Below are 57,671 nucleotides of genomic sequence, written 5' to 3' on the forward strand. Positions count from 1 at the left end.
TTTCCGTAGCGCCAGCGCCTCCTCCAGCGAGAAGGTCATGGGCTTATCCAGGATCACATGAAAGCCGTTTTCCATGGCCAGCCTGGCCGGTTCGAAGTGGACATGATTGGGTGTTACAATGCTGATGACCTGCACACGCTGGTCTTCGGGGAGCTGCTTTTCTTTTTCGTACAGCTCCTGGTAACTGGCATACACGCGCTCCGGCGCAAGCCCCAGCAGTTTGCCGCTCACTTCCGATTTTTCGGGATGGCTGCTGAAGGCGCCGCACACCAGCTCGTAGGCATTGTCGAGCTGGGCAGCTATGCGGTGAACGGCACCTATAAAGGCACCTTGTCCGCCGCCTACCATTCCAAGTCTGAGTTTTTTATGCATCTTTTGGTTGTAAGAGAATAGCTGATTTTATTTACAAATCTTAGTTAGTAAAAAAAATCAAATATTCCTCTTTATTCTTTCAGAAACCTAAAAGAATGCCTTTAGCCTGAGCGGCATGAAAAACCCTTGTAAATTAAAAATCAGTGCTTTAGCCGCAGAATTATCAAAGCTGTGGTTAAAGCACTGATGTTGGTTTTTGATCTAAACGGAAATCTTTGCCTTAAGCTGTTTGCTCCTTCAGGGCCAGCCACAGAATCTCAGCCGGATGGAGCGCCTCGCGGGTGGTGCCGTCTTTGATCTGGTGCCGGCAACTGGTGCCTGCTGCTGCAATTAGCGTGTCGGGCGCCTGTGCCTCTACTGCCGGGAACAGCACCAGGCCGCCTATTTTCATAGAAACATCGAAGTGCTCTTTCTCATACCCAAACGAACCGGCCATGCCACAACAGCCTGACGGAATCTGCTCCACTACATAGTTTTCTGGCAGCGACAGAATTTTATGCGTGGGCACGAGGGCATTAAGCGCTTTCTGGTAGCAGTGGCCGTGCAGCTTGATGAGTTGTGGTTTATCTGTGAACTGGCCAGCAGAAATATGGCCTTTCTCCGCTTCCTGCACCAGAAATTCTTCGAGCAGAAACGAATTCGAGGCCAGGAACTGCGCATCTGGCAACAGCTCCGGCGACACCAGGTCCGGGTACTCATCCCGGAAGGTCAGGATGGCAGATGGTTCTATGCCAATAAGCGGCACACCTGGCTGCACCACCTTCGCAAGCTGCTGCACATTGGCGTTGGCAATTTCTTTGGCTTTTTTTACCAGGCCTTTGGAGAGGTAGGTGCGGCCGCTTTCCAGGTGGTCCGGCATCAACACTTCGTAGCCCAGGGCCGTAAGGAGTTGCACCGTTGTTTTGCCGATCTCCACATCGTTGTAATTGGTAAACTCATCGCAGAACAGGATTACCTGCCGTGCCAGCTGCTGCTCCCTGCCAGATGCTTTCCGCTCTTTGTCCCATTTCTTCTTCCAGCTCCGCAAGGTGGTGTTGCCTACCTTTGGCAAAGAACGATCCGGGGCAAAGCCGATCATTTTCTTCACCAGGTTGCTGGTCACGCTGTTGTTGATCACGTAGTTGTACAGCTGCGGAAACAGCGAAGCGAGCTGCTGCGACTTTGTAAAGTTGCCGATCATCCAGGTGCGGAAAGGCACGCCATTGGCTTCGTAGTAGTGCTGCAGAAACTCGGCTTTCATCTTGGCCACATCCACACTGCTCGGGCACTCACTCTTGCAGGCTTTGCAGCTCAGGCACAGGTCCATCACCTCCTTTATCTCCTCGTGGTCGAAGCGATTTTCTTTAGGGGAGCTGGTAAGGAACTGGCGCAGAATGTTGGCACGGGCGCGGGTGGTATCTTTTTCCTGGCGCGTGGCCATGTAGCTGGGGCACATGGTGCCGCCCGAAATATGAGTCTTGCGGCAGTCGCCGGAGCCGGAGCATTTCTCAGCCAGCCGCAGAATACCTTCCTGCCTCGTAAAATCAAACAGCGTCACTACCGGTATTACCTGCTTGTCGGGTTCGTAGCGCAGCTGCTCGTTCATGGGCGGCGTGTTTACGATCTTGTTGGCATTGAAAATGCTCTTCGGGTCAAAGGCGAGTTTCACCCTTTTCAATAATGTGTACACTTCCTCGCCCAGTACTGTCGAAATAAACTCACCGCGCAGGCGGCCATCGCCGTGCTCGCCGCTCAGGGAGCCGTTGTATTTCTTCACCAGCAGGGCGGTGTCGTGCAGCACTGTCCGGAAGAGCTCTTTGCCTTCAGAAGTTTTCAGGTTAATCATCGGTTCCACGTGCAGTTCACCGGCTCCGGCATGCGCGTAGTACGAAGCATTGAGCTTGTACTTCTCCAGAATCACCTGCAGGTCGGCAATGTAGGCCGGCAGATCCTCCGGCGACACGGCACAGTCTTCTATGAGGTTCACGGGTTGATAATCTCCGGGCAGGTTTCGTATCAATCCTAAGCCAGCTTTCCGGACATCCCAGGCCAGTTTGGTTTGCGCGCCTCTTACGAGTGGGTAGGCATAGCCTAGGCCGGCTTCCTTTAGATCGGTTACCAGGGCGTTGGCCATGGCCGTAATTTCTTTCTGGGTATCGGCCATGAATTCTACCATGAGCAAGGCTGCCGGTTCGCCTTCAATAAAGAAGCGGTTGTACTGGTACACCGGGTGCCCTTTAGTGAATCCGAGAATATAGTCGTCGACCAGTTCCGAGGCCATGGGCTGGTGCTTCAGGGCCACCAGGTTCACCAGCAGGGCCTCCGGCAGGGAACTGCAGTGGATGCAGACCAGGCCTTCCTCTTTCGGAGGCAGCGGCATCAGGTTCAGTTTTGCTTCTGTTACAAAGGCCAGCGTACCCTCGGAGCCAGCCAGCAAATTGCAAAGATTCAGCGCATCGGTACCTGCCGCCACGGCATTGGCTACCAGAATATCAAGGGCGTAGCCTGTGTTGCGACGGGTAAGTGTGGCCTTTGGGTAGTTTTTTTCTATGACCGCTCTGTTGGCATCATTTCTTACTATCTCGCTCACTTCCCGGTAAATGTCGCCTTCTACGGTGGTGAGCTTACATTTGGCGGCTACCTCTTCTGCCGACAGTGGCCTGAACTCCGTTTCGGTGCCATCGCTCAGCAACACTTTTGCCGAGAGCAGGTGTTCACGCGTATCGCCCCACACAATGGAGTGGAGGCCGCAGGAGTTGTTACCAATCATCCCCCCTATCATGGCGCGATTGGCCGTGGAGGTCTCGGGGCCAAACATGAGCCCGTGTGGCCTGAGAAAAGCATTCAGGTCGTCGCGTATAACGCCGGGCTGCACCCGTACCCAGCGCTCCTGCACGTTCACTTCCAGCACCTGGGTCATGTATCTGGAAATATCTACCACCATGCCGTTGCCTACTACCTGGCCTGCCAGCGAAGTACCCGCTGCCCGGGGTATGAGCGACAGCCGGTGCCGGTTGGCGAACTGGATCAGCGCTTCAATATCGGCGGCTGTTTTCGGAATAGCCACGGCCAGCGGCTGCTCCTGGTACACGGAGGCGTCGGTGGCGTAGATCCGTTTCTGCGACTCGTGCAGCGAAGAATTATCGAAGTAAAACTCTCCTTGGAGCTGGGCGGCGATTTCAGCAAAAGCAGAGGGGTGTGGGGCGGAATTCATTTGGCAGATGCTAGCTATTAGATGTAAGACTATTGAGGTGGAAGGTTTAACCAGGGCATTTCATTTATTGCCTGTTTCCTCCCTTTGCACTATCAAAAAGCAATTTATACTTATCCGTTGACAATTCCGTACGGGTAGTTCTTAATCTGAATTATTTGAATGAAAAAGGGCCTCGGGAGGACTCTGCTGCTGCTGCTCTTGTTTAGATTATAGATGTTAGATGCTGGATTTTAGACTTTCTTGTCTAAATCATGAAGGCGACGATTGCCTGATTAAGTGCCTACTTCAGACACTCGCAGGAGCTGCGCACGCTGGGAGGTCATGGCTGCTTCTCTTATGTTTTTACAAACTTCTTCTGAGGAGGAGCGCTGCGGCGTTTCCTCCGAAGCCGGCTGCCGTGATCAGGATTCTGTTGATCTGCCTGGCAACGCCTGTGGTAATGCGGGTGGCATAAGGGAAAGAGAGCACTTCCTGTTGCTGCAGCACGTGCAGGGCATATTCCATGCTCAGGCAGGCCGAAGCACCTAAAGTGTGGCCGGTCAGCCATTTGGTAGAGGCAATGGCAGGCATATTTTCTTCCCCAAAAACACTTAACAGGGCCTGCCACTCTGCTGCGTCTCCGGCTATGGTGCCGGGCGCGTGCATGATGACCAGGTCTATTGGTTCTGTACTGTCAGCTTTCTGCAGTGCATCCTGCATGGCCTTTTTGAAGTTAGCGCCATCTCTGGATATGCCGGTTTTGCTACCGATCGTTTCAAAACCGAAACCCACCGCTTCGATTAGCACTGCGCCGGAGCCGGAAGTTGCCAGGGCAGTGGCGGTGGCTCTCTCCAGGGCAAAAACAGCTGCGCCCTCTCCCAGCACAAACGTGTTCTTCTGCTCGGCGTTGTGCGGGCGGCACGGGAATGGAACCCCGGCTTCTGGTGTGTAAATACCGATGGCTTTCATCTGGGCAATGGTAAACGGGGTAAGAGGCGCTTCGGCTGCTCCTGCCAGAAACCTGGCTGCCATACCGGATTTGAGCCAGGCAAACGCATTCGCGATGGCCTGGATACCGGTGCTGCAGGTTACGGAGTGGCTGAGCGTGGCGCCGGAGCAGCCCAGATCCTGCGCCACCCACGACGACACATTGCCCAGTGTCGTAACCGGCGAGGTATGCGACGGAACTGTGCCGGTCTGCTGAAATTCCTGCACATACTGCTCAAACAGCCCCGTAGCTCCCCTCGAGGAGCCTATGTTGACAGCAATTTCGTTTTCGCTGGCCCAGCCTGCCGCTGCTACAGCCTGCCGGCCGGCCAGGATCGCCATCAGCACAGAGCGGTCAAGCGCCTGATAGGCTTTTTTCTCCTGCGCCAGCATCCGGAGCGCTGCTTCCGTGGCTGATGGCAGGGCGGCAACCGGGGTTGGCATCCCGACGTGGTCCTGCATCTGAAAAGCGGGCTGCCCACGCCTGTAGGCCCCGGCAACTGTTTCGCTGCCATGCCCCATAGACGAGAGGGAGCCATAGCCCCTAATGACGATATATTCTTTCTGAGTCAAATTCATTTTCTGTAAAGAAACTGCAAAACAGCTGCCATAGTTTATCAGACAGCGCTTCGCCTTCACGAACAGAAACAGCTCTCCAGGAGGTTCAGAGCAAATTATTCTAATGAAAAAGCCCCTCCGGAGGCGCTGCCACTGCTGATGGTCTGCCGTGGCCGGGATGCTTTTTCCGGAAACCCGTTCACGGTTCCTGGCACAAAGGTATAGGATGCTCCTTTAGCACAAATACTTCTGCCATAATTTTTTATGGGAGCGGATGTTGAAAGGACTTGCACAGAATAGGAGTAGCCGCTGAGAATATAGCAGCCATCAAAGCAAAAAACTGGTAAAAAAGGGCCTTCATTGTTGTTTTCGGGAGCAGGATAGCCAAAAGATATGAGGTAGAGTTGTTACTTTCATTGTTTCGGGAAGCGCCCACGCATCACGCACATCCGGAACAGAGGGCTGTGGGGAAGTGGCTGCGACCTGGAGCGGGAGCGGCAAAAGAGCGGGGCCAGACAGGCGGCCAGCGGGTGGCACACACCAGGGGCAGCAAGCGGGAGCAGTTCCACAAATACGGCTCGGCCGACGCTGCCTTCAGCGCACACGCGGGCCACTTTACAGTTTAGGGCCGGGCCGATTAATCCTCAGCGGAAATGCCCTCAATCCATTCTGCTGCCTCCCGGTACGATTTGAACTGCCTCACCTCTATTTCTGAGCTTAATTCTGTCTGCACCTCACGGGCCAGTCTTTTAAACTGCTCCATGTTGTGGTTGTGGCAGGTAATGCGTGCAAGCTTTGTTAAGGTAGATTGTGAGGCCAACGGCACCAGCACCCCCAGCACCCAGTTCAGATCCTGAACGGATACATCCTGCAGGTTGGTGGTATCCTGTATCCAGTACAAGACTGCTTCTTTTTGCAGGAAATCGGCAAAGATATAGGCCGCCGCCCGGTACTCTTCGCTGGTGGGCTGGCGTGTCCACTCAGAATACAAAAGTCTTGTCCCTTTGTCCACTACCACATGCAGATAAGGATTTCTATACTCATGTACTCCTTCCAACAAGGTATCCATTTCCATAAAACTCACTCCATCCGGCAAAAAGTCTGCAGTTACTCACTTTTCGTTCTCAAGGGTAAAACCAAGATTCGATTTCAGATGCAAAAAGCATTCGTCCGCATCCCGGTACTTGGCGAGCAGGGCGTCGTATCCGTTCTCAGTTACTCTGATATACATCAGCAGGTCGGGCTCCTTGGTGTTTTGATAATAGTACGAATATTTCTTTAAATGGGGCAATTCGCTGTAGGCAATAAGATTGAAATTTATCTCAAAATATCTCTCCGAAATGCTCTTCTTCCCTTTCTCCAGCACGGAGTAATGGATGTAGCCGTCCTTCAGAAAGGGCCGTAGGTGTTCGCTTATTTTGCTCATGGTCGGTAGCATTTAACTAATCCTAGTTAGTAAAAAAAACAACCCAAAACACATATTTTTTAATAATCAGGCAGATTAATGGCCCTTATCTCTTTAGTGCGTGCTGAAGAACCTGATTCCTGCCTTGTCACCCAGGAGCAAGCAGCTGCAAATCAACAGCTTATAGTCCCGAAAAAAAACCATCAGGCTGCTGCTGCAAAAAACACCGGAGAACAAGGGCGTCAGGCCCCAACTCTCTGCCTGTCTGTCAAGTTTTGCCCCCGTTTATTCTATACTGAAACAGGAAAAAAAAGTACTGCCGGCAGGGGCTTTATTTGCACAGCCTGAAAGTCCGTCCGGACAAACGGCTGCTGCCGGCATACTTCTCCTGCCTCCACAGATTTTCAGTTGCTCCTAGCTAACGGCCGCCAGCTCCTGCCCCCTCGAGAGCGCCCTGCGTCTGCCGCTGGTTTTTCTCCGGAAAGCCATTCCTGAACATCGGGAAGGCAGGACACACCATGATAGGGGTTGTTTTTAGGCCTTCTACCTTTGCGGATATGAAAAGCCCGGCACCCTTTTCGACACATTGCCCAAATTATTCTAATGTAAACTGACCTCAAGAGGCTTTTCTGCTGCTGCTCAGGAAGAGGTTACACTTTGTTGACGCGAGCACTTGCCTTTTTCCGAAGATCTGTACAACGACAGGACCATGATTAAAAGCAATAACTACCTGAAACAGCTGACACTGGCACTATCTTTTCTGACGGGTACGGCCTTTGCCCAGCAAACAGATTTTAAATTTGATTTCGGAAGCGGAAAAACGGCAGGAGGTTACCAGGCTGTGCCGGCAACAGCAGCGTATTCCCCGCAAACCGGCTATGGATTCGACTTTGGCACAAGCGTGACGTCCGTGAACAGAAAAGGGAAAAATAAGCTGACCGGCGATTTCGTAACCAGCGACCAACCCTTTTATTTCTCGGTAAAGGTGCCGGAGGGAAATTATAAAGTAACCCTTACCTTCGGAGACAGGCAGGAAAGTACCTCTACCACCGTAAAGGCCGAATCGCGCCGCCTCATGCTGGAGAACCTGCAGACACAGACGGGCGGGTTTAGAACGGAAACCATCATTGTCCATATCAAAGACCGCGTGATTGACGGCGAACGCCAGGTAAGCCTGAAGCAGCGTGAACTCACCAAACTGGACTGGGATGACAAGCTAACTCTGGAGTTTACCGGTGGCACCGCCCTGAACGCAATCGAGATCAGCAAGGCCGACGACCAGATTACTGTTTTCCTGGCCGGGAACTCCACTGTGGTAAACCAGGAAGAAGAACCCTGGGCCTCGTGGGGGCAAATGATACCGTGTTTCTTTAAACCCGGTGTGGCCATCGCCAACCATGCCGAGTCGGGCCTTTCGCTGGGCAGTTTTATTGGCAGCAAACGCCTCGAAAAAATACTGCGCATTATAAAGCCAGGCGACTATGTTTTTGTGGAGTTCGGCCACAACGATGCGAAAGAGAAAGGACCAAACGACGGGCCCTACAAATCCTACACCGATCGCCTGCACTTCTTCGCCAAAGAAATAAAAGACAAAGGAGCCACGATGGTCCTCCTTACCCCCACTGCCCGCAGGTCTTTTAACCAGGAGGGGGATATGACGAACTCGCACGGCGAGTACCCGGCGGCAGCCCGGAAAGTGGCCGCCGCAGAAAACCTTGCCCTGATAGACCTCACCTCCCTGACCACTACCCTTTACGAAACGCTCGGCATGGAGGGCTCTAAAAATGCCTTTGTCATTTACCCGGAGCTGAACCTGAACGACAACACCCATTTTAACCCTTACGGGGCTTACCAGATTGCCAGGCTGGTGGCGCAGGGCATCAAGGACCAGAAGCTGCCGCTCGCAGCGCTGCTGCATCCTATGCCAAACTACCTGCCAACCCAACCCGATTCCTTCGAAAATTACAATTGGCCGCCCAGTCCTAAAGCCAGTGCAGCTAAACCGGACGGTAATTGAGTCAACAGCCGTTGAATTCCTTTTGACGTTATGGATATACCCCAGGCCGGGGATAATTTAGTTTGCATACCGATACAAACAAACATTAGCATATCAATTCTTTACCTGTGCAGCCGTGGCAAACACGCCATCCTTATGGTTTGAGGCCACTACGCTATCTTTTTATATAGAACAGGCAAACTCCCCACCTATAGCATGACCCTATAAACGGTATGCGACTGTCTTTCTTTTTTACCGGCTGGCAGCCGATTTTCGGAAAATTATGCATCGAAAAAACAGCATAAATAAGCGTATCTGTATATAATACTCAAAAAACACCCTCCCCTGCTTATTTATATAGAAACTGATTTTATTCCCTGTAATCCCTAAACCAGACCGCCATGGGGGCAGGATACCGCAGGACACAAAGCCTTTCTCAAATAAATAAATTTATACTTGGCTTCATTGAGCCAGAATTTTAACCACTAAAACAAATAACATGAAGAAAAACTTACATTATGGTAGGTACGTGTTCTGGGCCATGGCCTCGCTGGGGCTAAGCTCGAATGTAGTGAAGGCTGAGAATGGACAGCCTCTGAACCTGCCTGTTGTTGAATTTTCAGCAACAGCGGGGCGCTTCTCAGAAGTTGCCCTGGTAAAAGATGCTGCGCAGACGATAACCGTATCGGGCCGTGTGGTGGACAACACGGGCGAAGGATTGCCAGGTGTAAGCGTGGTAGTAAAAGGAACAACCATCGGCGCCAACACTGATATCGACGGACGTTACAGCTTAACGGTGCCTAATGGCAATGCTACGCTTGTCTTCTCTTATATCGGTTTTGTATCGCAAGAGGTCGCCCTGAACAATCGGGCTGTGCTTGACGTGACCATGGCAACCGACACCAAAACGCTCGAAGAAGTAGTGGTGGTTGGGTACGGCACGCAGAAGAAAAGCGATTTGACAGGTGCCATCACCAGTGTGTCTTCCGCGGTAATTGAGGAACGGCCGGTGCAGAACGTGCTGCAGGCCCTGCAGGGTAGAGCTGCCGGTGTAAACGTTTCTACAAACGTCCGTCCGGGTGAGACGCCTAGTGTGAGCATACGTGGTAACCGGTCACTTACAGCAGATAATGGGCCGCTTTATGTAGTGGACGGCATCCCGATCGTAGCTGCGCTGGGTGTTACCTCCTTCTCTATAAATGATATACACCCGAACGACATCGCCTCTGTGGAAGTGCTGAAGGATGCCTCGGCCACGGCTATTTACGGATCGCGAGGCGCGAACGGCGTTATCCTGATCACCACCAAAAAGGGTACTGCCGGTAAAGTTTCCGTTAACTATAACCATACTACCTCCCTCGATTCCTATAAGTCGCTAACCGATTGGATGGACGGTGGCCAGTATATCGACCGGTGGCGCGAATCGCTGATGTATGGCCGCAATTACCAGCTAACTACTAACACAGACCGGACGCAGGCGCCTACCATCTGGTATCCGGATCCGTTTATAGACAGGGAGAAAATGAACCTGGGCGTAGACCAGAGATCATTAAATAATGTGTGGGCAGGTTATGAATGGGAAGAATACGGAGTAACCCCTAGAACACGACCTACCACACCGGAAGAACAAGCCATGGGCTGGCCCGCGCAGGTGCCGGTTTACAACTCCCAGAACATCCCAACCTTCGATTGGAGAGATGCCGCAACCCGCACAGGGGTAACCCAGAACCACCAGCTCTCCCTTTCTTCTGGTACCGAAACCTCCAGGGTCTATCTTTCGCTTGGGTATTACGACCAGAAAGGCGTACAGCGCGACCAGGATTTTAAACGTTTCAACGTGAACCTGAATGGCGATATCTCTCCTAAAAAATGGCTTACGCTGGGCACCTCTGTAATGGGTTCTTTTTCGTTGCAGAACTACGGCGTAAACCCACCCAATACGAGCAACACGGGCTCTAAAGACCTTTTCTCAAGAGCCAACGACCAGTTTCCGTTTGCTTTCCCCAGAGACGAGAATGGCGATTTTATCAGGAATACCGGTCCTAACATTAACATCTGGAACCCCCTGGTGGACATAGACCAGACTAAAAACGAAAGACGCTCCTCAGCCATTATGGCCAATATGTTTACGGAGCTGAAGTTTACGCCCTGGCTGAAGTACCGCCTGAACTTTGGTGCGCAGGTGCGCAACTTCAGAAACGGAGCCTGGACAGGTCCTGAAGCTACTAGCCACTTGACTAACCGGCCCAACACTGCCGGCTATAACCGTGAGGAGAACTTTTCGTGGGTAGCGGAGAATCTGCTTTTCGTTGATAAGACCTTTGCCGATATCCATACCATTGGCGTAACCCTGCTCCAGTCTCAGCAAGCCTCCAGAAGAGAAAACATCGGTACTAACGTGTCTAGCACCATTATCCCTTTAAGTTTGTGGTACGACTTGGGCTCTAACACGGTAGGTCGCCCGGATGGCTATGGCACCGGCTTCACCGAAAACACGCTGATGTCATGGATGGGTCGTATAAACTATTCCCTCATGGACAGGTACCTGCTTACAGCTTCCGGCCGTTACGATGGATCATCTGTGCTGGCTCCAGGCAACAAATGGGACTTCTTCCCTTCATTTGCCTTTGCCTGGAAAATGCAAGAAGAAAGCTTTATGGAGAACTTAACCTGGATCTCTGAACTTAAGCCGCGTATCGGCTATGGTGTAACCGGTAACTCTTCTGTGAACCCCTATACCTCCTCCGGTCCTCTAAGCAGAAACCCTTATTCATTTGGTTCCGTGGCTGGTATTGGTTATTTGCCTCAGTTAGTGCAGAACCCCAACCTGAGCTGGGAAAAAACAGCTCAATCTAACATAGGTGTGGATTTTGGTGTACTGAACAACCGTATTACAGGTTCCGTTGAACTATACGAGGCCAGAACCTCAGACCTTATCATGGAGAGATCGCTGCCTGCTGTAACTGGTTATGTTAACAAATTCGAGAACATCGGTAAAACTCGTAACAGAGGTTTGGAACTAACCCTTTCAACAGTAAATATTGAAACAAAAGACTTTACCTGGAGCACTGATATAAACTTCTCCAGAAACAGAGAAGAAATTGTGGAGTTGATAAATGGTAAAGAAGACATGCTGGCAAATACCTGGTTTATCGGGTACCCGGTAAGTGGTGTTTACCGCCATTACGATAATGCTGGCATCTGGCAGAACACCCCGGAAGACCTTGCGGAGATGGCAAAGTTTAATGCTAACCGGCACAATTTCTACCCCGGCTCTATTAAAATTGTGGATCAAAACGGAGACTATAGGATAGACGGTGAAGATTATGTGATCAGGGGTCACAATCGTCCGAAATGGACAGGTGGTTTAAACACTAACTTCCGTTATAAAAATCTGACTTTGCAATCATTTATTTACGCAAGAGTTGGCCAGACTTATTTTGGAGGTTACCCTAACTCTTATGGTGGTGTATTTCCTAATGGCCGGGTTGAAAACGATGTATGGACATTCCAGAACCCTGGGGGGCGCTGGCCAATGCCCTATAACGGAACACTCGCATATGACAACTTTACGCCAGCCATGCAATTCCACAGTGGTTCTTTCGTAACTGTCAGAAATATTTCACTTTCCTATGATTTCCCGCAAACCATGTTGAGCAGGTTCTTCCTGAACAACCTGCAGCTGAACGTGCAGGTGCTGAACCCCTTCATTTTTGGGGGCGATATCGTGCAGATGGGTCTGAACCCGGACGACGATACGAACTGGGGAAGACAATCGCAGGCGAACAGCAACAGCACTTCTCCGCTGGGTGGTACCAACAACAACACCATTCTGCAGCAAAGTGTAGTGTTTGGCTTAAGGGTTGGTTTCTAATTCATGTTTTTAAAAAAGATTCTTCTTATGAAAAAATATATTGCAATACTTCTGCTAGCCACTTCCACCTTATCGTGTAAGGACTTTCTGGAAGAAGAGCAGGTGGCGAACCTGACTCAGAACTATTATAACAACGAGAACGGGCTCGACGCTTTAATAAAAGGCCTCTATGTGTATGCCCGGGTAAAGCATGAGTGGGATGCCAACGGCGCCAGGTTAATTGAGCCTGAAACAGATGCCTACCGCACCGCAAACGTAGGTTGGGCCCGGATGGGGGTAGCCGAATTCGGCTCCGATGTGAGCAACATTGCCGCTAACGTGAACAACTTCCTCGGTGCTTCTAACTCCAACTACGCTCCCATGGGTGCCTACCCGCACATCAACAACTGTAATATTGCCCTCGACATAATCGACAATATTCAGCCTGGCCGGTTCGGCACTGACGAAGCTTACAGAAACACCAGAAAAGCCGAGATCCTGTTTCTGCGCTCCTGGGCTTATTATCTTATTTCGAACCAGCTCGGCGATGTGCCGCTGCTGCTGGAGCCGAAAAGAGAAGATAATGGCATATACTTCTATCCGAAAACCAAACTGGAGGATATATATAAGCAGATAATCTCCGACATGACCTTCGCTTACCAGCACCTGCCAACCACTGCGTCAGAAAGAGGACGTGTAACCAAATGGGCAGCCGGTCATTTTCTGGCGAAGCTATACCTGAACCGTGCCCAGGCTGCCGGCTTCCAGAACAGCTCCGAAGAACATTTGCGGATGCTCTTTAAAGGCAATGTAGCCACCGACCTCGATTCTGTTATCACCGTGGCATCTGAGGTTATATCTGGTACTGGCGGCGCACTTGCCCCTGATTACTGGACATTGTTTAACCCGGCTGTTTCTGAATCAAACCCGCACTCCGAAGTTTTATGGTCGGCGCAGTTCGACGAGAATACAGGGCTCAATGGCCGTTTCGGCGGTAACAGGTCTGTTAACTACCACGTAGGCGACTACACCTTCCAATCGGGGGTAACACGCTCCATGGCATATGGCCGGCCGTTTGGCACGTTTAAACCTACCGACTGGGGCTACGACAATTTCCGCGATAAAGTGAACGACTCGCGCTATTACAAAACCTTTCAGTACGAGTATGTAAGTAACATGCCAACTTTACAGGCAAGCAGTTCATTTGTCTGGGATGCAAAATCTGCGGCTTGGTGGAATGAAAATAAACCTGAAGGGGCTCCAACTGTTTCACACCTTGCCCCACCCCCTTTAAACAAAAGAATATTACCGAATAGCAGAGCTATTATTTATCTGGAGAACCAGAAAGAAGAAGCCCTGGACTCAGCGATGGTGATGAGCATGCCGTTTCAGTTTATGGTGCGCTGGGTTAAGTCAGCTAAAACCGGTCGCCACTACTATCGCCTGTTTATAGATGGCACTGACATGGGCCTTGCCACCAACCGCCAGGCACCTTATCTATCGTCTAAAAAATATGTGGACCCTACAAGAGGTGGCAGCGCCAGCGAAGCGAACTTCAACAGTGAGGCAGGTACCCGCGATGCCATTCTCATGCGCCTGGCAGAAACCTACATGATTAGAGCAGAAGCCTACGGACGTAAAGGGCTGTACAGCATGGCTATTGCCGACATTAACGTGCTGCGCCAGCGTGCGGCCTACAAGGCTGGTGAGAGCCGCCCTGCTGTGCTGGCCGAGTTTGAGCCTCAGCGAACCACCCTCGATCCGGCAGAACTGGTGGCTCCTTACGCTGCCACTACCAACTCTTTCGAGAAAATAATGGTGACAGAAAACCACTTCACACCAGGTACTCTTGAAGCTGAAAGAGAAGATTATATCCCGACCGTGAACACGAAAGAGGATATGTTTATTCACTTTATCTACAACGAGAAAGCCCGTGAGTTTTTGTCAGAAGGCATCGCCTGGGAAGATCAGCACAATGCCGGCATTCTGTATGAGCGCCTGGTGTACCTCAACCAGATGGCATCTGACAGAATGGGTCTGTGGCCTACCGCATTTAACACCGCCAGCGGCAACGGCCAGGACGGCAACGGCAAAGGCCTGGTGCAGAAGCACTATACCTTCCGTGTGTGGCCAAACGCCTACCTGGTGCAGCTTACTGACGAGAACGGCAATGCGCTGGATGCTGCAGCAAGAGCCGCCTATCAGAACCCCGGATATAATTAAGACGGTTAAGAAATTTGATTTTTAGCCAATTATTAAAAGAGGCTGCTCCTTAGAGCAGCCTCTTTTTTTTTGTTCAAGATGGCTATGCCGGAGCAACGGCCGGAGCAGCAGAGGCTCCGGAAGGGCTTTTTCATTAGAATAATTGAAGTGCATACCATATTATGGGATTTGGTTTATAAGTCAAAACGGTAAAACCACTATCACTGCCGCGAGCTTGTAGCTCGCGGATTTAATTGGAACGAGTTTCCACCTCGTGAACAGCACTCTTATCGCGTGTAGGCTTACCGCACAGGCTGGAAGCTCGCGGCAGTGTACTTTTGGATGATTATAGAGCCCCATGATATGTAGTACACGTCAATTATTTTGAAATATAGCTTCTTCAACCCTCTAATTTCAAATCAACAAACAACCTATTGTCTAAAACGAATGTATATTCTCATATCAATACTTTTTTGAATTAAAATACTTCGCAAACTATATAATTGCCTCACGTACACAGATCAGATGTAGTGTTCCTGTTGCTTTATTGGTCAGATATTTTAGCCGACCGGCACCAGGTGGAACATCCCGATCGCTATCGGGGGCATAAGATGTCAGACTTTAATTTCTTGCATAAAGTGGTTTATGCAAAAATCTTATTGAATTAGGCACTTGTTTAATAAGATTCAAATAGCTATAAATCAAATATTTAACATAAAATCTCAGAGCCAGTGTTAAACCAATATACACATTGAGGGTGGTCCTCAAAACCAGTAGTTTGGTAATTTTTTAAAGAAGGCACTATTGGCTATTAACTAAGTGCCTAATTCAAAAATCTTATTAAGAGGAAAACGCCTTTTATTTTAACCCCGCATGCAGACTTCGTACCGCCACCCCTGCCCCATGAAACAGAAAAAGAACGCCTCAACACCTCCTTTCAGGCTCTGGACGCTAAGTCTGCTGACACTCTTCCTGCTGGCCTCCTGTACTGTCAGCGACACAGTGGTTTCGCGGCACACCTCTGATCAGCCCGCCCGTGCCAAACATCTTTCGCATATCGGCCCAACCCACTGGTCGTATTTCTGGGGTATGCTGAAAGTGGAGGATTGGACTGCAGGCTGCCAAAGCGGCAGCGATATGACCCGGGTAAGGGTAAGGACCAACCCGCTCTTCATCACCGTCTCGTTCCTGAGCCTCGGCCTGGTGGTACCCCAGCGCCTGGAATGGGACTGCGCACCACCAGCCAGAGGAACCGGCACAATCGGAACGGATGAATGAGTGCGTCTGCTCGATTTGGAGATTCGGAAATTTGAAAATGGAAATACCAGCATAGGATAGAAAAACGATCAATTTGCCACTCCTAAGTTACATTTCCTCACGTAAACAAAATCCTGCTAATCCTTCAAATCCTTGGAGAAGGGCCTCTATAGAAAGATTCAGACAAAAAGCCAAAATACAGTACCTGCCTTCCTGAAAGAGCAGCAGCAGCAAAGCCTCCGGAGGGGCTATTTCATTAGAATAATTAAAAAGCACAGCCGGTTAACCCATTGTGCAACACCTATAACAGCCTCTTTATGCCACAGCTACCGCAAGGGATAGAGCCTTTTTATCCGGAAGATCCTTGGGAAAACGCGCATCAGAATTTCAAGCACCGTTTCCAGCCTGGCACGTCTTACACGCTGCGGGTTTCTTCCAAGGAGTCGAGGTTAGAAGACTATAACGCCACCACCGCCAACATGCAGTGGCTGATCCGGAACGCCATCCAAACACGCACGCCGCTGCGGGCGATGGGTAACAACTGGTCTTTCTCGCCGGTAGCCATGTGCAACGGGGGCATGCTCAATACCAGGCCGCTGAACCTTCGGTTTAACCTGGGCAACTCTTCTCTTTCGGATGCCTATAAGCAAAGCGGCAAAACCAAGGAGGAGCTCATTTTTGTGCAGTGTGGCATGAGTATTCTGGAGCTGAACGAACTGCTCGAGACACAGTACCGGCGCAGCATTATCGCCTCCGGGGGCAGCAACGGGCAGTCGGTGGCAGGCGCCACGGCAACAGGCACCCACGGTGGGGCACTTTATACAGGCGCCGTGCACGATGCCATTGTGGGGCTGCACCTGGTAACCGGACCCAACCGGCATGTGTGGCTGGAACGGGCCTCTGCTCCTGTGGTTTCTGATGAGTTTGTGCGGGCACTGGGAGCCGAAGCCCTCCGTGATGATGATCTTTTTAATGCGGCCGTGATGTCTTTTGGCAGCTTCGGCATTATACACGGCGTGCTGCTGCAGGTAGAGCCCCTGTTTCTGCTGCAGGAATACCGCTTCGACCACGTGCCTTATACGCCTGAGCTTAAACACGCCATAGCGCAGCTGGATATGGAGGCGCTCCGCACCATACTGAACCAACTGGCAGATGCCGGGGGCGAGCCGGGGCAGCAACGGGTAAGAATGCCCGCCCAGAGCGAAAACAACAAGCTCTACCACCTGGAGATCGCCCTGAACCAGCACAACTTTGAGCCAGACAGCAAAGAGAAAGGTATTTACATCCGCACATTTTACAAGATCCCCTGCCCCCCTGCCTACAAGCCTGTGCACAACCGAATCGATAGCGGAAGAACCTTTAGCCCGGACCTGAACGGCATTATTTCGCAGCTCCTCGATGCACTGGGCCCAACCCTGAACATGCTCACCATCAAACCGCTGGTAAACGCCCTGTTCCAAAGCACCCTCCGTTCAGCGCAGCCACAGCCCATGACCATCGGCGAAACCTTTCGGCACACCCGGTTTAAGGGGCAGATTGCCAGTGCCGCAATGGCAGTGGCGACAACAGATGTGTTCAAAGTTATGGAGGTGATCCTGGAGCTGAACAAACGGCAGCCATTTGCCGGAGGCATTGCGCTGCGCTTCGTGAAAGGCACCCCTGCCCTGCTGGGCTTTACCAGATTCCCGAACTCCTGCGTGCTGGAGATGGACGGCGTGGATGCCACCATAACCCGTAAGTTCTTTTCAGATGTATGGCATCGGCTGGAGGCACTCCAAATACCTTATACGTTACACTGGGGCAAGCTCAACTTTATACTGAACGAGCAGCGGGTGCGGCAGATGTACGGCAATGAAAACGTAGACATATGGCTGCGAAGCCGGGCTGCCCTGCTCGATGAGCCCTCCCGCAACGTCTTTACCAACGATTTCATGATCCAGTGCGGCCTCGATAAGACCATTCCTCCCCCATACATGTAAGCGCTGTTTCTACTCTGCTGCCAACGATCAGGAAAAGGTACTGTGCAGCAGCAGCAGAAAGGTAGTCTGAAGGCTTGTTTCAATTGGAATAATTGGATTGTTAGCTGTTATATTTTTTAGGGTTGGGGCAGAAATCTGACAGTCAGACCACGGCAAAGTTCAGGTATTTAAGGATGGGTTGAAAATGACCTCACAGCCTGCACACCTGCCCAAAGCACATCGGAAGCTCCTGCAAATGTCTGTGGCAGCAGCAGCAGCAGAGGCGTTAATGGCCTCTGGAGGACCATATTCATTTAAATAATTTGATCTTCACACGGCCTGCTTAACTCAGTTATAGACATTGACAGAAAATATCGGAATGCGGCATTCGATCTGTTCTCATTTTGAAAAATTTTTGTGTCTTGTGTCCTGCAGCAGATGACATCCCAAGTTCGGTTTCATTGAAGTTGAGTCGACGTTTATAAATTGCAGGTTATCTCTTGTAGCGTCAGCCCAGCCGGATGATACCTCTCCCCCTGCTGCTTCCTGCCATATACCGAAACCTTAACCACAATTAAGTACACGTGTCAAACGAGAAACATTTCCCTGAGATAAAGAAGCCGGAGTTCCCGTTTTAAGTGATTAAAATCAACAGGGCATGTGAGGGAAATCATCCCGGATGGCCGCCGGGTAAGGTATCTTTATTTAATTCATAAAATGATCTATTAAGCCTTTCAGCCATGGTAACTTTCCTCTGCGTCACCGATTTTTCAGCATCGTCTGAAAACGCCATAAAATATGCAAGTGAGCTGGCTCAGTTTTTCCAGTCACGCATTATTCTTTTCCATTCTGTATCGGCTTCGGCCACGGCACATGCCCTGGAGTACAGCTCTGCACATGACCGCCTTACAGACGAACTGGAAGAAAGAATGGAGTACGTCAATAAGCTGGAGACCCTGAAAATGCGGCTGGAATGCGACAACACCTCCGGTAACATTAGCTACGAAACTTACCTGAAGCATGGCGCGGAACAAGACACCCTGCCAGCCCTGATCGAGGAGGAGCGGGTAGATGTCGTGATAACCGGCCGGGAGGATGCCAGCAGCCTGCCGGAGGTAGCAGCAGGGGCCGTCACTGCCGGCATTATGGCCAGCACCTGCTGTCCGGTGCTCGTTATTCCGCAGGCCGCAGCCTTTAAGCCAGTCTGGAAAATAGTTTTCGCCTCCGACCTGAAGAACGCGCCTTTTACCGGTATGGAATTCCTGCTTAAAATAGCGACGCTGTTTAAAGCCGAGATCATGCTGCTGCATATGCTTACATCCGAAACAGAAGCCCATAAAGAGCTTTTGCTGGAAGAGCTGACCAGATATTATCAGAGTTTCCCTTACAGCAACATTTCGCTTCACATCGAAAACAACTCTGTGGAGGCTGGCATAAGCGAGTTTTCACGCCATCATAAAGCAGACATGCTGGTAGTAGGGTATCACCCCCGGGAAAGATGGAAACGCCTGCTGCCAAAAGATCAAGCAGCAGAGCCCTTTTACCATAACGGCCTGCCCCTGCTCATCATGCACTGCACCCTGTAGGCTCCCCACCAAAGAGCTTTCCGGGCTCCTGGCTGTATCCAGGCAAGGAGCCCGGAAAACTCTTTCATTCAACCTGCCGCTTCTAACGGCAGGTGTGCCTTTGCCGTATTTGCCTTCACCAGAGGCCCCTGCTTTGGCACCCCAGAAAGAGACGCTGTGCCGCCAGAGAGGTAACATGCCCTGACTCCCTAATATGCTTGCCATTGGTTCGGGAAGCATTCGGGCAGCGCTGTTTCCGGCTGTGAACCCCGGTTTGCGCATAGCCGGCCTCGTTTTTGCGCATTTCCTGGCCGGTAGCTGGCTCGGGTATATTTTTAGCAGCAGTCATGTGCGCGAAGGGATAGAAGTTCGTATACCTAAAGATCAAGTGTGTACGCTCCCGCCCCAGTAATTAAAGCTATGACGATGACTCCGACAACACTGTTCACCCTCAGGGAAGGAAGCTGCAACTCCTTTGTACAACATTTCAGACTCACTGCCAGCGTTGATACGGACACTGAAGATGCCAATTTGTATAAAAGCCTCCTGACGCTCCGCAAAAAAGAAGCTATGGCGGAAAAACAGAAAAGCTATTTCCATCGCCTGAAAATAGAGACTGCCTGCCACTGCCACACTGCCTGCACCAGCGCCATGCATTTCATTAACTGTAACCTATCATGAAAAAGATACTCGTCCCCATCGATTTTTCTGCCAATGCCAGCAACGCTTTACAATATGCCGCCAGCCTGGCAACGCAAACCGGCAGCAGCCTCACGTTGGTGCACGTAATGCCCGTGCAGGTAGCTGGTGTTACAGAGGCGCCCCTTGTTGTTACCCCCGACGCCGAAGCAGAGGCGCTTTACACTGCCAGGCTCCATGAGGTAGCCAGACAGCTGGAAGAAGAGCACCGCCATACCTTCAAAGTAAACGCAGTATGCACCACCGGCTTATTTCTGGACAAACTCATCCGCCTCATTCGAACCGAGAAAATTGACCTGGTCGTGATGGGCACCGCCGGAGCCAGCACCTTTCTCGACAAGCTTCTGGGCACCAATACCCTGAGCCTCATCAGAAACGCCCCATGCCCTGTGCTGGCTATCCCGGCCCAGGTGCAGTATACAGGGGTGCGAAGGGTTGCCTATGCCTCCGACCTTAGTGCCAACGACATGGTGTTCCTGAAACAGCTCCACGCTTTTGCCCTGCCATTTAAACCGGAAATAAGCATAGTGCACGTTAAAGCCAAACCTCACCTTAAGTCAAAAACAGACCAGCGTGCCTTACAGACCCTGGCAAACCATTTTCCTGAATGGCCCTATACCCAGGTAGAAGTGAAAGAAGGTGATATTTCGGCGGGCATACTGACCTTTGCACAGGAGCACAACATCGATATACTGGCCCTGGCCCTGCACGAGAGAAGCCTGCTGGAGGAGCTTTTCCATACGAGTGTCTCCAGAAAACTAGCCCTCAAATGCCCTGTTCCGCTGCTTACCTTACCAGAGCAGGACAGAAAGAAAGAGAGCTCCGGAGAACCACAGGCCGAAATACTGGCCTTCTAATACACTACCAAAGCCATGAAAGCCTGTTTAGGATATGTGATCGGTCTGCTGTTTGTTGCCATTACAGCCTGTGCAGGCATGCCACCAGCCTATCCGGGAGGTGCAGATAATCAGTATGCCAGATTGCAGGAGCAACTGCAGTTATACAAGCAAATGGACGCGCTGGACCAGTGGCATAAATTGCCTGATGGCACCTGCCTGCAGGTATGCGACTCAGGAGCCCTGGTGCCGGCCCTGCGCCACAACCTGCTCCTAACCCGCGACCTGAATAAACCTGCTGATTCAACAAGTCTGCTATTTGATGAAGAACTGAAAGAGGCTGTGCGGAAATTTCAGCAACGCCATGGCTTACTGGTGGATGGTATTGTTGGTCAGCAAACCCTTGAGGCCCTGGCAGTACCCCCCGCTGCACGGGTGCAGCAAATAGAACTGAACATGGAGAGGTGGCGGCTATTTTATGAGGCCTCCGCCGGCCCCACCGTGTTTGTGAATATCCCGGAATACGCCTTGTACTTAATAGATGAGAACTGGCAGACCGTGTGGCAAACCCGTGTGGTGGTAGGGCTGGCAGGCCGGAGTTACCAGACGGTTCAAATGGAGGATACCATCACCTACCTGGTTTTTAACCCCACCTGGACGGTTCCGCAGAGCATCATCAGGCGGGAAATAATACCCATCCTGGCAAAAGACACTGGTTATCTGGCCCGGAACCACATGAAAGCGTATCGCATCAGCGGCTCCAGGAGAACAGGCATTTCGGCTGGCTCCCTCGACTGGGCAACGGCAGATCCGGACCAGGACAATTTCATAGTGGTGCAGGAGGCCGGGCCCTGGAACGCGCTTGGCAAGGTAAAGTTCATGTTTCCTAACCGGTTTTCGATCTACCTGCACGACACGCCAGCCAAAGCACTCTTTAACCAGCTGAACAGGGCCTACAGCCATGGCTGTGTAAGAGTGCAGAACCCTGAAAAACTGGCAGCTTACTTGTTAAGCACAGATTGGGAAAATCTCCCGGACATCAGCCCCTATCTTAACAGCAACACACCCGAAAGAGTGGTTTCTCTGCCACAGCCCGTCCCGATCAGGATTGGCTACATGACGAGTTGGGTGGATGACGCTGGATTACTGCAGTTCCGGAAAGACGTATATCATCGTGACACGGCCCTGCCACTTCCTGTACCGGATATTTTTTAGCGATCTACAAGCGTGCCAAGAAGGTTAGAGGACAGCGGCGGCGGCTCACTCCTCTTGCTATGGGCAGGTTTGGAGCGCCCATCTTTTTTTACTCAGCGTTTCTGGTTATCCGTATCCTCCAGTTCCTGCTCAGCATGGTCATGCCAGCGGGTATTTGAGGAGGGCAGCGTGAGCAGTGGCACAGCACTGTTGGCTGCCATCTGCGCCGTTACGCTCTTTCTCAACAGCCTCTCCAGGAAGGTGTGCTTCTGAGGGCTAAGAATCAGCAAGCTGGGCTGGCGTTCCTGCAAAAATTCCTGTATGCCCGCTACCACCTCCGTGCGTTGCCGCAGCACCACTTTATAGTCCAGGTCATGCAGCTGCTCGTCGAGTACCTGCAGCGTGCGCTCCACATTTTTGTACTCGGCCTGCACATCTGGCTGCCGGTGCAGGTGCAGCATTTCCAGCCGTGGCCGGAACGTTTTCATGAAGTTGCGGAGCAGGCGCAGCAGCAGCAAATCTGGTTGCCTGCTCAGGTCTGAGGCAAACACCGCCGACCGCAGCCCCCTGAAGGTGGCCTTCAGCGGCACTCCCAGCACCGGCACCCGGCTGTTGCGCATCACCGATACGGTGGTGCTGCCAACCAGCGCTTTGCCCAGGGTGCCGCCCCCCTGCATACCCATCACCACCAGGTCGGCCTCTGAGCTTTCTTCCATAAGCATGATCTGCTCATACACCGTTCCCAGCTTTGCCACGCAGGCAACCGGGGTCGCGTAACGCTCCCGTGAGGCCTGTGCCGCCACAATAGTATGAAACACCTGCTCGGTATAGCCCGGCACCTGGTTCTCAGCAGCCCCCCTGGCGGCACACCTGAAATCAAAAACGAAGTCCTGTGGCAAACTTGCTTTACAGTCCTGCACATACTGCTCCAATTCAAGCGACTTCTCTTTCTCCAAGCTCTCTATAAAAGAAGGCACTTCATAGATGGCAGGTGGCGATGCTGCAGGATAAAAAGCATGAAAAACAATTACCCTGAATTTCGCTTTCTGCGCTAATTCCAGCGCAAAGAGCAGGGCGTTCTTAGAATCAGGGGAATAGTCTATTGGTATGAGAACAGTTTTCATGACAGCGGGATTTAAAATGAAAAGAGAAGACCGACCGTAATTTTGCAAACCGGCCTGCAGTTTAAAGGTAGCGTACCTGCTGCGCAAAAGCGATGAGAAGCGTCAGGACAGAACAAGACCTTTGTCAGCTTTTCGGGCTCAGGCTGTTGCTCCTGCTTCATGCCTATTCCAGCGCAGGCCTGGGCTGGCACCAACTGTCGTGCAAATTCGTTGCTCTTGTCGTGTAGGGAAAAGCAGCCTGAAGCCGCACCAGCGCCATCAAGAGGAAACTAAATCATTTATTTTTCCTTTCAAGGTAAGGTCCGGGAGGGCAAAAAAGGGAGAGTGGAAATAAACAGTGTCAACTGCTGCTGACCGCACAACTTAGGATTATTCTAATGAAAACAGGCCTCCGGAGCTTTCTGCCGCCGCCAGTGGCCCTACTCCTGGAGGAGCAGTTTGCAGGAGTTCGTGTCGGGCAGCAGCACTGTTCTGAACCAGTAGGCACAAAGGCTTTTCATGATCTTTACCAGCCCTGTGTAAGAGGTAGGTTTCACAATAAAGGAGTTGGCACCGAGGGCATAAATAGCGCGTACTTCCTGTTCTGCCACACACGTGGTGAGCACTACAACCGGAATGCCACGCAGGTGCTCAGCTGCTTTTATTTCTGTTAGCGCTTCTTTACCGTCTTTGCGGGGCATGTTCAGGTCCAGCAGAATAAGCTGGGGAGATGGGTACTTCTCCTGGTCAGAGAACTTGCCGGTGTGTTGCAGGTAATGCAGCAACTCTTCGCCATCGTTCACAAACCGGATATGGCCGGGTCCGTTCGCTTCTTCAAAGGCCTCCTTTACCAGCATTCTGTCTTCTGCATCATCATCTGCTACAAGGATAAAAGGAATTCTGATTTCGCTCATGGTAACTCTGCAAAATTGGCAGGCAGTTTAAACTATGTACTTTTAAGGGAGCACCTTAGCCTCGGCACGGCTCCCGGACAAACAGTTTCTGAGTGCTTGCAGCAAAACCAATACAGTGCCTGCCATTCTTCGTTCAGGCTCATTGCAAGCTTCAATAGTTCAGAAAGTGGGCAGGTGGCGCAGTTATTTATCTTTTGAAGCCACCTTGTCCTTCAGTTTCAGGTTTACCCCCGGACCCAGGATAAAACCCTGAAAACAAAGATACAATGACTGCCTTTTGGCAGCAATCTGATACCGAAGTTAGTGCATTCTGACGACAAATGCTACGTCTGTCTGCGTTTTTATAAAACTTGCATTATTGTAACTCCGGCTCTCCAGGCCTTATTTATGTGCGTTGCTGGCCGCTAGCACTAAAACCAGCCTGCTCCTGCCGATGCCCTGTAGCAGCAGGAGCAGCAGAGTGCCTGACAGGGGGCTTTTTTATTAGAATAATTTAGTTTAATGCGCTAATGATTTAATGTGGACATTTTTCAGTTTGGAAATTTGATGATGAGAAGATTTGATACTGAACGACCTGAGCAGGCTATCTCACAAATCCCATTCTCTGGCTTGAGGCACCGGGCGAAGGGCTCTCTATTCACAGGTTTCCGGAGGCGCAGGAAGCCCTGTTGTCTTATCCTCACTTAAGCATATAAAGATTTGGCTGACAGGCACCTGCATTTGCCTTTCCGAAGCACCAGCATCACGGTTTTTTTCTTATCTTGTTTCAGTACATCAGGCACTTCTCCAGGCCAAATAACCTTTCACACCAACCTTACGCACATGGGAGCATGGCATTCTAAAGAAGGTTCACCTTACCCGATGGGAGTTTCGTTTGTTCCCGACGAAGATGCCTACAATTTCACCCTGTACTCCAAAAATGCCTCGCACGTAGAGCTGCTGCTCTTTCTGGATGAGTCCTACGAAAAGCCTGTTGTCACCGTCAGCTTCGATCCGTTTGTGCACAAGTCGCAGCGGGTGTGGCATTGCCGCCTTAAGCGCCCGGAACTTGGCGGGGCCAGGTACTATGCTTTCCGGGTGCACCACAATGACGACGCCCTAACCGGCATTTGCCGGTCGGATCACGAAAAGCTACTGCTCGACCCTTTTGCCAGGGGCGTGTTCTTTCCGCCCGATTTTAGCAGAACGGCCGGATGCCGCCCTGGGTCCAACCTGGGAAAAGCGCCCCTGGGGTACATTTTCTCTGAACAGGCAGACTTCGACTGGCAAGGCGACCAGCCCTGCCCCCATGAATATGACCTTATCATTTACGAAATGCATGTCCGCGGCTTTACCCGGCATCCCAACGCTGGCATCAGCAAAGATAAACAGGGCACTTTTGCCGGCATCACAGAAAAAATACCTTACCTGCAAGAGTTGGGGATTACGGCTGTAGAGCTCATGCCGGTGCATCAGTTCGATCCGCATGCCGGCGATTACTGGGGCTACATGCCGCTTAACTTCTTCTCTCCCCATACTGGCTACACCACCAGTAAAACTCCCCCAAAGGCTATTTCTGAGTTTAAGGAGATGGTGCGCGAGTTGCATAAGGCAGGCATAGAGGTTATTCTGGACGTAGTGTTTAACCACACCACCGAAGAAGGCTTAACAGGACCTACCTACCACCTGAAAGGGATAGACCCCTCCACCTACTACCTGGTACAGAACGACCCTGCCGACCCCTACCTCAACTACAGCGGCACCGGCAACACCCTGCGCACCGATCATCCGGCCGTGCAGCACATGATCATGGAAAGCCTTCGTTACTGGGTAAAGGAAATGCATGTAGACGGTTTCCGGTTCGATCTGGCTTCTGTCTTTACCCGCCGGTCTGACGGAACGGTAGGAGAAGCACCTATTTTCTCCGACATTGCCACAGACCAGGATCTGGCCCATGTCAGGCTGATAGCCGAACCCTGGGATGCGCAGGGGCTGTACCAGTTAGGGCGCAGCTTTCCTGGCAGCACCTGGCAACAGTGGAACGCGGGCTACCGCGATGATGTGCGCCGGTTTGTGCGTGGCGACGGCGGCATGGTGGGTGCCCTGATGCAGGCCCTCTATGGAAGCGACAATCACTTTCCTGATGACCTGCTCCACGCCTTTCACCCTTATCAGAGCATTAACTACATTACCTCCCACGATGGCTTTACGCTGTATGACCTGGTAGCCTACAACCAGAAAAACAATGCCGCCAACGGGCACCATAACCTGGATGGCATGGCAGAGAACTTTAGCTGGAACTGTGGTTGGGAAGGCGATGAACATGTGCCGGAGGAGGTGCTGAAACTGCGCGCACAACAGGCCAAAAACCTGTTTCTGCTGCTGATGCTGTCTAACGGAACCCCTATGTTTGTGGCGGGCGATGAATTTCTGCAGACACAGGGCGGCAACAATAACCCCTATAACCAGGACAACCAGACCACCTGGCTCGACTGGAGCCGCCTGGAAAGTAGGGGCGAGCACTTTGCCTTTGTCAAAAAAGCCATCGCCTTTCGTAAACAGCACCCGAGCCTGGGCCGGAGCCGCTTCTGGCGCGACGACATAAAATGGCATGGTGCTGGCGGAGCCGTGGATTTTGCCCCATCAGCACGCCAGCTGGCCTACTTCCTTTCCGGAAAATCGCAGGAGGACGATGACTTGTATGTGATGATAAACGCGCACTGGGAGGGCCGGAACTTTGAGTTGATGGAGCCGGGCCCCTGGATCAGGATAGCAGACACAAGCCTGCCGCCGCCCCAGGATTTCCAGGAGGAGTCGCAGGAACAGGTATCCCTCCCCTATTATGCCGTAGCGCCCCGCGCAGTGGTGGTGTTTATCAGAAAGCCTGGCTGAAGCCTCACCCACTTATAAACCAGAAATCAGAACCTAAAAAAGATTCCGGCGCGAGCATCCTCGCTCTTTATTCTACTATTGCTTCATTTGCTGGCCTTCACCCCCGGATCTGGCTCCTGGCAGACTCTTCCTAGCAGGAGCCAGACCACTTGCTGACTTACCCAAAGCACCCGGTTTTCTGACAGCACTACGTAGTTGCACGATAGCTGTGCCGGTAGCAGAATGCTGCGGAAGCCGATGCAAGTGCAGTCAGGCATGTATTCCCTTCAGCAGTGATTCGCAGAACTTGTCTATGGCCTGAAAGTCGATTTTAGAAACGCTTCTATCTGATTTTGCTGCTACCCGCGCTACCACCCAGTCCTCATGGTCCATTCTCTCCATCAGGAATTCGCCCCCGAGGCAGGCATGCGTCTTGCTGTGCGCCAGCAGTTTTACCGGGAAGGCGTCCCGGAGCTGGACTTCCTGCCGCTCTCTGAGCAGGCAGCAAATATAGAGCCCGACCTCTTTCTGCAGCAGCAGTTCCAGGTTGCGCTCACAAAAGGCCCTTACCTCCTCCTGAATCTGGCCCAAGTGTATACTTCCCCCTATAATAACCATGTCATAAGGTTCGGGTGAGAGTGCAGGAAAACGGGCCAGGTTCATCACATCAACAGGATGCTCCCTTTCCAGTTTTTCGGCAATCAGGTTGGCAACTTTACCAGTTGTTCCATGCCTCGACATGTATATCACGGCTATTTTCATCTCTTAATAGTTTAGGCAGGCTTACTGTAATTCCACAGTCATCAGAAAATTCCGTTTCCGGCACACGAAAACAGACCCGAGTAAGTCCCGGCTAAACGTTATGTAGCCGCACAAAGGAGTCAGGATAAAATAAAATTCATTTTAAATTAAATGCAAGGGTCCACAGTAAATTAAACTCTACTTTTATTAATTTGTTTTATGCCATTATAAATTATGCTAATCAAATGGCCCCTCCGGAGCCTTTTGCCGCTGCTGCTGTGTAGCGGCGTTACCGTTTAAAGCGGCCACAGGCGGTTTTTTACCTCATGGTGCGGAGCCTCACTTATCTATAAACTACGTCTTAACCTTTCGGAATCCGAAATTGCATCACCTTGAGTAAAACGACACACGTACCACGAATCAAGACATTTTATTTGTTGTATAAAAGGTGGCGCAAATTCCGATAATCCGATAAGTTGTGTCGCTGTCTATATATTTCCTGAGATTAGATCTTCCGGCATTTCCCAATCGAAGACCGGTTATCCCTGAGTTTTAAAGTTGACTTTGCAGTGGCATCAGGCGAGGTCGTGGCTGAAGTTTTCGGCTGGGGCAGGGCGCCTGCCGCAGCAGTTGCTCGGTGTTAGAGCCAAACAACTTGTCCAGAAACGAAGGGCCCTGCTGCGTGCCCATCCCCACCAGGCCTACCCCCTTCTCCCCGATCTGCCGGCTATGGCTCCTCCTGATCAAACTCCATATCCAGTTTCTTCTCCTCCCAGCGGGAGCGTGAAGATGGCAGCGTGAGCAGTGGCACAGCACTGTTGGCTGCCATCTGCGCCGTTACGCTCTTTCTCAACAGCCTCTCCAGAAAGCTGTGCTTCTGAGGGCTCAGGATCAGGATGCTAGACTGGTGCTCCTGCACGTATTCCTGGATACCGCCCACCACTTCCGGACGCTGCCGCAGCGCCAGCCTGTAGTCAATGTCGTGCAGCTGCTCGTCGAGCACCTCCAGCGCGCGCTCCACATTTTTATACTCCGCCTGCACATCAGTTTGCTGGTGCAAGTGCAGCACCTCCAGCCGGGGCTTGAATATTTTGATAAAGTCGCGCAGCAGGCGCAGGAGCAGCAGGTCTGGATGCTTGCTTAGGTCTGAGGCAAATACCACCGACCGCAGGCCCCTGAAGGTGGCCCGCATCGGTACCCCCAGCACCGGCACCCGGCTGTTGCGCATCACCGAAAGCGTGGTACTGCCCACCAGCGCCTGGCCAAAGCCGCCTCCTCCCTGCATACCCATCACTACCAGGTCCACCTCGTATGCCTCGGCCATCTCCAGGATCTGCTCATAAACAGTCCCCAGCTTTGCCACGCAGGTAACATGCGTAGTGTAGCGCTCGCGGGGAGCCTGCACGACCGCCATAGTATGAAACACCTGCTCCCTGTTGCCTGGCACTTGACTTTGGGCACTATCGCCTCCTGCGTGGCACTTAAAATCAAAAATTAAGTCCTGTGGCAGATCCGACTTGCTGTCATTTACATACTTTTCGAGTTTGTTGCTTTTCTCTTTCTCCAGATTATGGATAAAACCCGGCACTTCATAGGCCGCAGGAGGCAAGGCCGCCGGATAAAAAGCATGGAATACGATCACCTTTACTCTCGCTTTATGCGCCAGTTCCAGCGCATAAAGCAATGCGTTTTTGGCGTCAGGGGAGTAATCTATGGGTACGAGAATGGTTTTCATGGCTGCATGGCATTAGGTAAAAAGAAATAGTCCAGTTATGTAGATTGGCTTGCTGACGTTCAGGTTAAAGATAAATCAGACAAAGCTTCGGGGCGATGATGCAGGTCAGGTAAAAAACTAACACTTGTCAGTTTTTTTAAATCCTGTTACCCGCTTACTTCGTTGTACTTATACAAACGTAGAGACACAAAAAAGGAATTTTCAGAAAGCCACTTTCTTCAGTTTCCGCTAAGCAAGAGCAGCAGCAAAAAGCTCCGGAGGGGCATTTTCATTAGAATAATTTAGATAATGTGCTAATGGATTCATGTGCTGATGTGCTAATTTTTTGATGGCTGGTTGTTAGTTGCTGATTGTTAAATGATTGATTTATTAATGGTTGATTTGAAAGTGTAGGGATCAGAAGAAGTTTCAATGAATGAATGAATGAATGAATAAGTGAGTGAGAAATTAGCTCTTAACTCAGTACCGTGGATCCTTCCGGAACGGCAGCTTTGCCATCTTCTCTGCCTCCATGCTCGGAAAGCCAAACTCCTCTACCACCTTGCCATAGAGCAGGTACACGCCGTTGCCTCTGAAAGGCCAGCCCTTGAGCGAAGCCGGAAAATGAACGGTGTCGAAAAAGTCGCCGGCCGCATCCAGGAAAGTTCCGAACTGCATCACTTCCCCTTTTACCGTACGCACGTATTTAGTGGCCACCAGCACGCCCATCATGCGCACCTGCTGCCCCACGTGCTGCAGCAGCTCTTTGGCGGCCACATCGCCCCGGGAAGCTGTCTGCAACAGGTCGAAGTACGAGCAGCTGACAGGAAAGCCGAGCAGTTCCATTTCGTCGTAGGCATCTTCTTCCAGCGTATCGTGCAGGGCAGGCAAGACAGGCGTTTTGGCCGAGGGCAGAAAGAGCGGCGGGCTGCTGCTGCCGTTGCCAGCTCTGTGCCCCAGCAAGAAGTGCGACTCCCAGAGCAGCGCTTTTTTGGTTTTACCTGTAAAGCGCAGCGCCTGTACCCGCACCAAAATCAGGAGCTGCTCCAGCGAGATGTGCGTGCGCCGGATAAATTCTTCCAAATCTGTGTAGAGCCCGTTCTCCTCCCGTTCCGCCACCACTTTATAAGCCACCTTCTGCTCCAGGTGCTGGAGGTGCACCAGGCCCAGGTATACCTCGCAACCTATTACAGTGGTGTGGTAGAGGCTATGGTTCACGCAGGGAAGATGGATAGTGCCGCCCGCTTTGCCTGCCTGCTGCACATACACCCACGTTTTGTAGAAGCCGCCGAAGTTGTTGATTACGGCCACCATGAACTCCAGCGGGTAGTAGGTTTTCAGGAACAGGCTCTGGTAACTCTCCACAGCAAAAGAAGCGGAGTGCGCCTTGGAGAAGGAGTAGCCGGCAAAAGACTCCACCTGCCGCCACACCTCCTGTATAATAGCTTCAGGATAGCCTTTGACGCGGCAGCTGGCAAAGAACTTGTCGACCAGCTTCTGAAACTCGCCTTTGGAACGGAACTTGCCGCTCATGCCCCGGCGCAGCACATCGGCATCGGCCAGGTCGAGGCCCGCGAAGTGATGGCACACCTTCAGCACGTCCTCCTGGTACACCATCACGCCATACGTCTCCTTCAGCTGCTCCCCCATTACCGGGTGCAGGTGCTCGATCTTGCCCGGGTCGTGGAAACGCTGAATGTAGGCGCGCATCATCCCTGACTTCGCCACGCCGGGCCGTATAATGGAACTCGCCGCCACCAGCGACAGGTAATTGTCGCAGCGCAGCTTCTTGAGCAACCCCCGCATGGCCGGACTTTCGATATAAAAACAGCCAATGGTATCGCCGGACTTCAGTTGTTCCCGCACCTTTTCGTCCTGCTTGAAACGCGCCACCTCATGCGCATCTATTTTTATGCCCTGGTTGCGCTGCACCAGTTGCACACACTCCTTTATATGGCCAATGCCCCGCTGACTTAGTATGTCCAGTTTCTCAAAGCCGATATCCTCTGCAATGTACATGTCCCACTGGCTGGTGGGCAAGCCTTTGGGTGGCAGGTCGAGGGCGGTGAAATTGGTAATCGGCTCTTCCGAAATCAACACACCACCGGCATGGATGGAGCGCACGTTCGGGAAGTCGGTGAGCAGCTGCCCGTAGCGGAAAATCTCTTTGGTAAGGCAGTTGGCGTTGCTTGGTGCCTGCGGCTGTGCCACCAGCGCATCGAGCTCCGCCTTTGGCAACCCGTATACCTTCCCCAGCTCCCGCAGGATAGAGTTCTGCTGAAAAGTGCTCATAGCTCCGAGCAAGGCCGTATGCTCCCGCCCGTAGCGCTTAAAAATATAATCCAGCACTTCATCGCGCTCATCCCAGCTGTAGTCTATGTCGAAGTCCGGGGGGCTGGTACGTTTGGGGTTCAGGAAACGCTCGAAGTACAGGTCTAGCTCGATGGGGTCCACATCCGTAATGTGTAGGCAGTAGGCGACCACGCTGTTGGCCCCGCTGCCCCGCCCTACATGGTAAAAGCCCCGGCTCATGGAGTAGCGGATCACATCCCAGGTGATGAGGAAGTAGGAAGAGAAGCCCAACTTGTCGATAATGGCCAGCTCGTGCGCCACCCGCTGTTTGGCCACTTTGTGCTGGGCGCCGTAGCGTTTGCGCAGGCCGTCCCAGGCCAGCTTCTCGAGCAGCAGGCGGTCGTCGTAGTCGGTGCCGGTAAAGCTGCGCCTGTTCTTGCGGCTACTGAAATCGAAGGTGAAGTTTGCCTGCTCTACGAACCGCTCTGTGTTGCGGAGTAATTCCGGGAAACGCTGGTACGCAGCCATGAACTCGCTGGCGTCGCAGAAGCAGGCATCTTCGGCCAGGCCGTGTGCTGGTTGCAGCTGGCTGAGCAGGATGTTGTTGTCGATGGCGCGCAGGTGCCGGTGCAGGGCGTAGCCGGTTTCGTCCTTGCAGGTAAACAGCCCCCACATCAGCAGCTTCTCCGGTTTTTTCCGGAGGTCCGAAAAGAGCAGCCTGTTCAGGTCGCCGGGCGCAACGGCCATGTACTCGTTCTCGCGCAATGGCTGCTGACGAACCTCTTCTGAAAAGGGGTAAATGATGCAGGCGTGCTCAAACACGGGAGGCACATCGGGCAAAGGCTGGTGCCGGAGCAGGTAGTGGCTCAGAAAGCTGTTGAGCTCCCGGAAGCCCTGCTGGTTCCGGGCGATGCCGGTGTAAAGCCAGCGGTTCTCTTTCCGGAACTCGATGCCTACCAGCGGTTGCACCTGCCGCTTCAGGCAGGCCTGCATGAAAGGAAAAGTACCGGATGTACTGTTAATATCTGTCAGGGCCAGGGACTGGTAGCCTCTTGCTTTGGCTTCGGCAGCCAGCTCTTCCACCGACAGGGTGCCGTAGCGCAGGCTATAGTACGAATGGGCGAAGGCTAGCATTTTCTTTTAGATACAGGACGCAGGACACAGGATTTTTTTTGTGGCGATTGCTATATATGTGTGCGTGTTTCATCTGGTCCTGATATTTGTTGTGGCTCCAACTGCTGCTACCTCTTCACCAGACACTCGCAGGAGCTGCGCACGCTGCGAGGTCTTCTTGCTGAACATGAATTTTCTTTCTTCAAAAAAGTCTTGTGTCCTGCGTCTTGTGTCTTGTGTCTGAAACAACTCCCACCGCCCGTTTCACGGCTGTTTCGCCGTAGCGGTGGCGTATTTTGTCCATGGCCTGATAAAGGGTGGCCATCTGGGCGGTGTCTTCAAACAAATCTATCTGCTGAAAGCCCTGCACCAGGTTGCTCAGGCGCACACCGAGCAGCCGGATGAGCATGCGCCGGTTGTAGAGCTTCCGGAACAGTTCTTTGGCCTTGCCGATCAGGATATGGTCAGAGGCGTTGTACGGGATCGAGAGTTGCTGCGTGTGCGTATCGAAGTTGGCGTAGCGGATCTTGACGGTGATGCAACCAGTGAGTTTACCCTGCTTGCGCAGCTCAAAAGCCAGCCCCTCGGTCATGGACACCAGCAGGCTGTTGAGCATATTGAGATCGGTGGTATCAGTGGCGAAGGTCTGCTCCGTGCTGATGCTCTTCTGCTCGGTATAAGGTATAACCGGCGTGCGGTCTATGCCATTGGCTTTCTCCCAGATATGGATGCCTTCCTTGCCCAGCACCTTCTGCATCAGCTCCACGGGTATCATGGTAAGTACTTCTATGGTCGGGATGCCCATGTTGCGTAGCAGCTGGTAGTTCTTCTGCCCCACCCCCGGAATTTTACGGATGGAGAGCGGGGCCAGAAACGGCTTCACTTTCTCCTGGGCTACCTGCAGCTTTCCGTTGGGCTTGGCCTGGCCGGTGGCTATTTTAGAAACCGTTTTGTTTACGGACAAGCCAAAAGAAATAGGCAGGCCCGTTTCTTTTATAATGGTGTCGCGCAGTTCGCTGGTCCACTTCCAGGTGCCGAAGAACTTGTCCATGCCGCTTACGTCGAGGTAATGCTCGTCTATGGATGCCTTCTCGTAGAGCGGGGCTTTGTCGGCGATGACCTGGGTAACGAGGTTGGAGTAATTGCTGTAGGCCTCCATGTCGCCGCGCAGTACCATGGCCTCGCTGCAGAGTTGCCGTGCCATTTTCATGGGCATGCCGGCATGCACACCAAAATAGCGGGTTTCGTAACTGCAGCTGGCTACCACCCCCCTGTCGGAGAGGCCACCGATAATGATGGGCTTGTTGTTGAGCTGTGTGTCGCGCAGGCGCTCCACCGACACAAAAAATGTATCAAGGTCTAAGTGAGCGATGGTACGGCTGTCTGTTCCTATCATATCCTCCCGAAAAAGCTAAGTTCCCTAGCATTATAAATACTAATATTTTTAGCAATTACGAAAGTTAAATATATTAAAGCTACATATATCAGAATTATTTATACACATTTTACTAACATAATTAGCCACAAGACCACAAAATATCTTTTTATGCTAACTTAATTAGACTTAATAGCACCAGGTGAAAAAGCAGAAGAACTTGCGAAGTGCTGCCAAGTAGAATTCCGGAGAGCGAAGACACACTTTATCTAAAAGGGTAGCTTTCGGTATGGTCAGGATAAATTGTAATGTATAGTAGTGAACCTCAGGAGAGATCATCTCAACACGCTTGTGCGGCAGGGAGCGGCGTTTAGCTGCTGTGTGTTTTTTCTTTGTGCTGCCGAAGGGACCTGGTAAGCAGTGAGCCTGAGCAGGTGCTATGGGAGTGAAAATCTAAGTTAGATGGTAGCGGCCCCCGCTACTTGTTGCATGACCCGTGTCTTTGTTCTTCTTGTAGCGGAAAACAGGATGCCCCTGCATTAAAAAAGGGATTCCCCTCCTTGAACAGGAAGGGAATCCCTAAAAAATAAAAACGCTGAAAACAGAGGGCCGCGTTCGCCAGCCCTATAGCCTATTAGACTCTACTTCTCTTCGCGCTTATAGTCTTCATACTCCAGCGATGCCATAATGAACGTGCCAATGGCTTTTCCTTCATTTTCAACAATGGTAACATCTTTGCCGCTCAGGTAATAATTGATCGTTCCTGTACGGGAGGGGTCTTTGGCTGGGCCCAAACCGGCCGAAGCACAGGTTTGGATGATATGGGTTTTGCCTCCGTCTTCACGGATAAAAGTTTTGAGCAGGCCCTGGTAAGCCTTTTCTGCCACCGGCAGGTAAGTCGCTTTATCAAGGTGGCCAAGCCTGATTCCTTTCAGGTAAGCATATGTAAATATGGAGGAGCAGGAAGCCTCCAGATAATTAGGATCTGTTCCCACATTATACACATTACCGTCTACTGTGTCGCCTTTGCCATCGGCCGTAGTCGTGGCGTCATATTGCAGCAGCTGGTACCATACGCCCGACTTCTGGTCCTGCCAGCGTTTCAGGCCTGCCGCCACCTGGTTAAATATCTCCAATACATTGTTATAGTCCTTGTGGTCTTCAGGCATGTATTCCAGCACATCTGCCAGGGCGGCAAAATACCATCCCATGCCACGTCCCCAGAACTCTTTGCTGCAGCCTGTAAAAGGCTCTTCTTCATTTGCCCAGAAAGAATTCGGATCGGCCGGGTCTGCCGACCAGGCATGGTAGTTCAACTGCAATTCCGGATTATAGGTTTTCTGGTGGATAGTCTTAAACTGCAGGGCAATATCGTCCCAGCTCTCGGCATGCTCCTCTGTGTCTTGCTCTCCAAAAGCGGCCTGCCATTGCGCATAAATGGGCGAACCCATGTATAAGCCGTCGAGCCACATCTGGTTGGGGTAGATGGCTTTATGAAAGAAGCCGCCGGCTCCGGGCAATCCTTCAGCTATGCGGGCGTGATCGAACTTCAGGGTGTTCCGGACCACCGTGGCGGCTGTTTTATAGCGTTCGGCCTCCTGGGTGTTGCCTTTTCTCATTTCCTCCTCATAAAGGGCGAAAAAGATTCTCCCGGCAGGTAAGTCATCGATGTTGCTTGGCCGGAGCGCAGTTTCTCCCTTAGAGTTCAGGATCATGGTGCCATCTTCATTAAGGTTTCTGTCTGCAAAGGCTTTCACGGCATCATAATACTCGGTTTTCTCCGGATACATCATCCAGGCTTTGAGTACGGAGCTTGCAACAAGTCCTGAAACATAGTCCCAGCCGGTATCAGCTAGTCTGGCCTGATGATGTCTGTTCGTATAAAAATCAACCAATCCATGCGATTCCACCATTTTCTGCGACCATATGGGAGAATCTTCTTGTATTTTGGGGCTGCATGCAAGCGTAAACAGCGAAATCGCAAGTAAAAGGCATTTTTTCATGATACATGTTGTCGTTTACAGGTTGTTGGATAAGGGTATAAAAAGGTTGTTAACTGAAAAGGCTTTATGCCTGTATTTTGCATGCTGAAGCGGCACGCTGCGCACCCTATAAATGGCTGCCACTGCAAATATAGGCTAATTATACAAGACCATTACTGTGTGCGAACATACCTTTTCTGCCCGGCAACAGCCACAAGGCCACCGGAACCTGCCCCGAATTGCTCCGCCAAAGCCGTGATGCCGGCAGGATCGGGTCTGTGGCGCAGTTCGGGCCACGCCAAGGCAGCCGGCTAGACAACTAGGCCTTTCAGTGGTTATGCACCCGAATTATTCTAATCAAAATGGCCCTCCGGAGCTAATCTTGTAGAAAAAACAATGAAGCCGCTAAGGTACATCGCAAAGGCACTTTTCTGTACTTTAAGCAACGAGTAAAAACCTGCTGCATATCATCTAAAGGCACTTTTTATTTTTTCATTACAAGATTAGCTCCGGAGGCTTTAGCTGCTGCAAACATCCGTTATGAAACCAGTACAACTCAGGCCACAGCAGCCATAAGAGCAGGCAGTTACCTCATGCCCACCAGAAGAGGTGAGCGAAGGTTCAGTAGCAGTAGAAACACCTCCGGAGCGCCATTTCGATTAGAATAATTCCCAGATCCTCCCACTCCCCCACAAAGCCCTTCGCACGCGCAGGCCGCGACCTGCCCGAACGTCTCAGAAATTCATTCTCAAACAAAATCCTCCGAAAAGCCCGCCCTCCAATATACCAACTGCTTAACACCTGCTGCTCCCAACAACTCACATTCATCTAAAAAAACAATTTCAGACCTGTAACACAACCTACATTTCACTATCTTACCCCTACGTTTAAACACCAAGAGATGCAGCTAACGCATGAGCACAAAGTATAAAATCCGGGATAATCAGAAGTTATATTTCCTGACTTTTGCGGTAGTGGCCTGGGTGGATGTTTTTTCCCGAAAAGAGCATAAAGACATTTTCCTGGACAGCCTCCGGTACTGTCAGCAGCACAAAGGCCTGGAATTATTTGCCTTTTGCCTCATGACGAACCATGTTCATCTGATTGCGGGCGTTAAAGAAGGAGGAAATTTGTCTGCTGTACTGCGCGACTTAAAGAAGTTCACGTCTTATGCCATCACCAAAGCCATAGAGGAGCACCCGCAGGAAAGCCGCCGAGACTGGATGCTGTGGATTTTCAGGAAGCATGGCGAGCGCAACAGCAACAACACCAGGTACCAGTTCTGGCAGCAGGACAACCACCCGATTGAACTAAGCAGCAACGCACTGCTAGACCAAAAGTTAGAGTACCTGCATCAAAACCCCGTGCAGGCGGGCATTTGCTATACCGCTGAAGAATATGTTTACAGTAGTGCCGGACAGTACGCCAACCTGGAAACGCTGCTGCCGGTAACGCTATTGACATAAGTCTGCGCTGGCGCAAGTGTGGAGCGAAGCGTCACTTGTGCTGACACATGAGGCAAGTCTTCAGACTTGCGTGAGCAGCCATTCAATACACGAAGGCCTGAAGATGACACAATTGTCGTTGCGCTTCACACTTGCGCCGGTAACCAGGTAAACACCACTATTCCCCAAACAATCCCCTACTTCACCGCCCCACTACTAGTGAGAAGCTAAGCGGCCTCACCCCCATCATCAAAAGCCACGACATCAGCATCGTCAGGTTGACTGCCTGACGATAGACCTTGCCTACGACACGCCTCCTCCTGTTATGGAATGAAGGGAGGTGTAAAAAATTAGAGGTAGCTTTTCAATACCTTTTTGAATGTAAAAAAGCCTCTCCGGAAATGGAGAGGCTTTTTGTTATATGGCTTCTAGCCTCCAACTGGTAAGCAGCTGCCTTATAACTCGGCGGCGTTAAAGGTGTCGCCCTGCGACACATCGCCGGAATCGAAGCCTTTTTTAAACCAGCGGACTCTCTGGGCGGAGGTGCCGTGGGTGAAGGAGTCTGGCACCACTCTTCCTGTGGACTGCTTTTGCAGACGGTCATCACCAATGGCGCTTGCTGCATTCAGGGCCTCTTCCAAGTCGCCGGGCTCCATAAATCCGGTGGAGCGCTGGGTATGATGCGCCCACACGCCGGCATAAAAATCAGCCTGCAGCTCTACTCTTACCATGAGCTGATTAAAATCTGTTTGGGATAGCTGGCCCCGCAGGGCATTTACCCGATCCATGGTGCCGGTGAGTTTCTGCACATGATGCCCTACCTCATGGCCAACCACATAGGCCTGCGCAAAATCTCCTTCGGCACCCAGCTTGCGTTCCATTTCGCCAAAAAAGCTAAGGTCGATGTACAGTTTTTCATCGCCGGGGCAGTAAAATGGTCCTGTGGCGGAAGACGCAAGGCCACAGGCCGAGTTTACCTGCCCCGAAAACAGCACCAGGGTAGGTTCCCGGTAGCCTGGAAGCATCTTGTTCCAGACATCTTCGGTATCTGCCAGCACCACGGCCGTCTGGTGAGCCAGCTCCTGCTCTTCCGGGCTCGGCTGGTACTCGGCCGACTGTGCATACTGCGCTTCTCCGCCCACAAACTGCTGCAGCAGCGTTAAGGGGTTGGTTCCTGTAAGGAACAGCAGTGCCGCGACCACCGTTACAATAATCAGCCCCACCTTCGAGAAGAGAAGCCGGAACAAAGGAATCAGGAGCATGGGACTGATGCCTCTGCCACCTCCTCCGAAACCGCCTGCTGATTGTCCCCTACGGTCTTCTATATTGCTGCTTTTTCTTCTGCCTTGCCATTTCATGAGTATATTTTTTTCATGGAGTGAATGATCGTATGGTTTATTTGTTCCCTGCCTTGTCAGCCAGAAGGTTTATTCCCATATCCAAACAGTATAACGGAAAGCAGCTTTACTTAGATGCAGGCAAAAATTTTATCTGGTTGCCTGTACATTACCTGATTCTCCTCACCTGAACACCATTCAGCATTGCCTCCCCTTTCAGCGCCTTGAAGTCAATGATGATGCCTTCGTCCTGCTTCACGCTGATATTGATTTTAGATGAGACCGCCCGTTCCGGGTAAAGGTACCCGGTGTTGCTCAGGCCAGTAAGTACAGGCTGTTTGTTCACACGCACATCAAATACCCGTTCTTCAAAGCCTTCTGATTCTTCGTGGGCGCTATCCAGGTTATAGGCCAGTGCCGCTTTTGGCCTGCCTGAGTGCAGTTCAGCAAAGTGCAGGGTCAGTTCATAATCGCCGGCGGACACATCCAGCCGGAACTGCTCCAGGCCAATCCGCTGGGTGGCGTAAACGGGGTCCAGGTCTGTGCCGAGTATGTTCCGGTCGGAGCCGTAGCTGTGCCGGCTGGTGTTTCCCATGCTGTATACCTTTCCGCCAACATAGCCCCAACTACCGGGTGTGTAGGCCTGCTCTGGCAGCCACACCTGCCATGCCTTCTCATCAAAGAACATGCGCCTGTCTCCCAGGCTTATATTGAGTTCCTGAAAAGGCAAGGCCTCGCTCTTTAGGTTTTGGGAAAGCAATTTAAATTGAATGTCTGCCTGATCGATCATTGCCAGATCTCCGGCCGTTGCCTGCAGTTGGTTAAGACCCGGCCCGAACGGAACCTCGAAGCGGGCCACGCCAAGCTCCGTAGCAGTAGTCCCAATCTCTTTCCCATTCAGCTTCAGGCTTACCGATTTCTGGTTGCTGAACACCACGACCGGCTGCGTGCAGGTCAGGTCTGTTTCTGAGGCGGCAAAACCAGTGCGCAACTGCCATTCCTTCGAGCCAATCTGGACGAAGGGCTCCTCCAGCAGGTTAGCCTGGTAAAACCGGTAGCCGTCCTTCGGTTTGCGGTCGCCGGTCATGATTCCTTTGGAGTTGATATGCGGCGTGGACTCCATCCGGTGCTCGGAACTAAACTCAGCCAAGTTCCAGATTAAGCCGGCAGCTACAAAAGGCCGCTCCCGTATGGCTTTTAAGTACGCCTGATGAAAGGCGTTGGTATACTCTACCGTCTTGTCGAACCGAACCGGGTCAAAGCTGTGCAGGCGGTTGTCGGCGTCGGCGCCATATTCCGTTACCAGCAGAGGCTTGTCGGGCAGCTCGCGGTGGTGCCTGTCCAGGTAGGCGCCAAAATCGCTGAAGGTGTCGGTATACCAGCCCAGGTACAGGTTCCAGCCTACCAGCATGGGTATCCTCGTCAGGCCCACTTTGTTATACAGGTCAAAATTGCCGTTGTTCGAAATCAAGGTATAGCGGTAGGGGTCTTCCTGGCGGGTCAGGTCTTCGAGCTGCTGTGCCAGTTGGGCGACTTTTCTAAAGTATAGCTCCTGCCGCTCAGAGCCTTTCTCGTGCTGTGGCCGCAGCAGCACTTCGTTCATATAAGACCAGACGATCAGGCTGGGGTGATTAAAGTTCTGCCGCACCATTTCCCGCTGTACGCGCATGGAGTTCCCGGCAAAAGCTTCGGTTTCGGTGATGTGGTTGCCCATGGGCGTTTCTATCATGGCCAAAATACCCAGCCGGTCGCAGGCCTGCAGGATGGCGGGGTCCTGGGGGTAATGCGCAATCCGCAGAAAGTTGCCGCCCATGGCTTTCAGGAGTTCTACATCGCGCACATGCATGGCATCAGGCAGGGCATTGCCCATCTGCTTAAAATCCTGGTGGCGACTGGCCCCGATCAATTTCAGTGGCTTGCCGTTCAGGAAAAATCCTGTGGCAGCGTCAAACGAAAACCATCGGAAACCCAGCGGATTGCTCACCTCATCGAGCACGACCTGGCTCCCTGTTTCGGAGATAGTAGACACCACGCGGTACAGGTAGGGGTCTTGTACCGACCAGAGGCGGGCACCTTTGATATTCTTTAGCTCCTGCTCAAAATCGACTCTTTGTCCGGCATCGGCTCTGTAGTTCTTGTTCAGTTCTTTGAACACCCTGCCTTCAACATCCAGCAACTGGTGGCGAATTGTCAGGTTCTTCCGCTGCCTGCTTTCATTCACGAATGTTCCTTTTATGCGAAGCCCGGCCGTGCTGGCGGTCACGTTTGGGGTCGTGATAAAAATACCAGTGGTGGCGTGGTTGTCGGCGGCAAAATGCACCTTATCCATCACGTGCAGGTATACATCACGGTAAATGCCGCCAAAAAAAGTGTAGTCGCCCGTTAGCGGCGGGATGTCCGGGTGATGGCTGTTGTCGACCTTTACCAGGACCTGGTTGGGTGCGTTTCCGGAGGTGTTATAGGTTAAATACGAGCTGATCGGAAAGGAGAAGAAGGTATAGCTGCCGATGTGGCTGCCTACAGATTTTCCGTTGATGAACACTTCCGCTACCTGGGCTGCGCCTTCAAAAAAAAGGTATACTTCCCTGTCTTTCCAGTCAGCCGGAATGTAGAGTGTCTTCTTATACCAGCCGGTGCCCCGGTAATAGCCCGGTTCATCGTCCAGCACATCCTGGGCGTTCCAGGTATGCGGCAAATATACCGGCTGCCAGCTGTTAACCGATCTTGTGGCCTCAGCAGTATCGCCCTTCCAGAAAAGCCAGTTGCTGTTGATGGTGCTTTTTATTCGACCCTGCGCGTGCAGGGTGGGGCTGATGAAAAAACAGCAAAGAAGAAGGTAAAGTATGGGGTATCTCATGGTCTCAGAAAGTAGGATGAAGGAATCAGATGGATAAGCATTCAGAAGTTTGCTGGCGCGCCTCTACAAAAGATAAACTTCTGGCTCGCAGACCGGCAGGAAATGCGAACCAGAAGTTTACGGGGTATCCCAACCTTACCTTTTCAGGATTCTCCTTACCCATACCGCTGTGCCATCCGTCACGTGCAGGTAATAGTCGCCATCCGGGTTCTGCTGTAAATCAAAATCCAGCTCAAACATCTTGTGGCTCCTGGCCAAAACAGAGGAGGCTACCGGGTTTCCGCTGCTGTCGTATAGCACGAAAGTATAGTCTTTGTCTTTCCTATTCTCCAGCTTCACTTTCAGCTGCCCCCTGGTTGGATTCGGGTACATGATTAATAGCACGCCATCCCGCTTTGCGTCTTCCTCAAACACAAGCAGGGTTTGCTGCACCGGAGTCGCCGCTTCATGGTTGGCATTTCCTTCCTGCCTGGCTGCAATTACCACTTCGCCCTCAGCGGAGAAGGTAAGTACATTGCCCTCCACACTGCCCGGCCCGGAAATTACGCTATAAGACACTGGCAGACCGGCAGAGGAAACGGCGCTCAGCAGCACGGTTTCTGCTGTATTTTTGGGCAGCATGGCATCAAACGTCAGCTCCTGGGCAGCTTTGCCCACCTCGAAGGTATAGCTGGCCGTTGCCGGGAAGTATTTCTCATCGCCTGCCTGACTGGCCTGCAGCGTAACGGAGCCTGCACCTGTTATGCGCAGGTATGCTTCCCCGTCGATGGTCTCCACAGTGGCTGGCCCGGATAGTACAGAGAGTGTAACCGGCAAATCAGAACTGGCGCTGGCTACCAGTTGGAAAGGGTCGTCCCCATAGGTAACTTCCGTGATTTCGCCAAAGCTGATTTGCTGGGTCTTTCTCTGAAACAGTTCCCACTCGGCAAACTGTGTATTGTTGTTATTCCCGTTCAGGGTGATGTTCAGGCGGTAGTAGATAAACGGTTGCAAGTTTTCCGGCATGTGGAAAGTTCGGGTTTGCTTCCGTGCCGGGAAATCTTCATCGGCTCGCACATCCAGGGTAGTCCAGGTTCTGCCGTCGTCAGAGCCTTGCAGGTTCCAGTCTTTTGGGTCGCGCTCATCTGCGTCTCTGCCTGAGGTAATGGTGTAACTGGTCACGATGGCTGGCACTACCGACTTGTACTGCACCCACAGCGCTTTTTTGCCGTTCTGGTAATACTTGGTGTTGGTATCGTTGTCGATGATGTTCTGGAAGTTTTCGTCCGGCCGGTTGCTCTCGTACTGGGAAGTCAGGATACCACCGTTATCCGTCAGGTCGAACGCTTCCGGGTCCCCTGCTGTGAGGGGCTCCTGGTACACCGGCTCTTCTGCCAGGATTTGCTCTGTTTTTGCCCGAAGCGCTGCCCACAGATTGCCCTGCAGCTGTTCCGGAATCACGATGTTGCTCACCGCCTGTTCTCCCAGTCGCTCCCGTAGTTGCTGCAGGTACAGGCTGCGCAGCGGCACATGGGCGCCCCAGCTCTCCCAGTAACCATTGTGCGATGGGTCCTCTCCCACGCCTTGTGTTACGCCTACAGCACCCACGGCCCAGTTGCGTGCCGTAGGCGGGCTCTCTACCAGGAAATCACTCTTGTAAGACTGGCAGTTCCAGAACATAGCCTGTGCACCCGCCCAGCCATGGCCGGTACCGGAGGCGCCACGGTTCCGTACCCGTATCTGACCGCCGTACACGTTGTCGAAGAGCAAGCCGGTGGCCCAGCGGTGGTGCGGCCCGATGTCTGACTGGGTGTTATCCGAAAAGCAGTCCAGGAACACGTTGGGGCCGGGGACCCGGGAGCCGGTCACGTAGTCGTGGCGGCCGCCCCAGGTCATGCAGCGCTGGAACAGGTTGTTGGAGCTGTTGCTTTCAATATCGAAGGAGTATTTTCTGCTCCCGGTGGTCTGGGATTTCGGGTCGATCATGGCGCAGTCTTCTATGGTGTTGTAGCGCGACAAATTAGACAAGCGGACAGCCGAATAGCCGAAGTACTTCACCACCACTTTTTTAACCCAGGAGTTTTCGGCACGGTTAAACTGTATGGCGTTCCAGCCATGCGACTCATCGGCGTTGTTTCGGAAAACCGACTCCAGCCGCAAGTTCTCTACACCTGTCTCCGAAATACGGCCAACGACATCAGACTTATAAACTTCGCCGCCGCCGTACACGGTTTCTATGGGGTCAACGATAGGAGCATCCAGCGTAAGGACATTCCCGTTTACAGCTACTATTTTCCGTTCAAACTGCGTTTTGTAGTCAGCTGCGGCCCAGCCATGCCGGGCCATGTCCAGGGCGTTAATCCAGGCCTCGTTCGGTGTTTTCTGTACCACCACCTCATCGCCTGCCCTGAAGGCATGGCTGGCGACGGAGAAGGTTCTGGTACCTGTCGGCACATATGCCGTCGTGATCCGGGCCTTGCTCCCTGCTACTTCCCCGAAGCCGCTGCCTGTCCCCCGCACCTCTATCAGGTTATGCTGCGAACGTTGCGTGGCGATAAGCACTGTTCCATCCAGGCTGTTACCTTCTCCCCGCAGCACCACGCCGCTCTCTCTGATAAACAAGGAGCCGCCTACGTGGTAGATCCCCGTCTTCAGCAACACGGCCCCGCGAAACCCATTGGCATCGGCTGGCAGCGCGGCAACCCGGTCGATGGCCCGCTGGATAGCGGCTTTAACATCACCTGTGTCTGGCAGCACAGTTTCTTTTACCGGCACCTCCGGCAGCCTCACGCCCCCGCCGCGGTAACCTGCACTAGAAAAATCGGGCACCTGGTTCACCGCATTTTCCTGCCCCTGGTTGGCATACAGCGTATATGTCAGTTTTCCGTCCTGCAGCGAAACCAGCGGTGCCTGCCCTGCCACATGCAGCACAGCAACGAAAAAAAACAACAGGAGTGTACTTGATCTTTTCATATAAAATTGATTTAGTGACAAATGAAATTATAAGCGATGACCTGATGAGCAGCTAGGGCAGCGCAGCAGCGGAAACCTCCGGAGGGACGTTTTCATTAGAATAATTGGAGTGTATACATGACTATCCTGCTACCTATTGGTTCCCCCTGCCTTAGCTGCTGCTCTTTCCGGTGTTCTTACCCTGTTTTGTTGCATAATAGAGAAGCTGAGCGCTCACGGCTGATGCCGGGCCATAACTTACCTTGCAAAGCTTAGAATGGCCTGCAGTGTTCTCTTTAAGAAGCGGACAGCGGAGATGGCTGATTGCTTTTGGCCATCTGCTGCAAAAATGCTATTTGCCCGCCCTCTGAAACTTTATTTCCAGGGGCGATGCCAGGCGCTTGGCAAAATCCGCCAGGTAGAGGTCCCACTCTTCCACCGATTCGAACTGGCCGCTTTTGTCCCAGCCAAAGCCGGCGTAGTATACCAGCAAGTTGTCTTTGGGGGATGCAACCACCAACAGGTGGCTCTGGTCTCTGGCCTCTGCCCGATGGTCTTTAAAAGACTGCACCCGCTGTGGGGCCACCACCAGGCCGGTACCCAGCCAGGAACCGTCGATCGGCTCCCAGTAGCGGAACCAGCCCTGCTCCCGGCTGGCCTTCACCTCTCCTTTCTTGTCGTGCAGGGTAATGCCGATGGTAATGTTGGGCAGGGGGGGTGCGGTGCTAAGCACTTCTTCTATGCGGGTCATGTTGCTGCCCAGGTCCAGGCTGATGCGCTTCGTCTCCTGTACCTGCTGCTCCCCGGCCTGCCAGGGGGCGTAGGTCAGTTCGAATACCGTGCGTATGGGTCCTTCCGCTATGGTTTTATACCCTGTAAAGTTCCTGGAAACATACAGCGAATCACCTGCCAGCACCCCGACTCCCCCGATGCCGCGGCTGACGCCCACGTGGTAAGGATCGTAGCCCTCGCCACGGTCTACATGATAGAAGTTGCTGTTCTCTTTATAACCTTCGTACCATTTGTTGATGATGGGATACTCCACCCGTTTGAGCCAAGCATCGATCCCGCTCGTCAGGGTGCCGCCTTTTATGCCCTGCTCCACCATCTGCTGCGCCACGGGCCCATAGGTGCGGAAAGCCACGCGGTCGTTCTCCCAGGTATAGTCGTCGGTGCGCTCGGGCACGAAGCGGGAAAAGGTGCTGCGCCCGCTCTTGGGTTGCTGCGCCGCGCCATTGCTCGTACCTTTTACTTTAAAGCTCTTCTCCTGACGAGCCTTTAGGCTTGCCTGGAAGAGGAGCTCGTCTACTGTGCCATCCGCATTCGCATCCAGCGGCTGCGTCACCAGCAGGCTGTCGGTGGCTGCATCGTACAGGAGCAGATTCTCCACGCCAAAGCGCTGCACCAATGCCGCTACGCTTGCTACCGGTATGCTCACCGGCTCGGCCGGGCGGTCGATGGGCAGCTTGTTCATCACTTTAAACTCCATGCTTTTGCCCGGCAGCTGGCAACCAGACAGCAGTAAGGCGCTTAGCCATATGCTTCCTGCAAAAGCCTTTACTATACACTGTTTTTTATGGGTCATTCTAGTGCTTTTTTATTTCAGGATGATGGAGAATCTGATCAAGTACTGCCGGCTCAGATACCGTAGTGGCAAGGAGCCCGGTCCATGAATTATTCTAATGAAAATGCCCCTCCGGAGCTTGCTGCTGCTTAAAAGGACAGAAGACGCAGGACAGAAGGCTCTCCTTTACATATTAAGACCTGTGCGTGAGGACTTATGCTCGGCCTGCACTGATAATTTATCTCCTCATCCTCAAATCAACCCCTTGATAAATCAATCATTTAACAACCAGCAACTAACAACCAGCCATCAAAACATCAGCACATCAGCACATGAATCCATTAGCACCTTAACCAAATTATGCTAATGAAAATGTCCCTCCGGAGCTCATCTTGCAGGGATAAACAAGGCCTCTGTTTCCTTAATTTTGCGCTGGTGCGCGCTTGCCGCTCGTACTTTCCTATCAAGCATTTCCAGAAGGGGTCAAAGCAGCTTGTTAGTAGATCCATTCTTTTATGCTGTAACCTTAAGGAACAGTTGGTACGAGCGGCAAGCGCGCACCAGCGACCTGCTTTTTCCTACAAGATGAGCTCCGGAGGGGCTGCTCCTACTGCTGCTGCTCCTGTTTTCGGCAACAGGATGCACTTGATTGCACTTAGAGTTTGCGGACCTGGAAACCGTTGAGCACGGGTCTTCCTGTCTTGGCCGTGAAGACAATTTCCAGCCCTTTGTTGCCACTTACTGTTACAGGCATTTTTTTCGCAACCGCACGGGCCACGCCGTACTCCTGCGCCAGGTCGAGGTCTTCCAGCACCAGCACACCGTTCACATGCACATCAAAGATTCTTTCCTCTGCTTTTTCTTCCTGTTCATCGCCAGTACCCAGGTTGTAGGGCAGTACTTCCTTCGCCTGGCCGCCTGTCAGTTCGGCAAAGTGCAGCGTTATTTCATACTGTCCGTCCGGCACGTCGGCCCGGTACTTTTCGATGCCAACCTGCTGGGTCTGGTAGATGGGGTCGTTGTCGGTGCCGAAAATGCTTTTGTCGGTTCCGTAGCTCTGGCGGTTGCTCTTAAACGTGTAGCTTTCGCCTCCTACATGGCCCCAGCTACCGCTGCGGTAAGGTTGGTCAGGCAGCCACACCTGCTGGCTCAGCTCATCGATAAACAGGCGTTTGGCACCCAGCAACACATTCAGTTCTTCGAAAGGCACCTCTTTACCGGTAAGCTGGTCCGGCACCAGTCGGAAGTTCACCTCCATAAAGTCCTTGTATTCTTTCCCATCGGCCAGGGCAACCGCTTCGATGCGGTTGAGGCCGTTTTTAAATGGCACCTGCCACTCACACACGCCTTCCACGGCCTGCTGCACGCCCAACTTCACGCCGTTTACCTGTAGCTCTGCCTGTGGCAGGTTGGTGTACACCTTAAAAGGCTGCGTGCTCACCGCGTTATTAGACTGGGCAGTCGCCAGCGGTTTTGTGCTGGCCGTACCTTCTATTCTATCGGCTATGCCACCGCGCAGTGTCCAGTTCCTGGAAGCCATCCTCAGGAATGGGTTCTTGAGCAAGTGCGCCTGGTAGTAGTGGTAAGGCGCCTTCGGAATTCTGTCGAGCGTGGTGACGCCTTTGTTGTTGATGTGCGGCATGGTCTCGCCGCGAGATTCGGAGTTGAAGTCTGCCAGGTTCCAGATCATGCCTGCCGCCACGAAGGGCCGCTTCATCATCTCGCGCAGGTATACCTCATGGTAACGGCTGGCGTACTCCTCGCTCTTGTCGAAACGCTCCGGTGTGAAGCTGTGGATTCTGGGGTCGGCATCGGCGCCATACTCGGTTACCAGCACGGGCTTATCGGGCATGTCGCGGTGGTGCTGGTCCAGAAACTCGCCAAAATTTTCGAGCGTGCGGCTGTACCAGCCCAGGTACAAGTTCCAGCCCACCAGCATGGGTATCTTTGTGAGGCCCACCTTGTTGTAGAGGTCGTAAGCGCCATGGTTCGGGATCATGGTATAGCGGTGCGGGTCTTCCTGGCGGGTCAGGTCTTCGAGTTCCTGCGCCAGTTTGGCGATGTTGCTGAAGTATACCTGCTGGCGCTCCGGCTCGTCCTTATACTTAGGCCGGAGCAGGATCTCGTTCATGTAAGCCCAGATAATGACGCTTGGGTGGTTAAAGTTCTGCCGGATCATCTCCAGGTGCGTGCGCTTGCTATTGTCTGCAAAGGCCACAGATTCGGTAATGGCGTTGATGATGGGCACTTCTACGGCAGCCAGTATGCCAAGCCGGTCGCAGGCTTCCAGAATAACGGGGTCCTGTGGGTAGTGGGCCACGCGCAGAAAGTTGCCCCCCATGGCCTTCAGCAGCTTCACATCCTCCACCTGCCGTGCATCGGGCACGGCATTGCCCAGGCCTTTAAAGTCCTGGTGGCGGCTGGCGCCTATCAGTTTGTAATGCTTGCCGTTCAGGAAAAAGCCCGCTTTAGGGTCAAATCTGAACCAGCGGAACCCCAGCGGGCTGGCTACCTGGTCCAGCTCCTGCCCGGTGGCAGCGTCGTAAATGATGGTGGCCAACGTATACAGGTAGGGGTCTTCCGGCGACCACAGGTGCGGCTGCTTTACCGATTTGAATTCCTGGTGAACCGTGGTGCGCGCACCGGCGCCCAGCTGCAGGGTGGCAGCTTTCTCAGCAACCGTTTTGCCCTGCTCGTCCTTTAGGGTAGTTACAAATCTTATTTTTCGTTTCTTGCCTGAGCTGTTCACCAGCTTACCCGCTATCTTTACCGTGGCTTTCTCTTCCGACACCTCTGGCGTGGTGATGTAAATGCCACTGGACGCGTAGTCCGTCAAATCGATGTGAACCGGGTCGGTCACCACCAGGAAAACATCGCGGTATATGCCCCCAAAGAAGGTGAAGTCGGCGGTGAGGGTCGGAATATCCTCGTTGAAGCGGTTGTTCACTTTTACTGCAATCTCGTTTTGCTCGCCCTTGCCAAACTTCAGGAATTTTTTTATGGGCACGGTAAAGCGGGTATAGCCGCCGATGTGCTCACCAGCCTTTTGCCCGTTCACGTATACCTCCACTTCCTGGTTGGCCCCCTCAAAGTACAGAAACACGTCCTTATCTTTGTAAAAAGGGCTGATGCTGAGGATTTTCCGGTACCACCCCACGCCGCGGTAGTAGCCGGGTTTATCGTCCATCACATCTTCAGCATTCCAGGTATGCGGCAGCGATACGGTTTCCCAGTGCACATCACTAGCTTTACCCGGGAAGCTGGGAATCTCGCCTTTGTGGAACTGCCAGGCCTCGTTCACGCTGATTTTCAGGCGCCCGTTTCCTGCAGCCAGCACCGGCCCCGATAGCAGGACCAGGCATAGAAAGGACAGGAAACCAAGCAACGTTTTAGGATTAATCGAATTCATCTTCATCTTGCATTTGGTATTGTAAAAAGCCTCCCCTGAGACTTTAAAGTATGAAGGCAGCTACAGGAAAGTGTAGCCTGCGGCTGCCTGATGATGTTACTTAAAAAGTTTGCCCCTCTCTGTCAGCTGCTCTTTAGTGTGCAAATCCCCAGGCATTCATGGCCGACCCAGTTCAGGGGGCACGCCTGCCGGTCTGGGTGCTGCGTTCCAGGCATACCTGTGCCGGTCTGACTGCCGCCGAAGCATCTCCTAGTTCGTTCTAAAGGCTCGGCGTGTCCGGCAGAAAAACACACTATTTCGCCGCCCCTACACTTCCGCCAGTTGAGGTCTTTTGGTTTGATTTCAGGTTGAGCAGCACGGTTGGTATGCCATCAGATCGCACGCTCACCACATTTTCGCCCTTATTTGTTTTAAGGCGGATGATGGCGCGGCCGTTGTACAACTGCAGTTTGCTGGCACCAGTGGATGTCCCCTGGTTGTCGATCAGTTCCCCATCACCGGTAAGGCCGAAGCGCACGTTCTGGGCAGCATCCAGGCAAAGCACGCCCCTGCTGTCCAGCATTTTAACCTGCACAGTGGTGGTGTCGTTCTTCTCTTCCAGTTTCTCCAGCACCATACGGGCAGGCGCGCCCCACTTTTCGGTCTGGTACTCAAATTCCAGGGCGTCCGTCACGGTGGTTCTCCCTTTCCTCGCGACTACTTTAACCGAGTGCTTTCCTTTTGTCATCGGCACCATCCAGCGCAAGCCGGCCGCCGGAAAATCCTGGCTGTTGCGTTTTTTCACGCCCAGGCTTTTGCCATCCACAAACAGCTCGGCCACATCGCAGTTGGAGTACACCTTCATCATCTTTTCCTCTCCTTCTTCGCCCCAGCGCACCGGCCAGGTATGGCCGTAGATGCGTGCCATCGGCTTCTCTGTCCAGTAAGACTGGAACACGTAGTACGATTCCTTTCTGGTAAAATCGCGCTCGATAATGCCTTTTTGATTCATGTAGGGCACCGGGTTCTCCGGGCGTACCGGTGTCGAGAAATCCTTGAAGGGCCAGTAGGCTGTTCCGGTCAGCCAGGGCATGGTCTCCTGCTCTTTCAGGTGCCAGTCTATCAGGTTCACAATATAGCTTTCGCTCCAGTCCCCGTCTTTCGACACGCGGGTTGCACCTCCCACCAGCGAGGCATCGCCGGCTCTTTCATCGGCCCCTTTGCCTGTGGGTATCGCCTCCAGCACATGGTCAGGATTTTCAGAATGGCGGCGCGCATGGCTGTCGCCTCCCCACTCTACGTGCAGGAAGCGGTCTACCCGCCTGAACTCTTTCTCAGACTCCTGCTTATATTCGGTATAAGTACCCCGGTACCAGCCTGCCCAGATAGAAGGAGAATACACATCCACAATGTCCTTGCAGAAGTCGCAGCGACGAATGGCGGTCTGGCGCGAAGGGTCCAGCCTGTGCGACATGTCGTTGAGCTCACTCATGAACGCGCGAATCTTCTGCTGGTCAAATTCGTCGAAGTCTCCCGGCCAGTCGTTTTCGTTGCCCAACCCCCAGATGATCACGGACGGATGGTTGTAGTGCTGCTCAATCATGTTGGTGAGCATGTTGCGGGCCTGCTCTTTGTAGATGTCGCCACCCAGTCCGCCACGACACCACGGAATTTCTTCCCAGACAAGTATGCCCAGGCTATCGCACAGCTCCAGTATGATGCGTGACTGCTGGTAATGGCCCAGGCGGATAAAGTTGACGCCGACGTCTTTCATCATCAGCATTTCGTGGCGCATCTGCTCCTCGGTCATGGCATTGGCTACGCCGGCATGGTCTTCGTGCCGGTGCGTGCCGCGCAGCAACAAGCGCTCGCCGTTCAGATAAAATGGACCTTTCTCGGCGAACTCAAAGTGCCGGAATCCGATTTTCTCGGTGGTAGTGTGCGTACCCGAAGGAGTGGTTATACTTGTCTCAACCGTATACAGGGCAGGATTTGCGGGAGACCATAGCTTTGGTTTCTTTAACTTTGTGTTCCAAATGGTGACATCACCCTCCATCGCTTTGGCGCTGGTCTTCACCTGGTCCACCACTTTGCCTTTCGGGTCTTTCAACCGAATTGTGACCTGGGCGCTTTCTGCCTTATCAGGATTATGAAATCTGGTCCTGACGGAAAGCTGCCCCTCTTTACCGGTTTTGTCTACTGTAGCGTGCGCGAATACTTTATCAAGGGAGACAGACGGCACATACACCAGGTTCAGGTAGCGGTAAATGCCGCCGTACAGGTTAAAGTCCGATAAGTCAGAGGGGATTATCTCCAGGTCACGGGAGTTGTCGCAGCGGATCGAGATGGGAACTTTGCCGTTGAACTGCTCTTTAAAAGCAGCCGTCTGCCTGAAGGCTTCCACAGCCTCTGTTATATCCACCGTAAACTCATCATAGCCGCCCACATGCGAGCCGACTTTAGTGGTATACACGTACACATCTGTTTTTTGTCCGGCTCCTTCGAAGTGCAGCAGTGTGCGGCCGTTTTCATAGTGGTTGTTTAGGGCCAGTTGGGTGCGGTACCAGCCCGGCCCCTGGTAATAGTTTACATCGGGGGCTACAGCATCGGTGGCGTTGAAACTGTGCGGCAGGGTAACCGGCACCCAGACAGGAACAGTTTCGGGAGAACCGGGCTTTGCTGGCCTTACGGCCTCCCAGATGCCCCCCAGGTCGCTTCTCAGAAATTCCCAGCCGCTGTTCAGCCTCATTTTGTTTTCTGACGGGGCTGTTTGTGCCTGCCCTGTTACTGCCACCAGCACAAAGCTACAGGAAAGTATATAGGATAATATTCTTAGAATCATTTCGAAAAAAGTAAAAGGGAAACATGGCGGTGGTGCTTATGCGCCGCACAAAGTATGGTTCAAGGGTTGTTCAGGCAAGAGCTGCCCCCTGCCCTGCTGTCAGGCAGGTGCAGAAGAGCAGCTAATGACCACTTGACGCTCTCAGATTAATTGTAGCCCGGGTTCTGAGGCAACAGGTTCGTGTTTCGGGAAATCTCCGCCTGCGGAATAGGTAGCAGCTTATGGTATTCCTGGGCATTAGGCTGTGGTTCAAAGGAATCCGGTCCCGCAAAAGCCGACGGCACCATGCCCCAGCGCTTCAGGTCATACCAGCGCTTCCATTCAAAAGCAAGCTCCACCCGGCGCTCCTCCCGCACTGCAGCACGGAACTCCTCTTGCGAGAGGCCGGCAATGTTTACCGTGTAGCCAGCCCGGCGGCGCACCTCATTAAGGTAGTCGTAGGCCTCTGCCGTAGGCCCTCCGTTGGCTTCGTTCAGCGCCTCTGCCGCCATCAGCAGCACTTCGGCGTAGCGGAACAACACGAGGTTGTGGTCTGACCTGGCTCCTGTAGACTGGGCATTGCCAGGTTTGAGTGCCCACTTGCCCGTGTGCACGTAAGCATCCTGAAACTCGGTCCAGGGCTTGAAGCCATTACCATGAGCAGCCTCTGTTATAAAGGTTGCTGCCTTGCGCAGGTCTTCGTCTCTGATGCTCTTATAAACCCCTGGTGAGGCGACCACCACACTCCAGCCCTGCATGTTTGCCCCACGCACACCGGTTATGGCGCTTATGTAATCCACGTTGAAGTTACTGGTGCCTACCTGCCCCAGGAAATCCACCGTCCATACATGCTCTGCCATGTCGCCGTTGGTGGCATCCCACAGGTCATTGAAATCAGCCATCAGCCGGTAGCCAAATTTTCCTTTGTTGTTGATGACCATCTGCGAATATTCAGCGGCTTTCTCCCAGTTTCCCAGTGTAAGGTGGGTAGAGGCCAGCAGCGTTAAGGCAGATCCTTTGGTTGCCCGGGACCGGATGTTGCCAGCATACCCATCCGGCAGAGCGTCATAGGTGCTGGTCAGATCCGAGATGATCAGCTGGTAAATTTCAGCTGCCGGGCTTTTGGATATGGTCTTCACCGCTTCGATCTCCTGTGGAGTGTCGATAAAGTAGTCGATCATTGGCACGTCTCCGAAGAGTTGCACCAGGTGCGAGTAGGCCAGTGCCCGGATGGCTCTTGCCTCAGCATCCAGGGCATTGCGGCTGGCCACCGGCATGTCCACACGCTTTATACCCTCGATGGCCGCATTTGCCGCCCCAATAATGGCGTAGGAGCTGTTCCAGATATGCTCTATGTTGTCGTTTCCTGCGTCAAAGATAAACCTGTCGAGTTGCCGTCGGCTGGCAGCCGTTCCCTGGTCCCCGATCGTGCCCATATCGCTTAAAAGCTGCAGGCTCATCGTCAGCCGGCGGCCATAATACTCTTCCCTGGCCATCAGGCCATACCCGGAAAGCACTGCGGCCTCGGCATCGCCGTACGTTTTAAAGAAGCTCTCCGGTGCCAGCAGCCCTACCGGGTCCTCATCCAGGTCGGTACAGGCGCTAAAAATGCCCAGCAGCCCCATGGCCAGTATCGTATGTATCTTGGTTTTCATAATAATCTCCGTTTACTGTTGAGAAGGATAGCTTAAAATGTGATGTTCAATCCAGCCGTGTAAGATTTCACGTTCGGATAGCTGCCATAGTCCAGGCCTATGTTGCGGTTTGAGTCGATGTAGCTCACCTCGGGGTCATAGCCGGTGTATTCCGTAAAGGTGAGGATGTTTTGGGCACTAATATAAAGGCGCAGGTTGCTGACAAAGAACTTTTCTGTGACGGCCGCCGGCAGGTTGTAGCCCAGCACCACGTTTTTGAGACGTAAATAACTTCCGTCCTCTACCCATCGGCTCGACACGGCATTGGAGTTGTTGATGCTTGCCCTGGGAATGTTGGTGTCGGTGTTGGTCGGTGTCCACCTGTTTAGTGCCGCCGTGGAGGCATTACCCTTGCCAGACATCCACTCCATCTCCATGCGCGTCAGGTTCAGCATATCGTTCCCCACGCTTCCCTGAAAAAACAGCGACAGGTCGAAATTCTTATACCTGAAATCGTTGTTAAACCCGAAGATAAAGTCAGGATGCGGGTTGCCGATGATGGTGCGGTCGGCAGTCGTCACCATACCGTCAGGCATACCGGTCAGGTTATTGTTGTCATCCACACCTGTAATGTCACGGTACTTAGCGTCTCCGGGCGCCTTTCCTTTCTCAGCGCTGATGTCATCTCCCTGCTGGTATACTCCGTCGAAGAAATAGCCGTAGAACATGCCCACCGGCTGACCTTCTGTGAGGATATGCGACTGCCTGTTGAGCAGGTGGCTGGGAACACCGGATTCTATGATCTGCCCGGCAGGCAGGCTAAGTATCTTATTGCGGTTAAAGGTGATGTTAAAGTCCGTATTCCACTGAAAAGCTCCGTCGAAGTTAACGGTGTTCACACCAAACTCCCATCCTTTGTTCTCCAGGCTGCCTATGTTCTGCAGGGTACTGGTGTAGCCTGAGTAAGGAGGAAGTGGCAGGCGGTACAGCAGGTCCACGGTTTTCTTGTAGTAGTAATCTGCCGTCAGGTTTACTCTGTTGCCAAATAGCCCCAGGTCTACACCAAAGTTCGTCTGCTGGGTACTTTCCCAGCTAAGGTCAGGGTTCTGAACTTCTGTGGGGCGCACGGCATTAACAGGCACACCTCCGATGATGGTAAAAGTTGGGGAGAAACGGGCCAGCGACTGGTAAGAGCCGATCTCGGTGTTACCGGTAATGCCATAGCTGCCGCGCAGCTTCAGGTTGCTTGTCCAGGCGAGGGCTGTTTCCATAAAAGGTTCTTCCTTCACATTCCAGGCAAGGGCGGCCGATGGGAAGAAAGCCCACTTGTTATTTGCTCCGAAGCGGGAGGAACCGTCGTACCGTCCGGTAAAGGTGAGCAGGTAGCGCTCCTTGAGGTTATAGTTCGCGCGGCCGTAGAACGACGACAGCTGCCACTCGGTCATGCCAGAGGTGGGGTTCTGGTAATTCGAGCCTCCGTCCAGGTTCCAGAAAGAGAAGCTGTCTGAAATGAAACCCCGGTTCTCAGCATCCCAATCCTCCCCTCTGTAAGACTGATACGAGTAGCCGGCCACAAGTCCTATCGTATGGATGCTGTGGAGGGTTTTGTTAAAGGAAAAATAGTTCTCGTTGATGATGTTGGTATTTTTATCTGCCGCGATGGAACCTGTTCCACCCGTGTTGGCGCCTTCGTTCAGCGTGGTCGGGATAAAGCTGCCCGTGCGCCCGTTGTTGGTCTGTACGCCCAGGGTGGTGCGGAAGGTAAGCCCATCCAGGAGATTGACATCTACAAACAGGTTGCTCTGCAGCATGTCCACCACCCGCTCGTTCTGGCGCTGGGTGGCCACGGCGTATGGGTTGTCTATCGGGTCACCCACATCGGCCCGGGTAAAGGCTCCCTTGTCGTCATAGATGCCCAGGATAGGGTTAAAGCGCAGCGCCGAGCCGATAACGCCCGCGCTGTTGGCTCCGCCGGAAGTTTCCTGGGTCCTCACCCCATTCCTGATGGATCGGGTGGCCAGCAGTTTCACGCCTGCCCTTATTCTTTCCGACACACCGAAATCCAGGTTAGCAAGGCCCGAGTAGCGTTTATAGTCTGAGTTTATCACGATACCATCCTGGCCGAAATAATTAACGGACGTATAAAAATTCAGCTTGTCGGAGCCGCCGGAGGCAGATACCTGGTAGTTCTGCAGGTTGCCGGTCCTGAATATCTCGTCCTGCCAGTCTGTTCCCCGGCCGTAGGAAGTCGGATTAGGGTAGCGGTCCTCCTTGTATACTTCATTCATCATCTCAGCAAACTGCGATGCGTCTAACACATCCAGTTTTTTTCCTACCTCCTGCGTAGAATATGATGTCTGCAGCTCTACCTTGGTCTTGCCAGACTTTCCTCGTTTGGTCGTGATCAGCACGACACCGTTCGCACCGCGCGAACCATAGATGGCCGTGGCCGATGCATCTTTCAGAATCTCTATCGAGGCGATGTCGCCGGGAGGTGGCGCAGTGGCGCCGGCAAAGCCGTCCACCACATAAAGCGGGTCACTGCTGGCGTTAATGGAAGTTCCGCCCCGAACACGGATGCGCGGATTTGCGCCGGGGGCGCCGTTACTGCTTGTGATGGAAACGCCTGCGGAACGGCCTTGCAGCGCTTCAGTGGCACTAAGGACCGGGTACTGGTTTATTTCATCGGCAGAAACAGACGACACGGAGCCTGTCAGGTCGCTTTTCTTCTGCGTACCGTACCCGACTACCACCACCTCGTCCAGCGCTTTTGAGTCCGGTTCCAAGGAAACACTTACTACAGAGCGGTTTTGGAGCGGCACTTTCTGTGTCACATACCCTACAAAAGAGAAAACCAGGGTATTGTCTGAAGCAGCCGCCTGTAGCCGGAACGAGCCATCGGCACCTGTTGCAGTACCCGTGGTGGTATTTTCCACCATTACCGTAACGCCGGGCAGCGGCTCTCCGCTTGCAGCATCCTTTACCGTACCTGCCACCTGTATTCCCTGAAAAGTATAGGTATCGGTCAGCAGGTTTATTTTGCCTGTCATTGCGCCGTTTATCGCTACACTTACCTTCCCATTCGGCCCACCCGTTTCCGCAGCCTGAGCAAACGGTATGGCAGACAAGTTTAAGGCGCATCCCAGCAATATGAAGAGGGCCGGCCTTGCGTGGCTAAAGCGGGCAGAGCAATTTCCCCCACCATCCCGGCATAACCTGCGTGTTTTCTTTTCCATATTCAGTAATGTTTTCGTTTATAATTATAGGACCCGTATTTTCTAAAAAGACACTGTAATGACTAACCTCTGTAAAACCACTCCCAAGCCTATGCTACCTGGCAGAGCCTCTGCGGGCTTTCAGCTATCCGGCCCTCAAGCAGAGCAAGCGGGAAGGCTACTGGCCTCGGCAAAGAAATCAACTGGGGGGGGGCAATACAATGAGTGTCAGCAATCCAACCACACACCCACTGCCCTTGCCCACATATTTTATCAGCTGATTGACGAAGGAAATTTAGGTGGTTTTCGCTGCCGGAAAGTCCGGAATTGGGTATACAGAA

Annotated in this window: 32 protein-coding genes (1 of these 32 cut by a window edge); 11 read left to right on the forward strand and 21 right to left on the reverse strand. The window is 52.6% G+C overall.

The features are described 5' to 3' along the window. The 3 genes from FJM74_RS05700 to FJM74_RS05710 form a co-directional block, all read right to left on the reverse strand. Positions 1–372: the 5' portion of a Gfo/Idh/MocA family protein gene (locus FJM74_RS05700; RefSeq protein ID WP_187261605.1), read on the reverse strand. It extends 786 nt beyond the left edge of the window; only the first 372 of its 1,158 coding nucleotides appear in the window; it begins with the start codon at positions 370–372; the stop codon falls past the left edge of the window. 220 nt (positions 373–592) lie between these two features. Further along, positions 593–3,565 carry an FAD-binding and (Fe-S)-binding domain-containing protein gene (locus FJM74_RS05705; protein WP_187261606.1) on the reverse strand — a complete coding sequence of 991 codons (2,973 nt, stop codon included), beginning with the start codon at positions 3,563–3,565 and terminating at the stop codon, positions 593–595. 342 nt (positions 3,566–3,907) lie between these two features. Next, positions 3,908–5,110: a beta-ketoacyl synthase N-terminal-like domain-containing protein gene (locus FJM74_RS05710; protein ID WP_187261607.1), complete on the reverse strand. Its 1,203-nt coding sequence runs from the start codon at positions 5,108–5,110 to the stop codon at positions 3,908–3,910. A 443-nt stretch (positions 5,111–5,553) separates the two neighbouring features. Here FJM74_RS05710 and FJM74_RS05715 point away from each other — a divergent pair, with 443 nt between their 5' ends. Then, the gene (locus FJM74_RS05715; protein WP_187261608.1) at positions 5,554–5,715 is read left to right on the forward strand and encodes a hypothetical protein; all 162 of its coding nucleotides are present in this window, start codon (positions 5,554–5,556) and stop codon (positions 5,713–5,715) included. Positions 5,716–5,726: 11 nt separating this feature from the next. On the opposite strand, the gene FJM74_RS05720 is transcribed toward FJM74_RS05715, so the two are convergent. Together FJM74_RS05720 and FJM74_RS05725 are read right to left on the reverse strand one after the other, a co-directional pair. Then, on the reverse strand, positions 5,727–6,158 hold the full coding sequence (locus tag FJM74_RS05720; protein WP_187261609.1) for a hypothetical protein: 432 nt from the start codon (positions 6,156–6,158) through the stop codon (positions 5,727–5,729). A gap of 42 nt (positions 6,159–6,200) precedes the next feature. Further along, the gene (locus tag FJM74_RS05725) at positions 6,201–6,515 is read right to left on the reverse strand and encodes a hypothetical protein (RefSeq protein ID WP_187261610.1); all 315 of its coding nucleotides are present in this window, start codon (positions 6,513–6,515) and stop codon (positions 6,201–6,203) included. 688 nt (positions 6,516–7,203) lie between these two features. On the opposite strand from FJM74_RS05725, the gene FJM74_RS05730 reads away from it, so the two are divergent. From FJM74_RS05730 to FJM74_RS22645, 8 genes are all read left to right on the forward strand, one after another. Beyond that, positions 7,204–8,511, forward strand: coding sequence for a rhamnogalacturonan acetylesterase (locus FJM74_RS05730; protein ID WP_187261611.1), 1,308 nt, complete (start codon positions 7,204–7,206; stop codon positions 8,509–8,511). A gap of 478 nt (positions 8,512–8,989) precedes the next feature. Next, a complete protein-coding gene (locus FJM74_RS05735) occupies positions 8,990–12,364 on the forward strand; it encodes a SusC/RagA family TonB-linked outer membrane protein (RefSeq protein WP_187261612.1) in 3,375 nt (1,124 codons plus the stop codon). A 27-nt stretch (positions 12,365–12,391) separates the two neighbouring features. Continuing rightward, positions 12,392–14,566 carry a RagB/SusD family nutrient uptake outer membrane protein gene (locus FJM74_RS05740; RefSeq protein ID WP_187261613.1) on the forward strand — a complete coding sequence of 725 codons (2,175 nt, stop codon included), beginning with the start codon at positions 12,392–12,394 and terminating at the stop codon, positions 14,564–14,566. An 882-nt stretch (positions 14,567–15,448) separates the two neighbouring features. Beyond that, a complete protein-coding gene (locus FJM74_RS05745) occupies positions 15,449–15,823 on the forward strand; it encodes a hypothetical protein (RefSeq protein ID WP_187261614.1) in 375 nt (124 codons plus the stop codon). Between the two features lie 296 nt (positions 15,824–16,119). Next, positions 16,120–17,781, forward strand: coding sequence for an FAD-binding protein (locus tag FJM74_RS05750; protein WP_187261615.1), 1,662 nt, complete (start codon positions 16,120–16,122; stop codon positions 17,779–17,781). A 719-nt stretch (positions 17,782–18,500) separates the two neighbouring features. Then, the gene (locus FJM74_RS05755) at positions 18,501–19,346 is read left to right on the forward strand and encodes a universal stress protein (RefSeq protein WP_187261616.1); all 846 of its coding nucleotides are present in this window, start codon (positions 18,501–18,503) and stop codon (positions 19,344–19,346) included. Positions 19,347–20,002: 656 nt separating this feature from the next. Continuing rightward, positions 20,003–20,881, forward strand: coding sequence for a universal stress protein (locus tag FJM74_RS05760; protein WP_187261617.1), 879 nt, complete (start codon positions 20,003–20,005; stop codon positions 20,879–20,881). A gap of 15 nt (positions 20,882–20,896) precedes the next feature. Beyond that, positions 20,897–22,075 (forward strand): L,D-transpeptidase family protein, encoded by a 1,179-nt coding sequence (locus FJM74_RS22645; protein WP_187261618.1) that lies wholly within the window; start codon positions 20,897–20,899, stop codon positions 22,073–22,075. A 92-nt stretch (positions 22,076–22,167) separates the two neighbouring features. Here the strand turns inward: FJM74_RS22645 and FJM74_RS05770 are convergent, their stop codons facing one another. Together FJM74_RS05770 and FJM74_RS05775 are read right to left on the reverse strand one after the other, a co-directional pair. Next, the gene (locus FJM74_RS05770; protein WP_187261619.1) at positions 22,168–23,178 is read right to left on the reverse strand and encodes a universal stress protein; all 1,011 of its coding nucleotides are present in this window, start codon (positions 23,176–23,178) and stop codon (positions 22,168–22,170) included. A gap of 419 nt (positions 23,179–23,597) precedes the next feature. Next, entirely contained in the window at positions 23,598–24,071 is a 474-nt protein-coding gene (locus FJM74_RS05775) for a response regulator (RefSeq protein WP_187261620.1), read from the reverse strand. A gap of 822 nt (positions 24,072–24,893) precedes the next feature. Between FJM74_RS05775 and FJM74_RS05780 the strand changes: the two genes are divergently transcribed. Next, positions 24,894–26,942, forward strand: coding sequence for a glycogen debranching protein (locus FJM74_RS05780; RefSeq protein ID WP_187261621.1), 2,049 nt, complete (start codon positions 24,894–24,896; stop codon positions 26,940–26,942). 249 nt (positions 26,943–27,191) lie between these two features. Here the strand turns inward: FJM74_RS05780 and FJM74_RS05785 are convergent, their stop codons facing one another. The 6 genes from FJM74_RS05785 to FJM74_RS05810 form a co-directional block, all read right to left on the reverse strand. Continuing rightward, positions 27,192–27,683: a flavodoxin domain-containing protein gene (locus FJM74_RS05785; RefSeq protein ID WP_187261622.1), complete on the reverse strand. Its 492-nt coding sequence runs from the start codon at positions 27,681–27,683 to the stop codon at positions 27,192–27,194. A 531-nt stretch (positions 27,684–28,214) separates the two neighbouring features. Next, positions 28,215–28,409 (reverse strand): adenine nucleotide alpha hydrolase family protein, encoded by a 195-nt coding sequence (locus tag FJM74_RS05790; protein ID WP_187261623.1) that lies wholly within the window; start codon positions 28,407–28,409, stop codon positions 28,215–28,217. Continuing rightward, positions 28,390–29,397 carry a universal stress protein gene (locus FJM74_RS05795; protein ID WP_187261624.1) on the reverse strand — a complete coding sequence of 336 codons (1,008 nt, stop codon included), beginning with the start codon at positions 29,395–29,397 and terminating at the stop codon, positions 28,390–28,392. The genes FJM74_RS05790 and FJM74_RS05795 overlap by 20 nt, the downstream gene beginning before the upstream one ends. 459 nt (positions 29,398–29,856) lie before the next feature. After that, positions 29,857–32,802, reverse strand: coding sequence for a DNA polymerase III subunit alpha (locus FJM74_RS05800; protein ID WP_187261625.1), 2,946 nt, complete (start codon positions 32,800–32,802; stop codon positions 29,857–29,859). Between the two features lie 181 nt (positions 32,803–32,983). Further along, positions 32,984–34,177 carry a DNA polymerase IV gene (dinB, locus tag FJM74_RS05805; RefSeq protein WP_187261626.1) on the reverse strand — a complete coding sequence of 398 codons (1,194 nt, stop codon included), beginning with the start codon at positions 34,175–34,177 and terminating at the stop codon, positions 32,984–32,986. 620 nt (positions 34,178–34,797) lie between these two features. Then, positions 34,798–36,159 carry a glycoside hydrolase family 88/105 protein gene (locus tag FJM74_RS05810; RefSeq protein WP_206684003.1) on the reverse strand — a complete coding sequence of 454 codons (1,362 nt, stop codon included), beginning with the start codon at positions 36,157–36,159 and terminating at the stop codon, positions 34,798–34,800. Positions 36,160–37,052: 893 nt separating this feature from the next. Between FJM74_RS05810 and FJM74_RS05815 the strand changes: the two genes are divergently transcribed. After that, a complete protein-coding gene (locus FJM74_RS05815; protein WP_187261627.1) occupies positions 37,053–37,604 on the forward strand; it encodes an REP-associated tyrosine transposase in 552 nt (183 codons plus the stop codon). A gap of 434 nt (positions 37,605–38,038) precedes the next feature. Here the strand turns inward: FJM74_RS05815 and ypfJ are convergent, their stop codons facing one another. The 8 genes from ypfJ to FJM74_RS05855 all read right to left on the reverse strand — a co-directional run bounded on the left by ypfJ (position 38,039) and on the right by FJM74_RS05855 (position 57,351). Further along, positions 38,039–38,941 (reverse strand): KPN_02809 family neutral zinc metallopeptidase, encoded by a 903-nt coding sequence (gene ypfJ / locus FJM74_RS05820; RefSeq protein WP_187261628.1) that lies wholly within the window; start codon positions 38,939–38,941, stop codon positions 38,039–38,041. A 148-nt stretch (positions 38,942–39,089) separates the two neighbouring features. Then, the gene (locus FJM74_RS05825; RefSeq protein WP_187261629.1) at positions 39,090–41,777 is read right to left on the reverse strand and encodes a glycoside hydrolase family 2 TIM barrel-domain containing protein; all 2,688 of its coding nucleotides are present in this window, start codon (positions 41,775–41,777) and stop codon (positions 39,090–39,092) included. Positions 41,778–41,912: 135 nt separating this feature from the next. Continuing rightward, positions 41,913–44,729 (reverse strand): T9SS type A sorting domain-containing protein, encoded by a 2,817-nt coding sequence (locus FJM74_RS05830; protein ID WP_187261630.1) that lies wholly within the window; start codon positions 44,727–44,729, stop codon positions 41,913–41,915. Positions 44,730–45,060: 331 nt separating this feature from the next. Further along, positions 45,061–46,293 carry a DUF4861 domain-containing protein gene (locus tag FJM74_RS05835; RefSeq protein WP_187261631.1) on the reverse strand — a complete coding sequence of 411 codons (1,233 nt, stop codon included), beginning with the start codon at positions 46,291–46,293 and terminating at the stop codon, positions 45,061–45,063. A gap of 634 nt (positions 46,294–46,927) precedes the next feature. After that, positions 46,928–49,681 (reverse strand): glycoside hydrolase family 2 TIM barrel-domain containing protein, encoded by a 2,754-nt coding sequence (locus FJM74_RS05840; RefSeq protein ID WP_187261632.1) that lies wholly within the window; start codon positions 49,679–49,681, stop codon positions 46,928–46,930. Positions 49,682–49,973: 292 nt separating this feature from the next. Then, positions 49,974–52,502, reverse strand: a complete 2,529-nt coding sequence (locus tag FJM74_RS05845) for a glycoside hydrolase family 2 TIM barrel-domain containing protein (RefSeq protein ID WP_187261633.1) — start codon at positions 52,500–52,502, stop codon at positions 49,974–49,976. Between the two features lie 146 nt (positions 52,503–52,648). Next, entirely contained in the window at positions 52,649–54,136 is a 1,488-nt protein-coding gene (locus tag FJM74_RS05850; protein WP_187261634.1) for a RagB/SusD family nutrient uptake outer membrane protein, read from the reverse strand. 32 nt (positions 54,137–54,168) lie between these two features. Continuing rightward, on the reverse strand, positions 54,169–57,351 hold the full coding sequence (locus FJM74_RS05855; RefSeq protein ID WP_187261635.1) for a SusC/RagA family TonB-linked outer membrane protein: 3,183 nt from the start codon (positions 57,349–57,351) through the stop codon (positions 54,169–54,171). Positions 57,352–57,671: the final 320 nt, after the last annotated feature.

This window comes from Pontibacter beigongshangensis, assembly GCF_014332515.1.
Classification (GTDB): Bacteria; Bacteroidota; Bacteroidia; order Cytophagales; family Hymenobacteraceae; genus Pontibacter; species Pontibacter beigongshangensis.

Coding starts and splice junctions, on each gene's coding strand:
- FJM74_RS05815 (WP_187261627.1), top strand. CDS start 37,053: ATGAGCACAAAGTATAAAATCCGGGATAATCAGAAGTTATATTTCCTG.
- FJM74_RS05710 (WP_187261607.1), bottom strand. CDS start 5,110: ATGAATTTGACTCAGAAAGAATATATCGTCATTAGGGGCTATGGCTCC.
- FJM74_RS05855 (WP_187261635.1), bottom strand. CDS start 57,351: ATGGAAAAGAAAACACGCAGGTTATGCCGGGATGGTGGGGGAAATTGC.
- FJM74_RS05705 (WP_187261606.1), bottom strand. CDS start 3,565: ATGAATTCCGCCCCACACCCCTCTGCTTTTGCTGAAATCGCCGCCCAG.
- FJM74_RS05800 (WP_187261625.1), bottom strand. CDS start 32,802: ATGCTAGCCTTCGCCCATTCGTACTATAGCCTGCGCTACGGCACCCTG.
- FJM74_RS05775 (WP_187261620.1), bottom strand. CDS start 24,071: ATGAGCGAAATCAGAATTCCTTTTATCCTTGTAGCAGATGATGATGCA.
- FJM74_RS05845 (WP_187261633.1), bottom strand. CDS start 52,502: ATGATTCTAAGAATATTATCCTATATACTTTCCTGTAGCTTTGTGCTG.
- FJM74_RS05735 (WP_187261612.1), top strand. CDS start 8,990: ATGAAGAAAAACTTACATTATGGTAGGTACGTGTTCTGGGCCATGGCC.
- FJM74_RS05850 (WP_187261634.1), bottom strand. CDS start 54,136: ATGAAAACCAAGATACATACGATACTGGCCATGGGGCTGCTGGGCATT.
- FJM74_RS05725 (WP_187261610.1), bottom strand. CDS start 6,515: ATGAGCAAAATAAGCGAACACCTACGGCCCTTTCTGAAGGACGGCTAC.
- FJM74_RS05785 (WP_187261622.1), bottom strand. CDS start 27,683: ATGAAAATAGCCGTGATATACATGTCGAGGCATGGAACAACTGGTAAA.
- dinB (WP_187261626.1), bottom strand. CDS start 34,177: ATGATAGGAACAGACAGCCGTACCATCGCTCACTTAGACCTTGATACA.
- FJM74_RS05840 (WP_187261632.1), bottom strand. CDS start 49,681: ATGAATTCGATTAATCCTAAAACGTTGCTTGGTTTCCTGTCCTTTCTA.
- FJM74_RS05825 (WP_187261629.1), bottom strand. CDS start 41,777: ATGAGATACCCCATACTTTACCTTCTTCTTTGCTGTTTTTTCATCAGC.
- FJM74_RS05760 (WP_187261617.1), top strand. CDS start 20,003: ATGAAAAAGATACTCGTCCCCATCGATTTTTCTGCCAATGCCAGCAAC.
- FJM74_RS05835 (WP_187261631.1), bottom strand. CDS start 46,293: ATGACCCATAAAAAACAGTGTATAGTAAAGGCTTTTGCAGGAAGCATA.
- ypfJ (WP_187261628.1), bottom strand. CDS start 38,941: ATGAAATGGCAAGGCAGAAGAAAAAGCAGCAATATAGAAGACCGTAGG.
- FJM74_RS05810 (WP_206684003.1), bottom strand. CDS start 36,159: ATGAAAAAATGCCTTTTACTTGCGATTTCGCTGTTTACGCTTGCATGC.
- FJM74_RS22645 (WP_187261618.1), top strand. CDS start 20,897: ATGAAAGCCTGTTTAGGATATGTGATCGGTCTGCTGTTTGTTGCCATT.
- FJM74_RS05740 (WP_187261613.1), top strand. CDS start 12,392: ATGAAAAAATATATTGCAATACTTCTGCTAGCCACTTCCACCTTATCG.
- FJM74_RS05770 (WP_187261619.1), bottom strand. CDS start 23,178: ATGAAAACTGTTCTCATACCAATAGACTATTCCCCTGATTCTAAGAAC.
- FJM74_RS05750 (WP_187261615.1), top strand. CDS start 16,120: ATGCCACAGCTACCGCAAGGGATAGAGCCTTTTTATCCGGAAGATCCT.
- FJM74_RS05830 (WP_187261630.1), bottom strand. CDS start 44,729: ATGAAAAGATCAAGTACACTCCTGTTGTTTTTTTTCGTTGCTGTGCTG.
- FJM74_RS05755 (WP_187261616.1), top strand. CDS start 18,501: ATGGTAACTTTCCTCTGCGTCACCGATTTTTCAGCATCGTCTGAAAAC.
- FJM74_RS05780 (WP_187261621.1), top strand. CDS start 24,894: ATGGGAGCATGGCATTCTAAAGAAGGTTCACCTTACCCGATGGGAGTT.
- FJM74_RS05745 (WP_187261614.1), top strand. CDS start 15,449: ATGAAACAGAAAAAGAACGCCTCAACACCTCCTTTCAGGCTCTGGACG.
- FJM74_RS05730 (WP_187261611.1), top strand. CDS start 7,204: ATGATTAAAAGCAATAACTACCTGAAACAGCTGACACTGGCACTATCT.
- FJM74_RS05795 (WP_187261624.1), bottom strand. CDS start 29,397: ATGAAAACCATTCTCGTACCCATAGATTACTCCCCTGACGCCAAAAAC.
- FJM74_RS05720 (WP_187261609.1), bottom strand. CDS start 6,158: ATGGATACCTTGTTGGAAGGAGTACATGAGTATAGAAATCCTTATCTG.